The organism is Limnohabitans sp., from assembly GCF_044361645.1.
Taxonomy (GTDB): domain Bacteria; phylum Pseudomonadota; class Gammaproteobacteria; order Burkholderiales; family Burkholderiaceae_C; genus Limnohabitans_A.
This window is the reverse complement of the sequence record NZ_JBIKIL010000009.1, coordinates 1-53,400: the sequence shown is the minus strand read 5'-3', so window position 1 is coordinate 53,400 and position 53,400 is coordinate 1. Positions and strand designations below refer to the sequence as shown.

The window sequence follows — 53,400 nt, the reverse complement described above, 5'->3', positions numbered from 1 at the left end:
GCGTCTTTTGGCTTCACCCATTTGGTGACCTCTGTAAATCCGTTGAAACTGGCTACCAGTCTAGCTTGCGGCCGGTTTATGCAACGTCAACTGCCGGAAATAGGTTTACTCAATGCATTGAGTAAAACTACTCAATCAACTGAGTTATTTAAAAAATGACCATCGAACGCACAGCGTTGGCCCCGCTGGTGGCCCGGCTCCAGGAGTCTTGGCGATTTTCAGGTCGTGGTAAGCCCATTCACCTTCCTGAGCAGCGCGAGGATCAAGCCAGACAGATGTTTGATGTGATAGCATCAAACATCAAACCTTGGGGAAATGAGATGCGAACCACCTTGGACATTGCAGACGACGTGCTTTTTGCAGCCAAAGAGATTGCCCAAAGAGAGAAAAAATCACTTGGCCAAGTCATGAGTGATTTGGCGCGCAAGGCATTTGCAGTGGGCATTTACCCGCCGCAAGCAGATCAAACCGTGCCCCACGTCTCAGAGCGCTTGGCCCAATATGGCATTGAGCCCTTGCCTTCCCGGGGCGTGGTCATCAGCAACGAGCTGATCGAACGCTTGCGCGATGCCGAGGGCGTTTGATGCGCGCCCTGTTCGACGTGAATGTGCTGATTGCTCTGCACGACCGCGATCACGTCCATCACGTGCGTGCCGCGCAATGGTTTCAGGACCATGTTGAAAATGGTTGGGCCACCTGTGCCTTGACCCAAAATGGGTGCCTTCGCATCATGGGTCAGCCCGGTTACAGCAGCCCCTTACCCATGTCCATGTTGGTTGGCATGTTGCAAAACTCGACGCGGTCAGCGCACCATGCATTTTGGTCAGATGAGATCAGCCTCTTGGATCCTCTGCAGTTTCAACATGGGCACATTCACAGCGCGAGGCAATTGACGGATTTGTATCTGCTGGCTTTGGCGGTCAAGAACCAAGGAAGACTGGTCACGCTGGACCAGCGGATTCCGATCAGCGCAGTGCGCGGCGCCACCACGGCACACCTTGTTGTGCTTTGAATCGCGCAATTTCCCACAACCCCATCGTTCAAAAAATTCACACAGTCCCTCAAGGTCGGGGGTTACCATCTTGGCCCATGGACGCTCAACTCAATTTCCTCATCGACGCCGTGCGCCAGGCCGCTGCGGATGGCCGCACTTTGCGCTTGCGCGGGGGCGGCAGCAAAGACTTTTGGGGCCAGAGCCTCACGGGTGAGGTTCTTGACACCCGGGCTTACCGGGGCATCGTGAGTTATGAGCCCAGCGAGCTGGTGGTCACGGCGCGTTGCGGTACGCCGCTGGCCGAGCTGGAGGCGGTTTTGGCTGAGAAGGGTCAGTGCCTGGCGTTTGAGCCGCCGCATTTTGGCCCCGGCGCTACGGTGGGTGGCATGGTGGCCGCAGGCCTGAGCGGACCGGCCCGCGCCACCGCTGGCGCTGTGCGCGACTTTGTGCTGGGTGCGCGTTTCATCAATGGCTTGGGCGAGCACCTGACCTTTGGCGGCCAGGTCATGAAAAACGTGGCCGGTTACGACGTCAGCCGCTTGATGGCCGGCAGCTGGGGCACGCTGGGCCTGATCACCGAGGTCAGCCTCAAGGTCTTGCCGGTGGCCCCGGCCGAGGCCACGCTCATGTGCGCGGGACTGCCGCAAAAAACGGCGCTGGATTTGCTCCACCGCTGGGGCGGCCAGCCCCTGCCCTTGAATGCCAGTGCTTGGGTGCGCGACACCACCGCTGAGCCTGCGGCGGACTATTTGTTTGTGCGCCTGCGCGGCGCGGTGGCGGCGGTGCAGTCGGCCACCGGCAAGATGGCGGCCGATGCCGTGGCCTTGGGCGCTCAAGTGCAAGCCATGGACAAGGCCGAAGCCGCGCAAGACTGGCGCGCCAGTGGCGAGCAAACGCTTCAGTTCTTTGACGCGCCAAGTGCCGATGTTTGCCTCTGGCGCTTGTCGGTGCCGCAAACTGCGCCCTTGCTCGATTTACCTTATGCCCAATACATTGAATGGCAGGGCGCACAGCGCTGGTTGTGGGCTCCCGCCTCGGCGGCGGTGGCTTTGCGAGAGTTGGCGCAGTCGGTCGGTGGCCATGCCACTTTGTTCCGCGCCAGCGCGGCGCATGCCGAAGTGGACAAAGCCGCCGGGGTGAACACCCCGCTGGATGCTGTGCAAGACCGCATCCAGCAACAATTGCAAAAGCAATTCGACCCGAAAGGCGTGTTCGCCACCGGCCGCATGCACCCCCTCACGCCATCCGTCTGACCGCGAGACGACAGCCATGCAAACCAATCTCGCCCCCGAATACCAAAACACCCCTGACGGCTTGGCGGCCGAAGCCATTTTGCGCAAGTGCGTGCACTGCGGCTTTTGCACCGCCACCTGCCCCACCTACCAATTGCTGGGCGACGAGCTCGACGGCCCGCGTGGCCGCATCTACCTGATGAAAGCGGTGCTCGAAGGCCAAACGCCCACCCGCAAAACCCAGCTGCACCTGGACCGCTGCCTGACCTGCCGCAACTGCGAAAGCACTTGCCCGAGCGGCGTGGAATACGGCCACTTGGTGGACATTGGCCGCAAGCTGGTGGACGCCAAAGTCGAACGCCCCGTGGGCGAAAAAATGCTGCGCTGGGCGCTCAAAGAGGGCCTGCCCTCACCCCTGTTTGCCCCCGCCATGAAGATGGGCCAAATGGTGCGCGGCCTGCTCCCCGAAAGCCTCAAAGCCAAAGTGCCCGCCCCGCAAAATGCCGGTGCCTGGCCGACCGCGCAGCATGCGCGCAAGGTGCTGATGCTGGCCGGTTGTGTGCAGCCCAGCATGAGCCCCAACATCAACACCGCCACCGCCCGCGTGCTCGATGCGGCGGGCATCCAGACCGTGACCGCCCCCAAGGCCGGTTGCTGCGGTGCGCTCAAGTTTCACCTGAACGACCACGACGGCGGCAAAGAGCACATGCGCGCCAACATCGACGCTTGGTGGCCCTTGGTCGAGTCGGGCGAAGTCGAAGCCATCGTGATGAATGCCTCAGGATGCGGCGTCATGGTCAAGGACTATGGCCATGCGCTCAAAGACGACCCGCAGTACGCCGACAAAGCCGCCCGCATCGGCGCGTTGACGCGTGACCTGAGCGAGCTGTTGCCCGAGCTGGTGCCCTTGCTCAAAGACAAGTTAAACCCCCAAGCCCTGCAAACCGCAGGCCTGCAGGCCTACCACCCGCCTTGCACCCTGCAACACGGCCAGCAACTTAAAGGCGGCGTGGAAAAGCATTTGGGCGATCTGGGTTTTCAGATCAAGGTCACAACCAATGAGTCGCACCTGTGCTGCGGCTCGGCCGGCACCTACAGCGTGCTCAACCCAGACCTGTCCAAGCAACTGCGCGACCGCAAACTGGGCCAACTGAACGCGCTGCAGCCCCAAGGCGTCATCAGCGCCAACATCGGCTGCATCACCCACCTGCAAAGCGGCAGCGGCCTGCCGGTGCGGCATTGGGTGGAGTTGCTGGATGGGGCGTTGGGCGGCTGATGTTGATCCAGATTGGTCAACCATAGACATTTGTCGCGAACGCGCTTTTCTTGACGCAGGGCGAGTTGCTGATTTCAACCATTGAGTTCGAACGACAGACCTGCCAAATTAATCCAATGGATTAAAATCAAATCTGTGTTCACCATCGCAGAACTGCCCGAATACATACGTCGTGCTGAGAAGCTGATGAGTGCTTCTGAGCGCTTGGACATCATCAACTACTTGGCGGCGCATCCAAAAGCGGGTGACTTGATGGAAGGCACTGGTGGCATTCGCAAACTGCGCTGGGGCTAAGGCGCACAAGGCAAATCCGGCGGTGTTCGTGTGATTTATTACGTGCACAGCGAGCTTATGCCGCTTTACCTGCTGACCCTCTTTGCAAAAAACGAACGCGCCAACATCAGCAAGGCACAACGCCATGCGTTGTCCGAGGTGGTCGATTTACTGGTGCAAATTTGGTTTGAATCGTGAAAGGAAACACACATGACCAACGCATTCAAGAGTATCCAACAAGGTTTGACGGAAGCCATTGCACACGCCAAGACCAAAGACACAGAAACCACGGGCGTGAAGCTGTACCAGCCTCATGCCGTGAATGTGTCGGACCTGCGAAAGCGACTGAGCCTGACCCAGGAACAGTTTGCTGCTCGCTTTGGTTTTTCAGTCGCCACGCTGCGTCATTGGGAGCGTGGCGACCGTTCTCCCAGCGGGGCATCGCTGGTATTGCTCAACGTGATTGATCGCAATCCCACAGCGGTGTTGCAAGCATTGCAGTAAAACAATCCGACCCATTCTTCAGCAAATTGACGGTTTACATCCAAGCACCTGTCACGCGACCATGTGGTTGGCTGCATGCATGAAGCCAGGTGGATCAATCGCTGTGATGACACCCCCGAGAAACGGCAAAGCCTGTTCAGCCTCACCGCCGCAGGTTGGCGCAAACTGCAGCCCCTGCTCAAGCATGCCAAAGCGCTCGAAGCGCAGGTGTTGTCAGCTTTGGGTACGGACCCGGCCCATCAACTCAAGCGCATGTTGAAGGGTCTGATCGCAACGAAATCGAGCTGCTGCGCCACAATCGCGCCTTTTTTACGGGACAAACATGCAACTGGAAATCGCCCAATCGACGCCCACGGCAAACAGCATCGCCGCCTTTGTACAGGCCCGCGTTGGACTTGGCGAGATCGTTGAGAGTGAATTTATAAGGCGAAGCTTCAACCAGGCCTACCGACTTAAATTTGCCAGCGTGCGCCGCGTTGTAGCCGTCTCTGTGCCGCCGACCGCGTGGTGGACCCAATGCGTTGTTTAGGCAGCGGCGCTGGCGCACGGAGCCCAAGTTGGCTGCCAAGTCTTTCGCTGCGTCACAACGCTGACCGGCGAGATCGCCATGCAGGTGCTGCTGCCATGCGGCATCCCGCATGCGGCTCGGGCATCAACAGCACTGCAAACAGGGCCATCAACCCGATACGGTCCGCCGAACCCTGCAAAAATCCATCGTCTAGCCTGTCGCCTTGAACGGGTTTGTAGGCGCCCTTGGTTCATCAACGCATCTCCTTTTCACCCAGCTTATTTCTGACCCTGTCTGGTTGGTGCACCGCGAGGACTCGGGTTGCGCTTGTTTTGCTGGCTCACCTGATTGCTGAACATCGATACGCGCACGAACAGTGCCACCACAGACACTAAAAGCGCTTGCGCAGTCCCATTTGCCACTGCTTGTTTTCTGGTTCAAACCAGCCTTGGCGCCTTTGCTTGTCAGATTCGGCCAGGTGTTTGAATTCCAGCCAGGGTTGAATGCCCTTGCAGGCGGCACAGGGGGCAAGTTCGAGTTTGAGCCACCAGCCCTTGTTTTGGGTGTTCACAATGTTGGGCAGCAGGGCATTGGCTTGTGAGAGATAGGAGTTTTGCTGGCCACGCAGCAAAACGGCAGCTGTGACTCGCGCTTCGGGGACGGGCGCGATCGACAGTGCCCACCAAGCACGCAGACTGAAGCGTTCGTAACCCCGGTAGCCGGCGCTGCTTTGGCCTTGTAGATCGGTCCATAGCCCTTCAATAACCGGTCCGGTGTACCAGGGCATGGCCACCCATTGCGGCCCGCGCCACCAGGCGCTCAGCTGCCATTGCACGGAGGGCACGTCTTTGAGCTCGCCCGTGTATCGACTGCCGTAGTCCAGACTTGCCAATTCCACGGCGGCGTGCACATTTTCTGGCAGCAAAAATGCGGGTTTGATGGGCAGATTGACCCCCGCCTGAATCCCATGGCCTGCTAGATGCATCTGGGGCTCGCTGTAACGCTGATACACCCAACCCAGGTAAAAGGAGGGCACTTCGTCTGCTTCGTTTTGCGCTCAGCTGGCTGGAGCAACCCCCAGAAAAAAGGCCGCGCAAGCGGCCTTCAAAAGTGACCAAGAGACTTTCACAAGGCTTCGAAATCCGACCAGGTGATTGTCCTGGCGGGCTGCTGGGTGCCGTTGATGGTGGACTGGATCGTCACACAATTCACGCCCGCCAAGGGAGCACAGGTCTGGCCGAAGCGCACAGTCATGGAGGAGTTGTCGCTGCCGCTGGTGATGAGCATTTCGCCAGCGGTCAAGCGGTCGAATGATTCGATCAATTTGTTTTTGATCTCCCACCGGTAGCGAAGCGGCTGAACCAAAGCGGGGGTTGTGCTGCTCACTGTGGCGGCGCCGGTGACCGAGGCACCCTGGCTGGTGGATTCGTATTGGAAGTTGAAATCACTGATGGTGTGACGGGTCAGGCCCTCTTGGTTCTTGATGGTGGTGGTGAGCGTGGTTCGCTTAGGAGCGGTCAGAGAGGTGCTGGTGAATTTGTCCATACCATCATCGTAAAGAATAGATATGGCACCATCCAGGCCAACTGCACCTGAACCCTCCGCCCCCGTAAGGGACATCTGGAACTGTTTGAAATCCATGTTCATTCGCGTGTTGCTTTGGCGCGGGCCGTAGGCCCCAAAGCTGCCACTGACGATTTCGGCCTGAACGGTGCCATTGATGACAAGGGTAACGCCATCTTCTTTGAAGGTGCAGCTGTTGGCTGTCACGCTGACGATGTCACCCGGCATCAGGTTGGAGCGACTGGTGGCATCGGTGTTCTGGGTGATTGAGCCCCCCAGGTTGCAAAGCTCATTGCTTGCGACACCCGCCAAAACAGCCGTGTCCTGAGCGGTCAAGACTTGGGGCAAACGTTTGAGCAGCTTGTAAACGCTTGGGTATTGGCTTGCTTGTGAGCTTTGAGCACCGGCCAATAGATTGGGAGAAACGCTCAGCCCAGTTGTATCTGTGGCTTGTTGGGAGGCGGCGGCAGCTGTTTTGTCAGCCGTCAGGGGGTCGCTGAAGTCCGCATTGGATCCAACGACAGCTTCAAAGTCAGTTGACCTCAGTTGAAGCGTTGCACCGCTGGCGGTGTCTGAGCTTGGGCCGCCCCCGCCACCACAAGCCGAAACGAGTAAGCTCGCAAACGTTATGAACGTGAGTTTGTTGAGAAGATTTTGCATTTTGATAAATTTTTAATACTGTTTAAGAAAAAGTCTTTGATTAAAAAATTATACGAAAGTATTTTAATTCAGCAACTCTTTTGACGGACATTACAAATCTGGGGCCACAAAATACCCTGTCCGTCATCAAGAATTGGGGGCTAGACGCCATTTCTGCTGACAGGGCAGCGCCTCTGCTGCGCCAACACCAAGCCCGAGGACGACGCAAAGCAAGTCCAACCGCATCCACCAAGCAATCGCCAGGCCGAATATCCCGCGTGTGCGGGCTGACAAAACGCCACACACTGCCTTACCCCATGCATGGCCGACAAAAAGTAAACTAAATTATTTATTTTTCAATTTACAATTTGGTTGTCCAATAAGCCCGCAAACGTGGCCTGCTCAAGCCTGTTTCCGCCCCAACTCAATAGGCCAAAAAGGGGATGCAGCCAACCCAAAGCAGGCAAACCCGCGAGCTTTGGCCCAGCATTTTTCACACCAGGAGTCAGCCATGGCACAACAGCACGAAAGCCTCTCGGACAAGCACATCGCCTTCATCCGGGCCCAAAAAATGTTCTTTGTGGGAACGGCCACGGCAGACAGCCGCGTCAACGTTTCGCCCAAGGGCATGGATGCATTCAAGGTGCTGACCAGCCAGCGTGTGGCTTGGCTCAATGTGACGGGCAGTGGCAACGAAACCGCCGCCCACGTGCAAGTGCTGCCCAGAATGACCATCTTGTTTTGCGCCTTTGAAGGTGCGCCACTCATTTTGCGTTTGTATGGCCAAGCCAAAGCGGTGCACCATGGCGATGAAGGTTGGCAGGCGCTTTACAGCCAATTTGAGCCCCTGCCAGGCGCACGCCAAATCTTCGATATGCAAGTAGAAGTGGTGCAAACCTCATGTGGCATGGCCGTTCCCTTGTACACCTACGAGCGTGACCGTGATCAGTTGCGCCAGTGGGCCTTGAACAAAGGGGAAGAGGGCATTGCCAACTACTGGCGCGATAAAAACCAGTTCAGCATAGACGGCATCCCCACAGGCATTGTTGAGAAGAACCGCTGAGCCACACACCATGATCTCAACGCAACAATTCACAATCTTTGCTGTCGCTGCATTGCTGATGGCCGTCACGCCCGGCCCCAATATGATTTACCTGATTTCCAGGTCCATCTGCCAAGGGCGCACCGCAGGGGTGGTGTCATGGCTTGGTGTGGTTGTGGGCTTCACCGTGCACATGTTCAGCGCTTCAATTGGCTTGACTGCACTCTTCATGGCCGTTCCTCTTGGGTATGAATTGCTCAAGTTCGCTGGGGCTCTGTATTGACGCAAAGTCTGGTGCTGGGTGTCACGCAAATATTGATTGGCGCCAGCGTGAACCTGGCGGTGACAATCTTTGCGGCGAGCTTGGCCGTTTGGTTCGCCCGAAACCGTCTTTGGCTTTCCCTTCAACGCTACCTGATGGGATTGGTGTTGGGGGGTCTGGCGATCAAGCTGCTCACGCAGCAGCGCCATGCCACTTGATGTCTGGCAAAAACCAGCCCACACGGTCACCTGTATTTCGCGCCCTCTCACCAGCGCATTTAAAAAGATGAACATTCTCACTCGACAAGCCACCACAAGCGACATTCCAGTCGTTGCCGAACTGTTCGACCTTTACCGTCAGTTCTATGCCCAAGCGGCCGACCCTGCATTGGCTTTGTCGTTCATCTCGGCGCGATTGGCCCATCAAGAATCGGTGATTTTGGTGGCAGAAAATGGCACGCAAGAGGTGATGGGTTTTTGCCAGCTTTACCCCACTTTTTGCTCTGTGGAGGCCAAGCCCATTTACACGCTGTATGACCTTTTTGTTGCGCCCTCAGCGCGCCATGGGGGTGTCGGAAGAGCCCTTCTGCAAGCCGCACAGGCCAAGGCTGCGCAAACAGGCCGTTTCCGCATGGACTTGAGCACCGCGAAGACAAACACCACAGCACAGTCGCTCTACGAGTCACTCGGTTGGGTTCGAGACGAGGTCTTTTTGACCTACAGCCTGCATGTAAAGCCAGCTTGAATCAGCGCCAACATCGGCTGCACCACCCACCTGCAAAGCGGCAGCGGCCTGCCGGTGCGGCATTGGGTGGCGTTGGTGGACGAGGCATTGAGCGGCGGAGTCTGAGTCCATTGCCGTATTCGGGCCTGAGGTGCTGCGGGCACTCAGATTTTCGATGCTTTTTTATACGAACTAAGTTATCTTTTTGACCATAGAATGGCTTGCGGCATCGGCTCTTCGAACCGCTCAGGAGGCGTCTCATGTTCCCCATTGAAATTTGGCTCGCTTACAGCGCCGCTTGTTTGTTGCTGGTGTTGTCGCCAGGCCCGGACAACTTGTTGGCCATTGGGCGTGGCCTCAGCCAAGGCAAGCTTGCGGCCACTGTTTCGGGCATCTCATCAGGGGCGGGCATTTTGTTTCACGTTGCCGCCGCAACATTTGGGTTAACCCTGCTCATGCAAACCTCTGCGCTGGCGTTTTGGGTGGTCAAGCTGACAGGTGCCGCCTATTTGCTCTGGTTAGGCATCAAGGTATTGCGTTCACGCAACTTGATCAGTTTTGCACCCGCCGCACAGCAACCCCTCTCCACCATTTTTGCGACCGGATTTTTGTCGGCAGCACTCAATCCCAAACCGGGCTTGTTTGTGCTGGCATTTATCCCTCAGTTCGTCAGCCCGGAGCGTGGCTCGGTGACCACCCAGATGCTGGTTTATGGCGCATGGTTTGCACTTTTGACGGCGGTGGGTTTTGCTTTGATGGGTGTTTTTTCCTCGCGCTTGTCTTCATGGCTACGCCAAAAACCCCGCGTTGTGGCGGGGCTCAATATCGGTGCCGGTGTGGCTTTTGTGGCGTCTGGATTGTCGGTGGCGGTGCTCAAGCAGAAATAACAACCACCGTCAACCCGCAGCCAGCACGCCCATCAGCTCTACCAGGCCAATCGCTTGTGTGCCGTAGCGCATCGGAAAGCGTTCTGTGCCGGGGTAGACCACATAGCGCTGGGTGATTTCTAAGTCGGCGCAGGCGATGTCAAAGCCTTTGCTCAGGGCGGGCGCTGACGAGCGCTTGATTTCGATGGCCATCCAGGCTTGGCCTGCACGTTCAATCAGCAGATCGATTTCGGCCCCTGCATGGGTTCTGTAGCAGTAAGCCGTGCATTGCGGGTTGGCGGCGGCCATCAGGTTGTCGATGCAAAAGCCTTCATAGCTGGGACCACACACCGGGTGCCCGGCCAGGTCATGCAAACTGCCCACGCCCAGCAAGGCATGCACCAAACCGCTGTCGCGCACATAGACCTTGGGGGCTTTGACCAAGCGCTTGCCCACCTTGCCGCTCCAGGGGCGCAAGCGGCGCACCAGTTGCAGGTCCACCAGCAAGTCGATGTAGCGCTCCACCGCCGGGCTGCTCACGCCCAAGCCGCTGGCCAGGCGGCTTTGCTGGAGCAAGGCGCCCTGTTGATGGGCCAGCATGGTCCATAGGCGGCCCACGGTTTCGGCAGGCAGTCGCGGCGCAAACATGGGCACATCGCGTTGCAAGTAGCTGCGCACAAAATCTTCGCGCCAACGCAGACTGGCCGCATCGCTGGCGGCCAGCAGGCTGTCCGGAAAACCGCCACGCAGCCACAGTGTGTCCAGATCGGTGGCAGGCCATTCCAGCGCATGGATGGGGCCGATGTCCAGATACGCCACACGCCCCGCCAGGGTTTCGCTGCTTTGTTGCATCAAGTCCAGCGAGGCTGAACCCAAGAGCAAAAAATGCCCAAAGCGCTGACCCGCACGGCGGCGTTCGTCGATGATGCCGCGCAACACTTCAAACAGGCCCGGCATGCGGTGGATTTCATCCAGGATGATCAGCTTGCCGCCTTGTGCGCGCAAAAAAGCATCGGCGTCTTGCAGGCGTAAACGGTCTGCCGGGCGTTCCAGGTCGAGGTAGGTGGCGCCTGCGGGCCAGCCCTCGGCCAGCGTGAGGGCCAAGGTGGTTTTGCCCACTTGGCGCGGCCCGAGCAGCACCACAGCCGGGGCTTCGTGCAGGCGTTCAGACAAGACGGCAAGGGTTTGACGGTCAATCATCATTGAAATTTTAACGTGTGTCGTTGATATTTCAATGTTAAATTCATTGGGAAGGTGCTAGGTTGATTGTAGAAAAAATGACAGACTCGAATTGAGTGAACATTTAAAAGCACAAAAAATCAGTCGTGATAAAGTTTGTGATATGCCAAAGCCATCCTCAGCGGTCGATCAACTGCCCGCATCCGCCGCCAAAGCCTTGCGGGACTTGGGTGACAACCTGATGCTGGCGCGTCAGCGCCGCAAGGAAAGTCTGCGCGCCTGGGCCAGTCGCATGGCGGTGTCGGTGCCCACACTCATCCGCATGGAAAAGGGCGACCCGTCGGTGGGCATGGGGGTTTATGCGACGGCTTTGTGGTTGATGGGTCGACACGCCGCCCTGCCTGAAGTGGCCGCGCCCGCGCAAGACCTGAACGCGCTGGAGCAAGACATCGAGGCGGTGCGCCAGCGGGCGCGGCGCATGTCACGCAAAGCGGTGCAGGTGACGCCATGATTTCATTCCAAGTGGGTTCCCATCGGTTTCAATACCGTGTCGCTGCGATTGTGTTGGATGCTGACTTCCTTTTGTTGCATCGGATGCAAGGCGATGCTTTTTGGACACTGCCAGGTGGTCGGGTGAATGTGGGTGAGTCAGCGCAAGCAGCGCTTTGTAGGGAGTTTGAAGAGGAGCTGGGTACAAACATGGATTGTGGCCATCTCGCTTGTGTGGGAGAAAATTTCTTCTGTCATGACCAAGCGAGTCACCATGAAATTGGATTGTATTTTTATGCCTGTTTTCCTGCCGTCTCGAATTACAACGACAAGCACATGACGCACAAAGGCAAAGAAATCAACAGACAGCTTGAGTTCAAGTGGTTTGAAATTCAGCAGTTGCAGCATGTGGACATGCGGCCCCAAGTGATACGAGATGGCTTGGCCGCAATGACATTACCGCACCACTTTGTGCAGCATCTTTGAAGGCCCAGTGCCTATCTTCATATCGCATGATGTGACGAGAAAAATGCGAGCCCCTTTTTGCTCTAAGCCCTGGCGATGACCCGATCAGCTGCCTTGGTTCCACCGCCCCCAAACCCGCCTGAAATCCCGCGCCGAAGCAAAGCCACAAGCTTCGGCCAGTTGTTCTTGCGTCAGAGCGGGGTGATGCGCCAGCAGCGCCTGCGCCCGCGCCATGCGCAGTTGCTGCTGGCAGTCCACCACGCTGATGCCGGTGTGTTGCATGAACAGGCGCGACAAATGCCGGGGGCTCACGCAGGCCACTTGGGCCAGCTCGGGCAGTGACCAGCGGCGGGCCGGGTCATGGCTCAGGCCGTGTGCGATGGCGTCTTGCGCCCGGTGCACCGCCGGGTGCATGTGGTTGCGGTGCGCCAGCCAAGGCGACATTTGTGGGTCGTGTGGGCCGCGTCGGGTGTACATCACCAAGCGCCGCGCCACTTGGGCTGCCAGTGCGGCGCCGGCCACTTGTTCGACGATGTAAAGCGCCAAATCAATGCCGGTGGTGATGCCTGCGCTGGTCAGCACCTGCCCGGCATCCACAAAAATCCGGTCGGCCTGAACCTGTGCGGTGGGGGCCAGGGCTTGCAGGTCGTCAATGAGTGTGTGGTGCGTGGTGCAACGCAGGTCGTCGAGTCGGCCTGCCATGGCCAAGAGCAAAGCGCCCGAGCAAATGCTGGCCAAACGCGTGTCTGCTTGTGGTGCGGATTGCAGCCAGCGCACCACTTGCTGGGCTGCGGGGGTGGCGTAGTCTTCGCGCTCGTGGCTGTTGCCGGTGATCAGCACCAGGCTGTTGGGTGGCAAGCTGGGGGGCAGGGGTGCCAAGCCGCAAAGCCGTGTGCCCAGCGATGTGGGCACATCCGCCAGCGGCCCGCAGGTGTGCAGGGTCAGCGGCGCGCCCATGTCGCGTGCCATGCGCAATGCCTCTGCCGGGCCTGCGTAGTCGAGCAACAACACGCCCGGCGTGACGACCAGGTAAACCGACAGATTCAGCGCTGGCATGTTGGGTGGTTTACAAGGCCGGTGGCAGGTCTTTGGGGTGCATCGGTCAGGGTGCAGTCATGGCTTCATCTGTGCCGCAAGCGATGCGGGCGCACAGCCCTGCGGTTTGAACACCCGCTCGGTGGAAGCGGGCTTGTTCACGAGTTTGTCCGCAGGCCGCACCGGGCGACGTACCAATTCGCCGCCGCAGTTGGGGCAGTGGCCCTGCAAACGGGTGTCCGTGCAGTCGGCGCAAAAGGTGCATTCAAACGAGCAGATGCGCGCGTCCAGCGCCGCAGGCGGCAGGTCGCGGTTGCAGCATTCGCAGTTGGGGCGCAGTTGGAGCATGGTGATTTCCTGGTGGTCGTTTCAAAGGCTGGACAGGCCAGTATCCACGTTCACGGTGCGCGCAAACCGATAGGCCAGAACCAGCTCGGTGCGGGTGGTGATGTACTGGGCTCTGAAGGCGCAGGCACATGGGTCTGCATGGACGGCAGAGCGCCTGCAACTTAAGGCAGTTCGTCGCCCAAACGCGGGGGCTCACCACCCAGGCGATTGAGGATTTTGTCCAGCGCATCGGGCTGTGCCCTGTGGGCGCGTTGGACAAAAAAATCGGCCGTGCTCAGCGCCGAGAGTTTTTCTGCCACCGCCGTTGCGATGAACTGGTTCATGCTGATGCCTTCGGCACGCGCCAAGTTTTCGGCCGCCGCCTTGATGGAGCGGGGAAGGCGCAGGGGGTAGGTGCTGGTGTCGGCCATGGTGAACTCCTTGGGCTTAAAGCTGGGATGCGCGGACCCGGGCCAGCGCATCGCGGGGTAACAAGACTTCGATGCCAAAACGGCGGGGCGCATCGCCAAAGTCTTTGAGCTTGAAAGTGACGATGGCTATCGCCATGGCGTTGACCGCTGCCTCCAACATCATGTCGTCCCCTGGGTCGCGCACTTGCGGGCGCCACAGGTAGTGAATCTCCGTGGGTTCTGTCAAAGCTGCCAGGGCGTCGAGAAATTCGATGACATCGCCGGGCAGTAAGCCGGCCGCCAGCACGTGATCGGCACGGGTGCAAGTGGCCTCGTACTCCACAAACAGGGCCACACTGGCTGCGGCTTGGACTTGACCGGCCTGCAAGGCCCGTATCAGTGCGGCCGATGCGCCAGTTGGGCTGCGCAGGGCTGCGACGATGACATCGGTGTCAAAAACAAACTTCATAACAAAATGTTATCACATCGCCGGTGATGTCAAGTATGCGCGTGACCTCAGGCGTGGTGCAGACAGCAGGTCTCGGTTGCAGCATTCGCAGTGGGCGCAAAGTTGGCGCAAGCTTGTGTTGTGTTGGGTTTCAAAGGCCAGACAGGCAAGTGTCCACGTTCACGATGCGCGCAAACCGATCGGCCAAGACCAGCTCGGTGCGGGTGATGATGTCTTGGGCGCTGAAGGTTTGGCCGGTGCCCTTGTGTGTCATGGGGAAGGTCAGGGTGGCCTCGGACACAAAGTCCACTGCATAGCCCAGGTCAGAGGCCACACGGGCGGTGGTTTCGCAGCATTGTTCGGTGCGAATGCCGCTGATGATGAGCCGCTGCACACCCTGGCGGCGCAGCCACACATCGAGCCCCGTGTCGGTGAAGGCGTTGTGAACGTGTTTGTCAAAAAGCACGGTGGGCTGGCCCGGCAGCCAGTCCATGGGCCGGATCAGGCCAGAGTCAGCTCGAAAAGGGGGATCGTTGTCGATGTGAAAAATGTGCACCACCGGCACACCCGCTTGGCGACAGCCCGCCTGCAACTTCAAGAGTGCTTGCTGAAACGGTTGGCGTTGCCCTGAGGGCCAATAAGGCATGTGCTCAAAGGATGGCTGAACATCGATGATGAGCAGGGCTATTGGTGCGCGCGTCTTTAGGTTTGTCATGCCGCCATTGTGCAAACCAGACACCCTGCTGGACAGGGCTGAATGGGACCAAGACAGGACAAAAAAGGCCTTGTGCCTGTTGGGCATGGGCATTGGCAAGCCACGCTGAAATGACCACCCGGGTAGTATCCAGCGCTGGATGGCAGACCGCGCAGGCAATGCGCACACAAAGGACAAGACGATGGCGATACCTTGGTTGCTGGCACTCAAAGTGATTCCCTGGGGCGATGTGATTGAGCACGCGCCTTCGGTGCTCAAAGCCGCACGCAAGCTGATGGACCGCCAACCGCCTCAGCCCCCGGGCTCAGCAGGCACCCCCGCCACGACCACCCCAGTGAGCGATGTGCCCAGCCTGGGCGAACTCAAAAACGCCTTGATTGCAGCACAAGGCCAGATCGACCGGCAAGCCCAGACCCAGCGCGAACTGACCGAAACCCTGGCCGAGTTGGCCGAACAAAACGCGCGCTTGGTCAGCGCGGTGGAGGTGTTGCGCCTGCGCACGCGGGTGCTGGTGTGGTCGTTGATTGGTGTGTGTGTGTGGCTGATGGGGTTGACTTGGTGGGGCTAAATCATTGGAAAAGCGCGGCATCGATTTTCCTAAAAAGGGGCTTGGCCCATCAGTTTGCAGTGTCTTGATGGTTGTGTTTTCGTCCTCCTGACACCCCGTTGTCAGTACCCCTCAGGCAAAGTCCTCTCCTGTGTACAGACGGGCTGTGCGCACTCAGGAGGAAAGACAAAATGAAACAGGTGATCGATTGGTTTGAGATTCCGGTCAGCGATGTGCCGCGTGCGCAGGCGTTTTATGAGGCGGTGCTGCAAACGACATTGCAGCGCGAAAGCTATGCCGGGCCGGGCATGCAAATGGCGGTGTTTGCGGGAGAAGGCGATGCGGTCAAAGGCGCTTTGATGTCGGGCCATCCGGCATTGCAGGTGGGGGCCTGCGGCACGCTGGTGTATTTGCATGCGGGCGCATCGCTCGATGCGGCCTTGCAACGTGTGGTGGCGGCCGGCGGACAGGTGGCCATGGGCAAAGTGGCTTTGCCTGACGGCTTGGGTTTCATGGCACACATGCTGGATGTGGATGGCAATCGGGTGGGCTTGCACGCTTACGCCTGAGTGCGGCCTAAACTGACGCCTTTTGTAGCAACAACCCGTTTGCCCATCCCATGCGCCGCGCCGACCGCCTTTTCCAGATCGTTCAACTCATCCGGGGTCGTCGCCTGACGACAGCCCGGTGGTTGGCGCAACGCCTGGAGGTGTCCGAGCGCACGGTTTACCGCGATGTGGCCGACCTGCAATACCAAGGTGTACCCATTGAGGGTGAGGCGGGCGTGGGCTACCGGTTGGGCGAGGGCTTTGATCTGCCGCCGCTGATTTTCACTCCACAAGAGGCGCAGGCTTTGGTGGTGATGACGCGGGTGGCGCAGCAGTGGCTGGACCCGGCGCTGGCGCGTGCCAGCGAATCGGCCCTGTCGCGTGTGCTGAGTGTGTTGCCCGCAGAGCAGCGCCATGCCGCGCAGCACACGCCGGTGTATTCACCGCCGTGGGGGCTGACACCCGAGCAGCAGCCCCACTTGCAGTTGTGGCGCGAGGCGACACAAAGCATGCACAAGTTGGCGTTGGTTTACAGCGATGCACAAGGCCGCAGCAGTGATCGAACGGTGTGGCCGCTGGGCAGTTTTTTCTGGGGATCGGTCTGGACCTTGGTGGCTTGGTGCGAAAAGCGCCAGGACTTTCGCAGCTTCAGGCTGGACCGCATCCAGGCCATGACGGCGTTGTCCGAAACTTTCAAACTGTCCGATGGTCAGCGCCTGATCGACTATCTGAGAAGCCAGGGCGTGGACCCGCAGGCATTGGCCGAAGGCCGGTGAGGGAAATTTCAAAAAAGGGAATGTATGAAAATCGAAGAAGTTCAAGGCTTGCGCATCCAAGGCGTGTCTGTGAGAACATGCAATGCCGATGAGGCGCATCCAGGCCGTGCACGCATAGGCGCTTTGTGGACCAAGTTTGCGGCACAAGTGGCACCGCATTTGGCGGTTGAGGCTGTGACTTACGGCGTTTATCACCAGTACGAGTCGGATTCAAACGGGGCTTACGACCTGTTGGTGGGCGGTGATGTGCTGACACCCCATGCAAGCCTGGATGCCCAGCCATGGTCCGTGATCGACATTCGGAAGGGACCGTATGCGGTTTTTCGGGCACAAGGCCCCATCCCCAATGCGGTGATTGAGGCTTGGGGGCGCGTATGGGCCCATTTTGCGGAACCGCATTGTGCCGATCAAAGGGCATACACCACCGACTTTGAGCGCTACGGTCCTGACGGCGAGGTGGACATTTGTATTGCTCTGGCTGCAACATGAACTGCTGGATCGGCGTGGTCAGTCGCTCGCATGTGCTGCGCGGTGTCGCGGGTGGATTTGCGCAGATGAATCACGGCAAGCAAGCCCCACTCCGGCGCATGAGGGCGGGCGATGGCCTGGTTTATTACTCGCCGCGTGAGTCATACCCTGACGGCACACCCTTACAGGCCTTCTCGGCCCTGGGGTTCATTCGCTCGGGCGAGGTGTATCCCCATGACATGACGCCAGACGGGGTGCCGGGCTTTGTGCCGTGGCGCATCGATGTGGATTACCAGGCGGTGCAATGCGCGCCCATCAAGCCGCTGCTGGCACAGCTGGAGTTCATCACCGACAAAACCCACTGGGGGGCAGTGTTTCGCTTTGGTCAGCTAAAGATCAGCGAGGCCGATTTCAGAAGGATCGCAGCGGCCATGGGGTGTGGCGAGCTGCCTGAACAGGTTTCACCGGGTCAGGCCGCGCTGTTTTGATCAAGCCGCCAGCGCCGCTTCAATGTCCTTGCCCATCTTTTCCGGTGAGTCTTGCGGCGCGTAGCGCTTGATCACACGCCCATCGCGACCCACCAGAAACTTGGTGAAATTCCACTTGATGCCCTTGCTGCCCAAAATGCCGGGGGCCTCGGCCGTGAGCCATTGGTACAGCGGGTGGGCCTCGTCGCCATTGACTTTGATCTTGCCCATCATCTGAAAGCTCACGCCGTAGTTCTTTTGGCAGAAGTTGGCAATTTGCGCGTCGTCGCCCGGGTCTTGGCTGGCGAACTGGTTGCACGGGAAACCCAGCACGGCCAGGCCTTGGTCGGCGTAGCTTTTGTGCAGCTTTTCCAGCCCGGTGAACTGGGGTGTGAAGCCGCAGGCGCTGGCGGTGTTGACGATCAGCATCACCTGGCCTTGAAAGCGCGACAGGGGCACGCTTTGGTGGTCGATGCTTTGGGCTTCGAGGTCGTACAGGCTCATGGGGTTCGTTCCGTTGGGTGTGGACAGATGGTCATCATGCCAGTGACAGCTCTTGGCTGGGCAGCGCGCTTCAGTGGGCCTTGTGCCCCGGCCCGACGATGGACAGCATGGCCGCTAGCAAAATCAAGGCCCCGCCGATCAGGGTGCGGCTGTCCCAGCTGGAGGCACCCAGCAAAACCGAGGACACGCTGGCAAACAGCACCTCGGACAGCATGACCAGCGCCGTGGTCTGGGCCGCCAGGCGCGCTGCGCCGTATTGCAGCGCCAGGTTGCCCAACAAAAACGAGACGCTCAGCAGGGCCACCAGCGGCAGCCAGCTCCAGGCAGGGGCCGCGCCGATGGCCACCACCCCGGTGGCCAAACCGGCGAATGCCGCCAGCGTGGCCATGACCGCGCCGCCACCAAACATGGCCAGGGTGCGCGAAGAACTGGGCGTGTCTTTGAGCTTGAGCAGCAAGGCGTTGGTGATGGCAAAAGTCAGGCCGCCCATCAAGGCCAGCCCATCGGCCAGGCTTTCGGGCACGGGCCAGGGCGTGTCGGGGGTTTTGAGCACGATGAACAAACCAGCCAAGGCCAGCAGCAAACGCAGCAAGGCCATGGGGCTGGGCTTTTCACCCAGCAGCCACCAAGCCACCAGCACCGACCAGGCCGGCATCAGGTAAAACAGCAGCACCACGCGCACCACGTCGCCCACCGTGACGGCCCAGTTGAAGCCCACATTGGTCAGGCCCGAGGCCAGCAGCAAGAGCCACAGGCCGGGATGACCCCGCCAGCTGAGCAACTGCCCGCTGCGCCACAGCCACAGGGCGATGGACAGAAAAACAAAGCCATATACCAAAGCCGTGGCCCACAGCGGGTGCAGGCCAAGGGCCTCGAGTTGTTTGAAGGGCCACCAGCACACGCCCCACACAAAGGCGTTGAGCAAGAGCCCGGCAACCGCCAGGCTTTTGGGAGAGATGGAGCCCATGCGTGGGCGGCTTAAGACGCGTCACCTGGAGCTTTGGCCCCTGCATTGGCGGCAGCCAATGCAAGTCTGGCTTGGCGTTTGCGCCACCAGCGCCAGGTCAACCAAACCATGCCCATGCCGAGCAAAGCAAAGATGCCATGCTGGAACTGGTGCAGCACGCCAAACATCCAGTCCCAGTTTTGCGCGCCAAAGTAACCCAGATAGACCCAGATGGGCACGCTGATCAAGGCGGCAAAGCCGTCCATGAAAAACCAGGTGCCAAAGCTGACGCGTTGGCTCATGCCAGCCGAGAAAAACACAGGGGTGCGCAAGCCCGGCAGAAACCGCGCCACAAACATGACCCACTTGCCGTATTTTTGGAACGCGTCTTGGGCGCTGGCAAAGCGTTGGGGCGTGAGGATCTTGCGAAACCCTTGCAATTGGGCGATGCGTTCACCATACAAACGCCCCAAAGTGAACATCAGGCCATCACCAAGCATGACGCCTGCCATGCCGACAGCAAACATGGTGTGGACATCGGCATGTCCCAAGCCTGCGATCACGCCACCCGTCACCAAGGTCACGTCTTCGGGGATAGGCACGCCAAAACCACAAATCAGCAACATCATGAACACAGCGAAATAGCCGTATTCGGTAAAGATAGGTATCAAAAACTCAAAAACTTCCATGGATTTCAAAGTTCTGCAATACACGACCTCGGTGGCGAAATGCAAGGGGTCGGCAAGTTGTAAACCAGTGTAAAGCATTTGTCAGCCCCTCTTGGAGGGTGGCGCAGGCGTGGTATCACCGGGGCGCAATCGGTCTTGGGAGAAGCTGTTTGGAAGGCCTGTTTGCTGGCACACTAGCAGCCCATTGCAAGCCCATTGCAAGCCCATTTCAAGTCCCTTGCGCGATACCTCAACTCATGCCCCGCCCGATACTAGCCACCTTGCGTAGCCAGGCCTTGCGCCACAACCTCAGCCGTGTGCGCCAAGCCGCGCCCGATGCGCAGGTCTGGGCCGTGGTCAAAGCCAATGCCTATGGGCATGGCATTGAGCGGGTGTTTGAAGGCCTGCGCGGAGCCGACGGATTTGCCCTGTTGGACTTGGCCGAGGCTGAACGCGTGCGCGCCCTGGGCTGGCGCGGCCCGATTTTGCTGCTGGAAGGCGTTTTTGAGGCGCGCGACTTGGAGCTGTGCTCGCGTCTGCACCTGTGGCACACGGTGCATTGCGACGCGCAGATCGACATGCTGGCGCTGCACAAAACGCACGAGCCGCACCGGGTTTTCCTGAAAATGAACTCGGGCATGAACCGGCTGGGCTTTACGCCGCAGCGCTTTCGCTCGGCCTGGGCGCGCTTGAACGCCTTGCCACAGGTGGACGAGATCTCGCTCATGACGCATTTCAGCGACGCCGATGGCCCCCAAGGCATTGCCGCGCAAATGGCCCGTTTTGATGAAGCCTGCCGCGACCTGCCTGGCGAGCGCACGCTGAGCAACAGCGCCGCCAGTCTGCGCCATGCGCAAGACGCTGCCGTGAAGGCCGACTGGATTCGCCCTGGCATTGCCTTGTATGGCAGTGCCCCTGACTTCCCCGAGCACAGCGCCGCGCACCATGGCTTGCAGCCGGCCATGAGTTTGAACGCCCAAATCATCGCGGTGCAGTCGCTGCAAGCCGGTGACAGCGTGGGCTATGGCTCCAGTTTTGTGGCCGATCGGGCCATGCGCATCGGGGTGGTGGCCTGTGGTTATGCCGACGGCTACCCGCGCATTTGCCCCACCGGCACCCCCGTGCTGGTCAACGGTTTGCGCGGCCGCACCCTGGGCCGGGTCAGCATGGACATGCTGACCGTGGACCTGAGCCCTTTTCCCGATGCGGGTGTGGGCAGCCAAGTCACCTTGTGGGGCCAATCGGCCCAAGGTGCCGTGCTGGACATCGACGAGGTGGCGCAAGCCGCGGGCACGGTGGGTTATGAGCTGATGTGCGCCTTGGCTTTGCGTGTGCCCGTGGTGCTGCAGGACTGAGGGCAGCGTGCTGCAAGCGTGACATCTCTCGCCTGCACGCCGCCCCACAATCCAAACATGCTCCAAAGTGCCCCGTTGCACCCCCATGACCAACGCGCCTTGCTTGTGGCGCTGGTCTTGATCGTCATTTGGGGGGGCAACTTCACCCTGCAAAAGTACTTGTTTGACCTGATCACGCCGGGCGGCTTTTTGTGGGCGCGTTACATGATCATGCCCATCTGCGCGCTCTTGCTCATGCGCTGGCGTTTGGGGCGTTGGTTGCCACCGCTGCCCCGTGAAGACTGGCTGCACATGGCTTGGCTGGGCGTCATTGGGCATACCTTGCATGTGGGCTTGGTGACCTATGGCATCCACTGGTCTACCGCCTTTTCCAGCTCGGTCATTTTGGCTTGCGGGCCCATTTTCACCCTGTTGATCTTGCGCATACAAGGCCTAGAGCGTTTGTCTGCAGCCCAGTTGTCGGGGGTGACGCTGGCCTTTGGCGGGGTCTTGATGTTCTTGTCCGACAAACTCTTGGGTGGCAATTGGCGGGCCGGCGGGGGTGACCTGGTTTTGCTGCTGGCGGCGTCCTTGTTTTCTTATTACACGGTGGCTGTCAAGCCGGTGATGCAGCAGCACGGCCCGGTGCTGACCATGGGCTATGCCACTTTGTTGGGTGGCGTGCCGGTGATGTTGTTGTCGGTGCCAGCGGGGATGCAGGCCGATTGGTCGGTGCTCAACTTTTGGGCCTGGGTGGGCTTGTTTTGGTCGGTGCTGGTCTCGGCCTTCATTGGCTGGCTGGCTTGGGGCTGGATCAACACGGTGCGTGGCGTGGCCCGCTCAGCGCCTTTGATGTATTTGATGCCCCCCATGGCGGGCTTGTTTGCTTGGGCGCTGTCTGGCGAGCATTACACCTGGATCAAGATCGCGGGGGCGGGCGTCACCTTGCTGGGGGTGGCGCTGGCTCAATATGCCGGGCAGACAAAAAAGCTTTTGCGCTGAGGCCGCCCTGGCGCTGACCTCGGATGCGTTCAATGGCAGGGCGGCGCTGCCCATTCAGGCATTGATCCATGTGTCATAAGCCGTTTTACAGATCAGTGCCAGCACCACCAAGATGAACACTTGGCGCACAAAGCCCGAGCCGTGTTTGAGCGCCAAGCGTGTGCCGATCAAGCTGCCCACGATGTTGCTGATGGCCATCAGCAAGGCCAAATGCCACCACACATGGCCTTGGTAGGCGAACAACATGAGGGCCGAAAAATTGGTGGCCACGTTGATGAACTTGGCCGAGGCTGAGGCGTTCAAAAAGTCATAACCCATCCAGCGCACGTAGGCGAAGACCAAAAAGCTGCCTGTGCCAGGACCAAAAAAACCGTCGTAAAAACCGATCGTTAAACCAATGCTTGACGCAACCCATGCCTCTTGCGAACCGGCAAAACGGGGCGCGTGGTGACGGCCCATGTCCTTTTTGACCACGGTGTAGACCAGCAAAATGGCCAGCATGATCGGCAGCGCCTTGCGAAACAAGTCCGGATCGACTTGCGTGACCCCCCAAGCGCCGATGACCGAGCCCACCAAGCCTGCGCCTGCTGCAGGCAACAAAGAGCGCCAAGGCATGACCACTTTGCGGCTGTACTGCACGGCGGCAAAGGCAGTGCCCCAGATCGAGGCGCTTTTGTTGGTGCCAAACAAGGTGGCGGGCGCGGCGTTGGGGAAGGTGGCAAACAGGGCGGGCAGCAAGATCAAGCCGCCGCCGCCCACAATGGCGTCCACCAGCCCGGCCAACAAAGAGGCCAGAGAAACAATCAGTAATTCCATGCGGGGGATTGTGGCATTGGGCCAGGCCCAAACAGGCGGACAAAAAAGCGGGCAAAAAAGCGGGCAAAAAAAAGCGCCGCTTGCGCGACGCTTTGAAAAAATCACACCTCGTTTGGATGCTGTATCTGGTTCGAGTTCTTGGGCTGCTTTGTCTCCTCGGCCCTCAAGATGCAGATACTGCTTGCACCGAGTGCCTGAAATGTAAGTGAGCCAGAGCCCCAAGGGGCTCAGGGATTTCCCGATTTTGGGGAAATCCCTGAAAAACTTTGAGGCAGTAAGACTTCAGATTGCGGATTTTTGCGTGGGCTTCATGCGCGCTTTGATGTGTTCAGCGGGTCAAGGCTGGCACAACTTAGGCTGCGTCTTCGACAAGCCAGCGCGCCGCTTTTTCAGCCAGCATGAGCACGGGGCTGTTGGTGTTGCCGCTGGTGATGGTGGGCATGACGCCGGCGTCGACCACGCGCAGACCGGCCACGCCGCGCACCTGCAGCCGCGCATTGACCACCGCCATCGGGTCGTCATCGCGCCCCATGCGGGTGGTGCCCACCGGGTGAAAGATGGTGCTGGCAATGTCCCCTGCCAGCTTGGCCAGCTCTTCGTCGGTTTGGTACTGAACGCCGGGCTTGAACTCTTCGGGCGAGAAGGGCGCCATGGCCGTTTGCGCCATGATCCGGCGCGTCACGCGCAGGCTGTCGGCAGCCACTTGTCGGTCTTCTGGGGTGGCCAAATAGTTGGGTGCTATCGCAGGGGCGTCTTCAAAGTGCGGGGTCTTGATTTGCACCGTGCCCCGGCTGGTGGGGTTGAGGTTGCACACACTGGCCGTGATGGCCGGAAAGCTGTGCAGCGGCTCGCCAAAGGCGTCCAGGCTCAGCGGCTGAACGTGGTACTGGATGTTGGGCCAGGCCCGGCCCGGATCGCTGCGGGTGAAGGCCCCCAGCTGGCTGGGTGCCATGCTCATGGGGCCGCTGCGCTTGAGTGCGTATTCCAGCCCGATCTTGGCCTTGCCCCACAGGCTGTTGGCCAAGGTGTTGAGGGTGGTGGTGTTGCGCACTTTGTACACCGTGCGGATTTGCAAATGGTCTTGCAAGTTGGCACCCACGCCGGGCAGATCGACCAACACCGGCACACCTTTGTCCCGCAGCAGCGCGGCAGGGCCAATGCCCGAGAGCTGCAAAATCTGCACCGAGCCGATGCTGCCCGCGCTCAGAATCACCTCGGCTTGGGCACTCACGTTCAGGGTCTGCGCTTGGCGCAGCAGCTTGGCGCCCACGCAGCGCATTTGGCCATCGGCTTGGGGGGCCAGCTGCAGGGCTTGCACCCGGGTTTCGGTCCATATGGTCAGGTTGGGGCGCTGCTGGGCGGGGCGCAAAAACGCCTTGGACGCATTCCAGCGCCAGCCGTCTTTTTGGTTCACCTCAAAGTAACCCACGCCCTCGTTGTTGCCGCTGTTGAAGTCGGGCGTGGCCGCAATCCCGGCCTGCACCGCCGCTTGGGCAAAAGCGTCCAACACGTCCCAGCGCAAGCGCTGCTTTTCGATGCGCCACTCGCCACCATGGCCGTGCAATTGGGCATAGGCAGCGCGATCTCCGCCGTGTTGACGGGCAAACTCATGCGGCATCGTGGCGTCAAGCTTGTGGTGGTTTTCGTGCGCTTTGAAGTCCGGCAAGCACGCTTGCCAGCGCCAAGCCTCGTCGCCCGTGACCTCGGCCCAATGTTCGTAGTCGCGCGACTGGCCGCGCATGTAAATCATGCCGTTGATGCTGCTGCAACCGCCCAAGGCTTTGCCGCGCGGGTAGCGCAGGCTGCGGCCATTCAGGCCTTCGGCAGGCTCGGTCTGGTACAGCCAGTCGGTGCGCGGGTTGCCAATGCAATACAGGTAACCCACCGGGATGTGGATCCAGTGGTAGTTGTCCTTTTTACCCGCCTCCACCAGCAAAACGCGCTTGCTGGGGTCGGCACTCAGGCGGTTGGCCAACAAACAGCCGGCCGTGCCCGCGCCGATGATGATGTAGTCAAAGCTGTTGTTGTTCATGGGTGCTCAGCATTTTCAATCTGGCGATTGTGCCTGCTGGTGCGCCAGAAGGGAGTCATCTGCGCGCATTTCGGGCAGATCGCTGGCACGCCAGTAGCGTGGCACCCAAGGCCAGGGCAGGGTCAGCTCGGTGCTGTCCACATAACGCACCGTGTCCACCACATCGCCTTGGCCCGACCACAGCCCTCGCGGGTCTTGACGAAAATCCAAGGCCACCCATGCCCCGCCAGATTGCGCCAGCATGTGGGACTGCATGCTGGGCGTGTTGGCTCCAGCGCGCAGGCGCAGCAACTCCTGCCCATCGGTTTGCCACAGGCGCAGCGTGCCGTCACGGCCAGCGCTGACGATGTGCTGGCCCTTGGGGCTGAAGGCCACGCTTTGAACCCCACCTTGGTGGCCCTCCAAAACCCGCAGGCTTTGGCCGGTGGCCGTGTCCCACAGGCGCAGCGTATGGTCATCGCCAGCGCTGACGATGTGCTGGCCCTTGGGGCTGAAGGCCACGCTCAGAACCGCGCCTTGGTGACCCTCCAAAACCCGCAGGCATTGGCCGGTGGCCGCGTCCCAGAGGCGCAGCGTGCCGTCATCGCCAGCGCTGACGATGTGCTGGCCCTTGGGGCTGAAGGCCACGCTTTGGACCCAGTCTTGATGGCCCTCAAAAACCCGCAGGCTTTGCCCGGTGGCCGCGTCCCAAAGGCGCAGGGTACGGTCATCGCCAGCGCTGACGATGTGCTGGCCCTTGGGGCTGAAGGCCACGCTCAGAACCGCGCCTTGGTGGCCCTCAAAAACCCGCAGGCTTTGCCCGGTGGCCGCGTCCCACAGGCGCAGGGTACGGTCATCGCCAGCGCTGACGATGTGCTGGCCCTTGGGGCTGAAGGCCACGCTCAGAACCGCGCCTTGATGGCCTTCCAAAACCCGCAGGCTCTGGCCGGTGGCCGCGTCCCAAAGGCGCAGCGTGCGGTCACGGCCAGCGCTGACGATGTGCCGGCCCTTGGGGCTGAAGGCCACGCTCAGAACCGCGCCTCGGTGGCCCTCCAAGACCCGCAGGCTTTGGCCGGTGGCCGCGTCCCACAGGCGCAGCCTGCCATCACTGCCAGCGCTGACGATGTGCTGGCCATTGGGGCTGAAGGCCACGCTCAGAACCGCGCCTTGGTGGCCCTCAAAAACCCGCAGGCTTTGGCCGGTGGCCGCGTCCCACAGGCGCAGCCTGCCATCACTGCCAGCGCTGACGATGTGCTGGCCCTTGGGGCTGAAGGCCACGCTCAGAACTACGCCTAAAAACCCACCTTCATGGCCCTCAAAAACCCGCAGGCTTTGGCCGGTGGCCGTGTCCCACAAGCGCAGCTTGCCGTCATTGCCAGCGCTGACGATGTGCTGGCCCTTGGGGCTGAAGGCCACGCTTTGAACCCCGCCTTGATGGCCTTCCAAAACCCGCAGGCTCTGGCCGGTGGCCGCGTTCCAAAGGCGCAGCGTGCCGTCACGGCCAGCGCTGACGATGTGCTGGCCCTTGGGGCTGAAGGCCACGCTCAGAACCGCGCCTTGATGGCCCTCCAAGACCCGCAGGCTTTGGCCGGTGGCCGCGTCCCACAGGCGCAGCATGCCATCACTGCCAGCGCTGACGATGTGCTGGCCGTTGGGGCTGAAGGCCACGCTGCGAACGTAGCCCACGTGCCCTGTGGTGGGTGCCAGAGCCAAGTGCGCAAAGGGGGGGGTGGTCAGTGTGTGTGCACTGGCAGGCCAGTTGTGGGCGTGTCGGGCGTGGTGGGCGTGGCGGGCGGTCAGGCCCTGGGTGCGGGCTTGACCGAGAACGGGGTGACCTTGACAGTGGGCCAAATGCGCGGCCCGCAGGTCGGCGTGGGTGAAATCGGTGGCCTCTAAAACCGCGTGTTGCAAATCGGCATTGAGCCACAGAGAGTCTGTGGCCTTGGCCCCAGTCAGGTTGGCATGGGGGGCCTTGCAGTCGCTGGCATTGACGCCCTGCATCTGGCTGTCGCTCAAATTGGCGTTCATCAGAAGGGCGTGACGCAGGTCGGCATTCTCCAATAATGCGCCCCTCAAATCGGCCCCCCCGAGTGCACAGCGTGTCAGTTGGCTGCGGCGCAAATCGGCACGCGGTGCGACCAGCAAGGTCAAGCGCATGTCGCTCAAATCCAAGCCCGCCAGATGGGCCGACTCTGGGATCCAGTCGGCCATGTTGGCGCGGATGGCGGTAGCGTCGTCTCCAGCCGCCAGATGGGCCAACTGGTAGCCCAGCCACAAGGCATTGACCCGGGTGTTGGCGCTCATGCTTTCTGTGGCGGGTTCAAGCAAGCCCCGGATGGAGGCCTTCATGGCCTCGCGCTTGTCACCGTCGTTGAGGGGCACCAAGTCGTGCAGGAATTGGGTGGTTTCGACAGACAGGCGTGGGATGTCCAGCACTTGCGCCACAGCAGCCAATGCCGCATGGCAGACCGCATGCTCAAGACGCCGGGCCAGAAAAAATTCTAAAAAGCTGCGGTGCGAAAACCCGTACAAACCATCGGGCGTGCGCGACAAAAAGGCGGCGGTGCGCAGCTCCACGTCGAGTTGGGTGGGGTCGAGTTGGCCGCGCAAGTCCACCCGCTGTTTGACCAGGGCAAACAGGTCGCCGTAGTGAATGCGGTTACCCACGCGCTGCCACAGCAGCAAGGCCAACTCTTCGAGCACGCTGCGCAGCATCTCGCTGCTGCTTTGCCGCTCGACGGGTTTGAGCTGGGGGTCTTCCAACCATTTGTTGGTGTAAGTTTGGTAGAGCGCCCCTGTGCTCAGGGTTTCACCGCTGCGGGCTTGGCGCTCTTGCAGCGCAGGCAGGCTGGCGATGATGATGTCCAGCAACTGGGGCCGGTCGCCCAGCGCCATCAGGTGCTGCTTTGCTAAAAACTGCAGCGCCTCCTCGCCCTTGGCTGGACCAAGTCGCAGCACCAAAAATTGACGCACTTGATCTGGCGTGAAAGTGGCCACGGTGTGAATGACGCCATCAAAGCGTTGTGCCACATCCAGCAAGGCCGAGGTGCTGATCCGGTCTTGTTCACCGATGGCCGCTTGCAGTGCATCGCCGTGGTCTTTGAAAAATTGTTCGCGGCAAGTGATGAGCACGCGGTTGCCCATGGCCGTTTCGCCCGGTGTGGCGGTGATGCCGACCAGCATGCGAAATTGGTCCACCACACTGCGCCCCGCCGTGGCGATGCCCATTTCGTCAAAGGCATCAAAAATCAGCACGATGCGCCCGCGTTGGATCAGATGCAGCAGCACGCGCGGGTCTTTGCGTTGCCCAGTGGCTTGCAGCCAGCGCTCGGCCAGCAGTTCGTCCAGTTTGACTTTGTTGGGGAAGTCGCGCAGGCTCACGCGCAGAGGTACAGGCGCAGCGCTGTCTTGCCGCGCGCGCTTGGACAGCTCATAGGCCAGTTTGTCCGTGAAGGCGGTTTTGCCGGTGCCGTAGTCGCCCAGCAAAATCCACAGGCGGCTGTCGCGGCCATTGGCCCACTCTATGCCGTGCTCGACCAAGTCTTCAATGTGGGTTGTTGCGTCGCTTTCTTTTGAGTCCTCGTCCTTTTGGGCGCGACGCTGCTCGGGCTGCGTGCGTTGCGTTACATAGCTGCTGGCCAGTGGCGTTTGTTCGAAGTCGGCCACCAGTTGGAACAGGTATTTGTCAAAGTCCAGAAGGAGCCGCTCTAGGTCTTGTGGTGTGGCGGTTTTGATGCCCTGGTCTTTGGCGCTGGCCATGGCCGCAGGTGAAAACGCATTCGCCACCACCATGCCCCGTGCATGCATGGTTTGGGCTGATGGCTTGTTCAACCAAAGGCCCAACAGGTCAATGACCTCTTTGGAGACCGCATTTTTATGGTCTTTGCATTCCACAAAATAGGTCAATGTGTCTATGCCTGAATCGATGCGGGCGATCAAGTCCACCCTGTCGGGGCCAATGAGTTGTTCACGCTCGACGCTGTAACCCAGCAAGCGCAGCAGGTCGGCCACGCGGTCTTCAAAACGCTTGCCCTGTGCGGCTCTGGAAGCCCGTGGGTCGGAAGGGTCGCGTTCAAAAATGTCCGGGCGGACATTTTGTGCGGCCTGTTCGGCAGCTTCTGTGGCCAGCACGGTGTCTGCAAATTGCGAAAGGTCGCGGTAAATGCGGTCGTAGTCTTTGGCGATGCCGCGTTCGCTTTGGGTGATCAGCAGCGCTTCGCTGAATGGCAAGGTGATGTCGTAGCGGATTTCGCGCACTGAAGTCAGATCGGGGATGCCAAAGGCTTCGCTCCAGTCTTGGCGGCCCTTAGCCACGGTGTCGGGGTTGTCTTGGGGAATGGGTGAGGCCACCGGAAATAGACGCAGGACGGTGTTGCTGGGGCGCAGTCTGTGGTTCAATTGTTTCAAGGCTTGGTGCACTTTGCCCAGCCCCTTGAGGTTTTGATGACCGTAGCCGCCGACCATCACGGTGGCGTCGGGCAAAACCCCGGCCAGCAAAGCGCCCAAGTCGGTCAAGCCGGTGCGGGTGTCGATCAAGACATGCCGAAAGCCCTCTTGCCCTAGGTATTCAAGCAAGGCGTTGAAGAGATCGCGGGCAGGCGGAGGATCGCCACCCAGCAGTTGCCCCCAATCGATGTCGAAATACATTTGTGCGGGGTCTGCCTCATCACCGTGTGCGGGCAGGATGAACAATTGGCTAAAGGGCGTGGCTTTCAGCAGTTGGCTCAGTTGCGCCAAGTCTTTGGGGCCGGGCTGGCGCAGTTTGTTTTTTTGCCAGTCCAGTAACCAGTCAAAAAAACCTGCTTGGATGCCCCCAGTGGTGCGCAAGGCTTGGATGTTGTGCAGGCCAGGGGCTTCTACATCCATGTCCCACAGCAGGGTTTTGCCCTCGCGGGCCAGACCGACCGCCATGTTGGCGGCGAGCAGGGTGCGACCTACGCCGCCTTTGTAACTGTAGAAGCTGATGACGGCGGGGCGCATGGGGGGTCTTTCTCAGGCGGCTTTTAGGCCTGCAAACACGGCGCGGCCAATGTGTGGAGCGATCTGAAAAGAGCCTGCGTTGTTTTGCACAGGCGTGGCGGGTGTGATGTTGGCTTGGGTGAGCCTCACCCAGCTTTCTTTGCCCTCGCGTTGCCGCGTGATGAGCGAGCGCGATTCGAGCAAGCCCAGAATTTGGCTGACACGGCCTTTGCTCAATTGCAAGTGATCCTTGAGGTCGGACTGCTTGATGCGGCCCTCCAGTGACTGGCCAATGCGCTGCAAGATGGCGTCTTGCTGCTTGAGTTGAACAGGGGGCTTGTCTTGTCTGGCTTGCAGTTGTTTGCGCTTGCCTTCGAGCAAGTCTGCAAAGGCCCCCCAACGCTGCTGTACGGTTTGACCTTCGACCCCCTTGGGTGCCAAGTCTTGTGCAATTTCAGTCAAAGTCAGCACTTCTTGCACGCCCACAGGGTCATCGCTGCGTTGAAGTACCAACAGTGCCCAATGATGCAGGTAGATGTCGAGCTTGCTGGTTTCCTCTGGGCTAAGTCGCGATTGCTGTCGCAACTGTGCCAAGGCTTCTGCGGGTTCAACACGTTCAATCAAGTCATCAGCGTGAATGTGGAGCCAGTTCATTTGTAAACCAATATAAATCGACGGGGTCTGGAATTCTAATTCAGTTTCTAACGGTTTATATCACTTAACGCGCGTCAGGCTGGGGCCTTGGGGTTTGGATTGCTGCTTCAGTCGAAATACCACCAACGAGCCTGTGCATGACACATCAGTGGGCGTTGTCTCGCCCGCTTGGTGGCCGAAGCCTGGCAAATGGCTCCGGATTGGGTCGGACTCCTTCGTGGCGGTGTTTTGCGTCTGGGCCACAGCGCTGGATGTGCCCGTGGTCAATGTGGCCAATTTGTAGGCGCGTTCTTTGTGGCGTTTGAGCGTGCTTTCATTGCCATAGCTGGGAACCCAAACCCAATCGACAGGGACTTCGGCCAGGAGGTTGTCAACGCGTGGGTCTTCGTCCAGAAAGTCTTTGCAAATCAGTACGGTCATGCAGCCGATGGGCGTGACGAGCACTGTCAATGTATTGCCAACGTCCACATATTCAGCGCCATCTTGGTCATTGCCATAAATGCGCAGTTTGCGGTGGCTGAACAAGCACTTACCGTTGCCATTCAGAACAGGGGCCGTGTTGTAGGCAGGCAGGTCAGCGCCTGCTTTGACGGGTTCGTGGAATGCACCTGCAACCACCAATTGAATTGAGCTTTCAGTCGTTTGGCGCAGATGCGTAGCCAGCTGCTCTCGATGCGCGAGGTCAAGGGTGAATTCTGGAAACACCACGACGTGGGCACCCTCGCTTTGGGCCGTTTGCAATGTGCGCAACAGGGAAGCTTGCCGAGTCTCGTGTGGCACGACGGCCATGCAGCGCCAATTTTGAACAGGACTGCGACGCCTGTCCCATTGCACATCGGCATCGTCGTCAAAATGGGCAATCCAGACACGCAGAGCGCACTCGGCTTGGCTCAGTAGTTGGCTCAGCGTCGAGTCAAGTTGTGAACGGCTACTTTGGACAGACACGTCGATGCCGAATGCGGTGCGAGTGGGAAGTACGGTGTGATGGAGAAACCAGCGGGCAGGGCGAACGGGCTGGTGATCCATGCGGGCGGTCCGGCGTGTCGCCAAGGTCACAGGGATGAGCCAGTAAGCTTTTTCACTTTCTTCAAAGGGGTGTGTGAATTGATTCGCGCGTGTGGATTGCGACGAGGGCTGCCGGGTGCTGGCAAGGTAGTCGTCGAGCGCACGAATCAGGGCCAAGGGTGAAGCTTCAATGGACGCTTTGCTGATGCTTTTTTCACCCTGGATTTGGTCGAGAAAAACCCCGTAGGCCTGGCCGAAGTTGTCTTGCTTGTTGAGCTGTTCCCAACGGTTAAGAGTGAAATCGTCGCTGGCCAGGACCCACAGACGAACCAATGCGTGTCGGTATGAAAATTCTGTGCTTGCGGGATCCAACAAGGTCGAGAGGCGCTCCATAAAACTCCCTTTTTGAGGGAGTTTATAAGAGAAAATTATTCTATTGAACGAAGCGCATTTCGCTGTCGGCATCACAAACTCAGCGCCTTTGCCGATGCTCTCTGGCCAGCGCTGCATGATGCCGTCGCGGGTGAAGCAGCTCACGCCCTTGCCGAACTCGTGGTCGTTGATGATCTGCACGGCGGTGGCGAAGTCACTCACGCGCACGCAACTCAAGAGGGGCCAAAAATTTCTTCTTTGTAGATCTTCATGTCGGTGCTCACATGGTCAAACAGCGTGCCGCCCAGCCAGAAGCCGCCTTGTGAGGGTGTTTCGACCAAAGAGCAGGCGCATAAGGGCGTAAAAACAAGGCTTTACGACAATTCATGTGTCGCATAAAATGGTTTGCGACACTTAATTGTCGCAAACCGCCCGCCACTTCAAAGCCCGCCTCATGCCACGCCTGACCCCCGCCCAAGAGCTGGACAGCTTGCTCGAACTCATAGTCATTGCCCCTGATGGTGTGGGCATTGACAGCATCGCGCAGCAATGGGGTGCCCCGATCCACCGCCGCACCCTGCAGCGGCGTTTGGCCTTGCTGGTGGCGCAGCAACGCATCGAGATGCTGGGCGATCGCCGCACGGCGCGTTACCGCCGCGCGGCATCAGCCGTCATACGCGCACAAGAGCCAGAGGCCATTTGGCGCACAGCCCCGCCGCCAGATGACCTGCTCGTGTCGGTGGCTGGGGCCGAGGTCCGCGCCTACGTCACCCAGCCGCGCCACCTGCGCAGCCCGGTGGCTTACCGGCAGTCGTTCTTGGAGCAATACCAGCCCAACCAGACCGCCTACTTGCCGCAGGGCTTGCGCGAGCAGCTGCACGCCATGGGCCGCTCGCCCGCCGAGCAAACCCCTGCGGGCACTTTCGCCCGGGACATGCTCAACCGCTTGCTGATCGACCTGTCTTGGGCCTCGTCGCAACTGGAAGGCAACACCTACAGCCGCCTAGACACCGAGCGGTTGATCGCGTTTGGCCAGGCCGCCGAAGGCAAGGACGCGCTGGAAACGCAGATGATCCTGAACCACAAACAGGCCATCGAATACCTGGTGCTCAGCCTCGACAACGCCCATGTGCAGACCAACACCGTGATCGCGCTGCACGCTTTTTTGTCGGACGGCCTGATGGCCGACCCCACCGCCGTGGGCCGCGTGCGCCGCCGCCCGGTGGAGATCGGCGGCAGTGTTTACCTGCCGCTGGCGCTGCCCCAGCGGCTGGAGGAGTTGCTGGGCATCGTGGTGCAGATGGCCGCCGAGATTGCCGACCCGTTTGAGCAAGCCTTCTTTTTGATGGTGCACCTGCCCTACTTGCAGCCGTTTGAAGACGTGAACAAACGCGTGTCGCGGCTGGCGGCCAACATCCCCTTCATCCGCCACAACCTGTGCCCGCTGTCCTTCATAGACGTGCCGCAACTGGCCTATGTGAACGCCATGCTGGGTGTGTACGAACTCAACCGCGTGGAGCTGCTGCGCGACGTGTTTGTGTGGGCCTATGAACGCTCGTGCCAACAGTACGTGGCCATTCAGCAGACCCTGGTGCCGCCCGACACCTTTCGGCTGCGCCACCGGCAGGCCCTGGCCGAAGTGGTCGCCGCCATCGTGCGCCAGGGCGAAGCCGCCAACGAGCAAGCGGTGAAAAGCAAGATCCCCGACTCGGTGCCACCAGACGAACACCCACAATTCACTGCGCTGGTGCTGGCCGAATTTGCGGCGCTGCATGCGGGCAATGCGGTGCGGTTTGGGATTCGGCCGTTGGAGTATTCGGCTTGGCTTGAGAGGTGAATCGGCGCTCGCCGCGCGGGGAGTACTTAGCTCGCTGGACCGGGGCGCCGGTCCGGGGGATGGTGCGGCTGCAACCACCAGGCCTGAGCTGGGGCGGAGGGCGAAGCGAAGTCAAGGAGTAGGACTGGGCAATGCCCGGTCCGGGGGACATGAGCGCTGCCCTCCGCCCCAGCCCAGACCCGCCACAGAGGTGCGACTAGCCGAGTGGACTGCTTCGCTGCGCTCGCAGTGACGGGGGGCTTACTTGGCCGTGGGCATCACGAACTCAGCCCCCTTGCCAATGCTCTCAGGCCAGCGCTGCATGATCGACTTTTGCTTGGTGTAAAAGCGCACGCCCTCTTCGCCGTAAGCGTGCATGTCGCCAAACAGCGAGCGCTTCCAGCCGCCAAAGCCGTGCCAGGCCATGGGCACGGGAATCGGTACGTTGATGCCGACCATGCCCACCTGAATGCGGCGCGCAAACTCACGCGCCACGTTGCCGTCGCGGGTGAAGCAGCTCACACCGTTGCCGAACTCGTGATCATTGATGATCTGCACGGCGGTGGCAAAGTCGGGCACTCGCACGCAGCTCAAGACCGGGCCAAAGATTTCTTCTTTGTAGATTTTCATGTCGGTGCTCACGTGGTCAAACAGCGTGCCGCCGAGCCAGAAACCGTTGTCGCAACCGGCACCAGCCTTCGCGCAGTCAAACTCGCGGCCATCGACCAGCATCTTCGCGCCTTCAGCAACGCCCGCGTCGATGTAGCCCTTGATGCGCTGACGCGCCGCGTCGGTCACGATGGGGCCCATTTCAGCGGCCAGGTTTTCACCGTTGAGCACTTGCAGCGCCTTGGTGCGCTCAATCAGCTTGGGCAAAATTTTGTCGGCCACATCGCCCACCAACACCGCCACGCTGATGGCCATGCAGCGCTCACCGGCCGAGCCGTAACCCGCGCCAATCAAGGCGTCCACGGTTTGGTCGATGTCGGCATCGGGCATGACGACCAAGTGGTTTTTCGCGCCGCCCAGGGCTTGCACGCGCTTGCCGTGGTGCGCGCCGGTTTCGTAGATGTAATTGGCAATCGGTGTGGAGCCCACAAAGCTGATGGCCTTCACATCGGGGTGCTCCAGCAGCGCGTCCACGGCTTCTTTGTCGCCCTGCACCACGTTGAACACACCGTCGGGCAAACCGGCTTTTTTGAGTAACTCGGCCATGAACAGCGATGCGCTGGGGTCGGTTGGGCTGGGTTTGAGGATGAAGGTGTTGCCCGCGGCAATGGCCACCGGGAACATCCACATGGGCACCATGACGGGGAAGTTGAAGGGCGTGATGCCGGCCACCACGCCCAGCGGCTGGCGCAAGGTCCAGTTGTCGATGCCAGTGGACACCTGGTCGGTGAAGTCGCCCTTGAGCAGCTGCGGAATGCCGGTGGCAAATTCCACGATGTCGATGCCGCGCGAGACTTCGCCTTGCGCGTCGGTGAACACTTTGCCGTGCTCGGCGGTGATCATGTGCGCCAACTCGTCTTTGTGTTGGTTCAGCAGTTCGAGGAACTTGAACATCACGCGGGCGCGGCGCAGCGGCGGTGTGTCGGCCCAAGCGGGAAACGCCGCTTGCGCAGCGGCCACGGCTTGGGCCACTTCGGCGCTGTTGGCCAGGGCCACGCTGCCGGTGACAGCACCGGTGGCGGGGTTGGTGACGGGTTGGCTGCGGCCCGAAGCGCCTGCGGCGACTTGGCCGTTGATGTAATGGCCGATGGGGGTGATGCGCATGTTGATCTCCTGGATGGTTGGTGGTTTGGGCTGCATGGCGGTTCGCACAGGGGATGCCTGAGTCAGCGCCCTTTGCTGGATTGCCGCGCTTCGCTCGCAATGACGAGACAGGGGGGCGCTAGCATCACCCTCACCAACGTCACCAACGTCACCAACGTCACCAACGTCACCAACGTCACCAACGTCACCAACGTCACCAGCGTCACCAGCGTCACCAGCGTCACCAGCGTCACCAGCGTCACCAGCGTCACAGCCTTATCAATCGCATCAAGGTCATTGCGAGCGAAGCGTGGCAATCCATGTCCTGAGCTGATAAGTGTAGGCACCCCCTTCACCCGCTACAAGAGCTCGAAAATGAATTGATTGTTAAAAATAATGAACAATGCTTGCATGGAAGACAAAAAAATCAACACCCTTTGGACGCACCTGCACTGGCTGAGCGTGCTGGCCCAGCAAGGCAGTTACACCGCTGCCGCCTCTCGCCTGGGCGTGAGCAAAGCCGCCATGAGTCAGCGCATCGCCGAGCTGGAGCGCGCCGCCAAAGTCACCCTGGTGCAGCGCACCACCCGCAGCCTGCGCCTGACCGAAGCCGGGCAAAAGCTGGTGGACGACACCCGCGCCTCGTTTGAGCTGATCGAGCAAAGCTTTGCGCAAGTGCGCGATTTGGCCGAGCAGCCCAGCGGTTTGCTGCGCGTGACCGCCCCGGTGGCGCTGGCCCGCCAGCAACTGGTGCCCTTGTTCGCCGCTTTTTTGAAAGACTACCCCGAAGTGCGCATCGAGCTGGACTTGTCCGACCGGCTGAGCGCCTTGGCCACCGAAGGCTACGACCTGGCCATTCGCCACACCGCCCGCCCGCCCGACACGCATGTGGCCTGGGCGCTGTGCGCGACCGAGTCGGTGCTGGTGGCCACCCCGGCTTATCTGAAACAGCATGGCCGACCGACCACACCTGCCGAGCTGCAAACCCACAACTGCCTGCATTACCCCCGTTCGCAAGACACCCCGGCTTGGACTTTCGAGCCGAGTCCAGTTTCAGAACCCGCTTCAGACGCGGCTTCTGAACCCAGGTCGAACACTTTCGAGCGCATCACCGTGCCCGTGAGTGGCAACTTTGCCGCCAACAACAGCGAGGCTCTGAGAGAAGCGGCCTTGACCGGCGCAGGCATCGCCCTCATGCCCGACTTCAGCGCCCAGGCCGAACTGCGCAAGGGGCAGCTGGTGCGGGTTCTGCCCGATTGGAAACCCGTGGGCGCCTTCGCCGAAACCATCTACGCCATCCGGCCGTATGCGCCGCACGTGCCCCGGGCGGTGACGGCCTTGGTGGCTTGTTTGCGTGAAGGACTGGCTGGGGGTTTTGGGGTTTGACACGATGGTGCGTTTGAGGTCTGTTCGTCAGTCTGACGCCTCTTGGAAAAAGAAATGGCTTCTTGCGCATCCCTCGTGGCCTGTTCAAGGGGAACGACCGGTTTGGATTTCACGGGTGTGTTGTTGAGCGTGAGGGCTGACGAACCTGTTCACGCAGGCGGTCAAATTAGGCCAGATCGACCGGCACAGTCGGGGCAGAACTGACCCCGGTTAGGAGTTTTTCAGGCAATTGCAGCCGATCCTGATCCTTACGGATCAGCTCCCGGACATATTTGCTGCTGGTGCCGTAACCGCGCTGGCTGATCTGGGTATCCACAAAAGTTTTCAAGGTTTCGGGCAAGGAAATGTTCATGGTGCTCATCCGCTCAGGACAGTGAAATTGGCAAAATTTGGCAAGAAGAGCTTTTTTTCAAAGAGGCCAGCGTGTATTGGCATGCAGTATTTAGCAAACTAAAACTTTTGCCAACGCCAAGCGTGCGTCTTTTTGCCCCAGTGCAAACGCATCTTCCACGGTGGTGCCCGGGCGGCAGTCCCAGGTGGAGACCGGAACTTTGCGGCTGGGTTGCCAGTAAGTTCGGCCATCTGCTTTGAACAAAGCGGGTTTGTCGGGGTAGTGCCGGGTCAACAAGACCAGTGTGGTTGATTTTTCTTGGGGGGTTTGCGCAGGAATCGGGGCGTTGTCGGTGTAGCCCCCATCAAAAGCCCATTGGCCTTGAAGGCGAACACCGGACATGAAGGGCGGTGCCGCTGCAGCGGCCCTCAGGATGGCTTGTGCTTCTTGCACAGTGGCGCAGTCGCGCAATGCAAAGAACGCTTGTCGCAGACCCAAAAAGCGAGGCAAAGCCGGGTGGATGTTGTGAAACAGCTTTTTGTCAATGAGATAAGCCAGAGAACCAGCGGCAACACTGCCCATGAGACCCAGAGCCTTGGCGGGACGGGTCACCGCGACCAGCAATTGACTGGGCGCTGTCTGGAGCGTTTTGAAGTTGCCCTCGTGCACAAAAGCGGCGAGCCATGCGGGATAAACCGTTTGATGGGCGAAGTTCAATTGGAGCCGTTTGAGCCCACGCCAGTCCAACAATTGGGCATTGGCGGCATAAAACTTTTGACACGCCTTGAGCGCGGTCATCGTGCTGCCCGTCAGAAGCGATGCCGCGATGGCGGCTCCTGCGCTGGTGCCGACCAGTTGGGCGGGCAGTTGCAAGCCTTGAGCTTGCAAATGCGTCAGCAGACCCGCCTGCCAACAGCAGCGGTTGCAGCCACCTGCAAAAGCCAGGGTTTGCAACTGTTAAAATTTCAAGGTGAACATGGGCATTTATTGAATAAATAAGTTCTATGTCCCTGTCATTCACGAGGCCCGAGCATGCAAACCTGGATCAAAACAAATCGCAGCTTCATCCTGTTCCTGTGCTGCTTTGGCTTTTTCCGCTTGGCCGTGGCCGACTGGAACCCCATCCCATCTGGCTCCATGCGCCCGACTTTGCTTGAAGGCGATGTGGTGCTGGTCAATCGCCTGGCTTATGACTTCAAGCTGCCTTTGACCGATGTGGTGGTCGCCCCGTTGGGTGAGCCGCAGCGCGGGGATGTGGTCACATTCACCTCGCCCAAAGATGGCGTGCGCATGATCAAGCGGCTGGTGGCGGTGCCTGGCGATGTGGTCGAGATGCGCAACGCAGTGCTCTACCTCAATGGCGCAGCGTCTGAATACCTGGCTCCGGTGGCCGTGACCGAGCCGCTGGGCGGCGGGCAGACCACAGCCGCCATCCAGGCCCGCGAACGCGTGGCCGGTCATGAGCGTGCGGTGCAGGTTTTGCCTGAGCTGAATGCGTTGCGCAGTTTTGGCCCGGTGCGGGTGCCGCCAGGTCAATACTTCTTTCTGGGCGATAACCGGGACAACAGCGCCGATTCGCGTTTTTTCGGCATGGTGCCGCGCCATTTGCTGATCGGCCTAGCGCACCACGTGCTGGTGTCGGCCGACATCTTGGGCAACTGGATGCCGCGTTGGGATCGTCTGGTGCAGGTGATTCAATGAGTGCGGTTTTTGCAAGTCGTGTGCTCGAAGGCAGCTTGATCGCCCGCCGTTTGCCGGGCGCGCATTTTCGTGATGCTTGGTCGGTCGAGCCTGCTGATCCAGGTTTGTGCGCGTTGGAATATTTTTTAAAAGCAGCGCAGGCCACGCCGGCATGGGTCAATGGGCTCATGTCGCTGCGCAATCGGGTGGTGGCCCGGCTTGGGCTCAAGGACCTTGGGCATTTGGGTGGATTCAATTCAGACAAACCGCTGGACGAATACCAACCGGGGGACCGCATCGGCATTTTCACCCTGATCGAAAACCAGCCTGATGCACAAGCTGATCGTGCCCTCGGTGATGCGTGTGTTGGGCTAAGGGCGCTCAGCGTCCGAAGAGCCGTCTCATCCTTCAATTTGCACTAAAAAATGACCTCTACTAAGAAGCTGTTTGCGATTGTTTCCATTTTGTACTGGCTGATGGGTATGCATTTATCCATGAGCAACCCAGGCGGCCAAGGACTGTACATGCCATTCAATGCGTGGGGCTGGATCTTTGCCAGCTTGACCATAGGCTTGGGACTTTGGACGGTCACGCAAAAAGGAAACCTGACCTTCAGCACCTTGCAAAAGGGCTTGTGGATGGGCGCTTTTTTATTGCTCTTGCCCATGCTTTATCCGGGCTTCGAATTGAAAGCACATGCCCTGCCCCGGCTCTTGGGTTTGATGGCTGGCTTGCTGTTTTTGTTTTGCCTTTACCAGTGGCCACTGAGCCGCTCTGGCCGCGATAAATGGCTGCACTTGTTGTTGGGGGCGGTGGCCTTGGAGGCGCTGCTGGGATTGGTCCAGTTTTACCTGCTTGAGCCGGGCAACTGGATGGGCTATGACACGAAGTCCAACCGACCCCATGGGATTTTTCAACAGCCCAATGTGATGGCGACCTTCATGGCCACGGGTTTGGCCTTGGCCAGTTGGCTTCAATTACGAAACGATGGCCAAGTCTGGCTCAAGGCCTTGCGTTATGGCGTGGTTCTGGCGGCAAGCCTGTTGCTCACCGCCCTGCAGTCCCGGGTCGGCATGTTGGGCGGCTTGCTGGCCTTGCTCTTGCTGGCACCCCAACTGCTGCGCCAAAGACAGTGGATGATTTTTGTCCTGGTGGCGCTGGGCGTGGCCATTGCTTTGGGTTTTTCGCCTGAGGACACCACCCAACGCGGTCTGGAAATTTACCAATCCGGCGGCATCAGGGTGCTTTACTGGGCACATGCCGCGAATTTGATAGCCCAAGCCCCATGGGCAGGCTGGGGCTACGGGGCATTTGAAATTACATTTTTGAATGAATACGCAACCAAAATGATGCTGCAGCCGCAATTGTCGCCGATTGCCGAAAATGTAGATCATCCGCACAATGAGTTTTTATATTGGGCGGTCGAAGGCGGAATGGCGGCCATGCTGGGCTTTTTACTGATGGCTGCGGTGCTGCTGTGGCGCGTTTTCCAGGCAGGCTTGCTCAAAGGCATGGGCTTGCTGGCGCTGTTGACACCCATCTTGCTCCACACCCAGACCGAGTACCCCCTCTACCATGCGGTGGCACTGTGGTGGGCGCTGCTGCTGCTGGTTCACGTGATGGATGCGGAGGTTGAAGAAGACCGGCAAGCGTCGGGTCTTGGCTCCTGGAAAGAGTCCGTTTACCAACCCAAAAGCTTGATGCGACTGGCTGCCGTCTTGCTTCCTCTGGTGGTGGTGCCTTTCATGCTCTCCGCCATACACACCGCTTGGTTGGTGACCGAGTTCGAACGCAACGGCCGCAGCGAAATTCATTTGCTGCAAAAAATCGTCAACCCCCTGCCGTGGCAGAGTCGGGTTGAACACAACGTTTTTACACTGCAATTGCAAGAGGGCCTGCTCAAGCGCGACCCCGAACAGCTTGAGTCCTATCTCAACTGGGCACAAGGCCATGTGCGCCACACCCCAAGAGCCAGGATTTATGCCAACATGGCCATGGCGTTGCAGGCCATGGACAGAACAAGAGAAGCCCAAGACGTGCAAGCGCTGGGCCTGCGGCTTTATCCGGGAAATCCTGGGCTGAGCAAGGCCTTGGCTGTGGGCGCGGAGTCGGGCAAGTCGGCCAAAACACCGAGCCTGTGAATCGTGGGACGCAAAACTGCAGAGACGGGTCGGCTGTGCTGTTCTGACAGTGAGCACGGTGGTGCACATGCACAACGTGTTAGGGCGTTTGAACATGCTGCCTGTGGCGCCTGTTCACAAGCTGATCGTGCCCTCGGTGATGCGTGTGTTGGGCCCCATGCGCCCGACTTGGCCGGAAGCAATAGAGTGTTGTAGATTCGCCATGCCAGTGGTCGGCATCGTTTTGCCCTTGTAGGGTTGAGCCTTTTCAAACCCCTCTCGCCAACACCGGAAACAACTTGGTCAGCCCGTCCGCCATCACTTCCACAGCCAGTGCCGCCAAGATCAAACCCATCAGCCGCGTCATGACGTTGATGCCGGTTTTGCCCAGGATGCGGGCAATCGGCGTGGCCAGTGAAAAGCACAGGGCGGTGGCCAGCGCAATCACCACGCCGTAGCCCACCAAGGTGCCCAGCTGGGCGAAGTCTTTGGCTTTTTCGGCGTAAATCACCACCGTGGACATGGTGGCCGGGCCAGTCAACAAAGGGATGGTCAGCGGCACCACGGCGATGCTGGCGCCCACAGCGGCTTTGGCTTCGGCGTCGTGCACCTCGTCGGCGTTGGCTCGGGCTTCGGCCGGTTGGGCGTTGAGCATGGACAAAGCCGCAGTCAGCAGCAGCAAGCCGCCGCCGACCTGGAAGCTGGCCAGCGAGATGCCGAAAAATGCCAGAATTTGCAGGCCCAGCAAGGCGCTGATCGCAATCACAATGAATGCGGTCATTGCAGACACCAAGATGGTGCGCTGGCGCTGCGCGCGGCTGAAGTCTTGGGTGTAGTGAATGAAGAAGGGAACGATGGCCAAGGGGTTGACGATGGCCAGCAAGGTGATGAGCGGTTTGAAGTCCATGCCGTGCATTGTGCCGGGTGTTGGCTGGATGGCGGTCTCGCAGACCGGCTGTAAGATGGCTTGTGACTTTCAACCCAAGGCTTTTCACGTGTTTTCCTTTCTCGGCAGCTTTTTTCAAACCTTGCATCGAATGACTTTGAAGGTCTCCGATTGGCTCGTCCAGGTTTTCCGAATGGGTTTGGTTTTGCTTGCCTTGGCTTACGGCGCAGGCATGGTGTGGTTCATTTACTTTGCGGACCGGGTCACCATCGCAGACCACACGGTGTTGGTGCTGGACCTCAAAGGGGCCTTGGTGGAAGAGTCGCCTGGCGGCTTGCGTGACAAGGTTTTGGGCGAGTTGCAAGGCGCGTCGACCGATTCGGTGCGTTTGCGTGATCTGCAGATGGCACTGGCTTTGGCGCAGAAAGACCCACGCATTGAGCGTGTGCTGCTCAAACTCGATGACTTCAAGGGCGCGGGCTTGGCGTCCTTGCGCGAAGCGGCCTGGGCCATTGAACAGTTCAAGACCTCCGGCAAGCCTGTTGTGGCGTGGTCTGCGGCTTATGACCAACGTCAGTTTTACTTGGCAGCACATGCCACTCAGGTGGCCGTGCATCCCATGGGCATGGTTTTGATTGAAGGTTTTGGCCGCCAACGCAATTACTACAAAGAGGCGCTGGACAAGCTGGGCATAGAGGCCAACCTGATCCGTGTGGGGCAATACAAGTCTGCGGGCGAACCGTTCATCCTCAGCCAAGCTTCTGAGCAAGCGTTGAAGGCGCAGGCGCATGTGTATGACGCTTTGTGGCAGCTTTACACCGAGGGCATTGAGCAAGCCCGCAAGCTGCCACCCGGCAGTGTGGTGCAACACATCGACAGCTTGCCCGGTGCGTTGCAGGCTGTGCAGGGGAATGCGGGCCAGTTGGTCAAGGACTGGAAATGGGTGGACCAATTGCAGACTTTCGAATCTTTGCGTCAAACGCTGATGGACACGGTGGGCAAAGACGAGGACGGCCAGACGTTCCGCCAAGTCGGCTTCAAGGACTATCTGCGAGCGCATGAGCAACCGGTCAAAGGCGAGCATCTGGCGGTCATCGTGGCCCAGGGAGAGATTGGCGATGGCCGGGCTCCGGCGGGCAAGATCGGCGGGCTTTCCACCTCCGATTTGATTCGCGCAGCGACCGAGGATGAAGAGGTCAAGGCCATCGTTTTGCGCGTCAACTCACCTGGCGGCAGCGCCTTTGGGTCTGAGTTGGTTCGCGACCAGCTGCGCATTGCACGTGACAAGGGCAAGCCGGTGGTGGTCTCCATGGGGGACGTGGCCGCCTCAGGCGGTTACTGGATGGCCATGTCGGCTGACCAGGTGTGGGCCGATGCGTCCACCATCACAGGCTCTATTGGGGTGTTTGCCATGCTGCCCACCGGGGAGGGCTTGATGCGCAAACTGGGTGTGAACACGGATGGCTACCGCACCACTTGGCTGGCCGGTGCCTACGATCCGCGCAAAGCACTGGAGCCGCGCGTTCAGGCTTTGGTGCAGTCAGGTATTGAGCATGTTTATACCGATTTCATCGGCAAAGCAGCGCAAGCACGCAAGCTGGACGTGGCCCAAATGCAAGCGCTGGCGCAGGGCCGCATTTGGACAGGTGCGCAGGCGCAGGCGCATCGTTTGGTGGACCGGGTCGGTAACTTCAATGATGCGGTGCAGGCCGCCCGTGAACTCGCTAACAAGTCGGCTGGCACGGACCCGCCTTTGCCCATTCGGTATTGGGGCCCCCAAGTTTCTAAACTGCAAAGCTGGTTTCAGCGGTATGGGATGCAAGCGGCGGCACAGCTTGGCTGGGGCGTGGGCCAGTCCGAGCTCGCACCGTTAACGGGCTTGCCTGCTCAGGTGAACGGCGAGCTGGCTGCGGATTTCATTTGGCTCCAAGCGCTCTTGGATCAGGCACAGCCCTATACGGCTGCTGCCCATTGCCTGTGCCAAATCACGCCTTGATCGCCTTGATCGCGACCTGAGCGATCAAGGCGTTTGGGCAGGATGCCTGCGGCGGAACATGCCCCAGCCTTCCATGTGCAGCACTTTGTCACCGTGCTGGTTGAACATTTCCCACAGGTTGCGCGTCATGCCCACATCGGGGCGCTTGCCCATGGGTTTGGACTCGAGCAGGGTGGATTGCAGGCGCAGCGTGTCGCCGGGGTACACCGGCTTGAGCCATTTGATGCCTTCAAGGCCCGGTGAGCCCAGACTCGAGGTTTCGCACAAGAAGTTGGTCACCATCAGCCGCATGGCCATGGCGCAGGTGTGCCAGCCGCTGGCCGAGAGGGCACCAAAAACCGAAGCCTTGGCCGCTTCGTCGTCCAAGTGAAAGGGCTGCGGGTCAAACTGGGTGGCAAAGGCGATGATTTCTTCGCGTGTGGGCGAAATGCTGCCCAGGTCACGCACCTGGCCTGCGGCCATGTCTTCCCAGTAGTATTGGATGGGTTTTGGCGTGTGTGCCATCAGCGGCCTCCCGAGATGTCCAGAAAGCTCATGGTGGTGTAGCTGGCCTTGTCCGACAACAGCCACACGATGCCCTCTGCCACTTCCTCGGCGCTGCCGCCACGTTGGGCGGGGACCAGGTGCTGCAGCTCTTTGACCCGGTTGGGCAAGCCGCCCGAGGCGTGGATCTCGGTCTCAATCAAACCTGGGCGCACGGCGTTCACGCGGATGCCTTCGGCGGCCACTTCTTTGGCCAAGCCGATGGTGAAGGCGTCGATGGCGCCTTTGGCGGCGGCGTAGTCCACGTACTGGCCGGGCGCGCCCAGTCGGGCGGCGGCGCTGGACACGTTGACGATGCTGCCCCCTTCGCCGCCATGCAGCGTGCTCATGCGACGCACGGCTTCGCGGGCGCAGATCAGGCTGCCGATCACGTTGATGTCAAACATGCGTTTGAGGCGGGCCACGCTCATCTCGTCCACACGGGCCTTGACATCGACCACCCCCGCGTTGTTCACCAGGCCCGACAGGCGGCCGAGTTTGGCGTCGATGTGCTCGAACATGCGCAGCACTTGGTCTTCTTCGGCCACATCGGCTTGCACCGCCATGGCTTGAGCGCCAAAGGCGCGGATTTGCCGCACCACTTCGTCGGCGGCCAGTGAGTTGGCGGTGTAGTTCACCGCCACCGACCAGCCGTTTTGAGCCGCCAAGAGGGCCGTCGCGGCCCCAATGCCTCGGCTGCCCCCCGTCACCAACAAGACCTTGCTCATGGGGTATCTCCTGCAAAAATGGGTTGTTGCGGTTACAACCGCAGAGCACCAATTACACAACGCACAAGGAGACAGCATGGGTCGCACAGTGGACTATTACCTCGCCCCGCAAAGCCCCTGGGCTTATTTGGGCCACCAGCGCTTGGCCGACATCGTGCAGCGCAGCGGGGCCACGCTGCGCATCCTGCCCATTGACTTAGGGGGCAAGGTGTTCCCCATTTCGGGCGGTTTGCCACTGGGTCAGCGTGCGCCGCAGCGCCAGGCCTACCGTTTGGTGGAGTTGCAGCGTTTCAGTGCGCACTTGAATGCGCCGCTGAACCTGAAACCCCGGTTTTTCCCGGTCAGCGGGGACGATGCGGCACGCCTGATCATCGCGACCGACATGGCGCAAGGCAGCGCGTCGGCGATGGCGATGGCGGGGGCCATTTTGGGCGCTTGCTGGGCGCAAGAGCGCAACATCGCCGACGAGAAAGTTTTGGCCGAGTTGTTGGCCGAGCAAGGCTTGCCCGCGGCTTTGCTGGAGCGTTCGCACAGCCAAGCGGTGCAAGAGCGTTACGAAAGCCATACCCAAGCGGCCATCGATGCGGGCGTGTTCGGTGCCCCCAGTTATGTGGTGGATGGCGAGATTTTTTGGGGCCAAGACCGGCTCGATTTTGTCGAGCGCGGGTTGGCGCTTTAACTTCAACGCTGACCCACGCGGTGCATGGCGCAATGCCTGTGGGGTCTGTGGCCCGGCAGGTCAAGGTCAAAGCATCGACGCGTTTCAACCCACAACAGCAAAGAAGGACAGGTCATGGGCACGATGATTGAACTCCAAGCCGCCGACGGCACCCGGGTCCCCGCCTACGAGGCGCGGCCACGGGGTGAGCCCAAGGGGGCGGTGGTGGTGATTCAGGAGATTTTCGGCGTGAACAGCCATATTCGCCAGGTGGCCGATGGTTATGCCGCTGTGGGCTACTTGGCCGTGGCCCCGGCGGCTTTTCACCGCGTCAAGCCCGGGGTGGAGCTGGCTTACACCGAGGCCGACATGGGCGAGGGCTTTGGCTACAAAACGGCCGCAGAGGCCTTGCCCGCGCCGGGTGTGATGCAAGACATTCAGGCGGCGATTGACCATGCGGCCAAGGCTTCGGGGGGCAAGGTGGGCATCGTGGGGTATTGCTGGGGCGGTTTGCTGACTTGGCGTGCGGCCTGCACTTTGTCGGGCTTGAGTGCCGCCGTGCCTTATTACGGTGGGGGCGTGACCACCGAGGCTGAAACAGCGCGTCAACCAAGCGTGCCGGTGTTGGCGCATTTTGCCGAAGAGGACAAATGGATACCATTGGACACGGTGGCGTCATTTCAAAAGGCCCACCCCTCAGTTCAGGTGTTCACCTATGCCGCGCACCATGGTTTCAACTGCGACCAGCGCGCTTCATGGCATGCGCCCTCGGCCCAGTTGGCGCGGGAGCGCACACTGGCGTTTTTCAAGCAACACTTGGGCTGATCTGGCGAGCCCATCGCCCGAGCGCGTCCGCGCGTCCACGCGTCCTTCAACGGGCCGCAATCCAGCGTGCAGCGTCGCGGGCAAAGTAGGTCAGCACGCCGTCGGCACCGGCGCGCTTGAAGGCCAGCAGGCTTTCCATCATGACCAGGTCGTGGTCCAGCCAGCCGTTTTGTGCAGCGGCTTTGAGCATGGCGTATTCGCCCGACACCTGGTAGGCGAAGGTGGGCACTTTGAACTCGTCTTTCACGCGGCGCACGATGTCCAGGTAGGGCATGCCGGGCTTGACCATGACCATGTCGGCCCCTTCGGCCAGGTCCATGGCGACTTCGCGCAGCGCTTCGTCGCTGTTGCCGGGGTCCATCTGGTAGACCTTTTTGTTGCTCTTGCCCAAGTTGCCGGCCGAGCCGACCGCGTCGCGGAAAGGGCCGTAAAACGCACTGGCGTACTTGGCGCTGTAGGCCATGATGCGGGTGTGGATCAGGCCGCGGGCCTCGAGCGCTTGGCGGATCGCGCCGATGCGCCCGTCCATCATGTCGCTGGGCGCGACCATGTCCACGCCGGCTTCGGCTTGCGTGAGGGCCTGCTGCACCAGCACGGCGGTGGTTTCGTCGTTCAGGATGTAGCCGGTTTCGTCGAGCAGGCCGTCTTGGCCATGGCTGGTGAAGGGGTCGAGCGCCACGTCGGTCATCACGCCCAGCTCGGGAAAGCGGTTTTTCAGCTCACGCACCACGCGGGGCACCAGGCCATTGGGGTTCATGGCTTCGCTGCCTGTGGGGTCCTTGAGGCTGGCGTCGATCACCGGGAACAGTGCCATGACCGGGATGCCCAGCTTGACGCAGTCTTCGGCCACCGGCAGCAGCAAGTCGAGTGACAAGCGCTCGACACCGGGCATGGAGCCCACTTGCTGGCGCTGGTTGTGCCCGTCCAGCACGAACACCGGATAGATCAGGTCGTGCGGCGTGACGCGGTGCTCACGCACCAGGTTGCGGGTGAATTCATCACGGCGCAAGCGGCGTGGGCGGTTGGCGGGGAAGGGGGCGACGGGGTTCATACTGAAAATTGTGCCTGAACAGTTTCAAGTTGCCAAAAGTGGTGGCCGTGTTTGCAGTCTCCAAGGCGGCAGTTCAGCTTGTGCAGGCCAGACACAGGCATCAGCAAATTAAGCAACAAAAGCCACAAAAAACTCAATGTCAGACTTGTTATTGGTTTTGATGTTTGATAAATTAGCCACGGGCAGCTTGCTGCCTCCCGCTTTTCCTCCCTGAGCGGGTGCCTTGATGTGTGACAGCAAAAAGGCTTGCTGCCCCCGGCCCCTGGCCGGGGGCCTTTTTTGCTGTGCCAATTCTCTTTTGGCAGCACCCAAAGCCTGCCTCACTGCAAGCTTTGCTGGCTACACTCTGATCATGCTCTGGATCAAAGCCCTTCACATCGTCTTCATCGCCAGCTGGTTTGCAGGTTTGTTTTACCTGCCCCGCATTTACGTCAACTTGGCCATGGTGGACCCCGGCTCCGTGGCTGAGCGCGATCGTTTGCTGTTGATGGCGCGCAAACTGTACCGATTCATGAGCATTTTGGCCGTTCCTGCATTGGTTTTCGGTTTGTGGCTCTGGCTTTTTTATGGCATTGGCTTGGGCGCGGGTCATGGCTGGATGCATGCCAAGTTGTTGATTGTGCTGGCTTTGTTGGCCTACCACTACAGCTGCTGGGTGGTTTTGCGCAAGTTTGAAAAAGGCCAGATGCAGCGCAGCCACGTGTGGTTCCGATGGTTCAATGAAGCACCGGTCATCATGATGCTGGGGGCGGTGGTTTTGGTGGTGGTCAAGCCCTTTTAAAGGCCCTCAACCCGCATGATTTACTCGGCAAGTCGCAAAACTGCCACATGGCCTTTGTTTTGGGCTTATGTGTTGGTGATCCTCTACGCCAGCCTCTACCCCTTTGACAATTGGCGTTTTCAAAGTGCATTGTCATGGGCATTTTTGACCGACCCTTGGCCGCGTTATTGGACAGGTTTTGACTTGTTCTCCAACCTCGTGGGCTATGCGCCATTGGGTTTTTTGTTAACGCTCGCGGTGCACCGCAGTCGGCGTCGCTGGCGTGGCATCACCCTGTCGGTTTCGGCGGCGGCAGTTTTGTCTTTGTCCATGGAGTCCTTGCAGATGTTTCTGCCTGTGCGCGTGCCCTCCAACTTGGACATTGCCTTGAATGTGCTGGGTGCTTGGATGGGTGCAGTGCTGGTGCAAGTCATGGTGTGGCTGGGCTGGATCGAGCGCTGGGGTCGATTCAAAGACCGTTGGTTCGAGGACGAGACCGAGGCCAGTGGTGCCTTGGCCTTGTTGGCCGTTTGGCCCTTGGCCCTTTTGTTTCCAAGCCCTTTGCCCTTTGGACTGGGCCATGTTTTTGAACGGTTGGAGTCGAGTTGGATTGAATTTTTATGGGGCTCTCCATGGTTGGAATGGTGGCCTATGCGGGTGCTTGAATTGCAGCCAATGACCAGCACAACGGCGGTGTTGTGCATGGCTTTGGGTCTGCTTTTGCCCTGCCTATTGGCTTTTGGGGTGGTGAGCCGACAACCCCAAAGATGGGCTGTGGCAGGGGTTTGCCTGGCCTTGGGCATGTTGGCCAGCGCCTTGTCCGCGACTTTGACTTATGGCCCCGCGCACGCTTGGGTCTGGGTCAGTGCCGAGGTGGGCAAGGCCGCAGTGTGGGCGGTGGCGGGGGTCTTGGCCTTGTCTTGGCTGGCGCCCAGCATGTGTTGGGCCTTGGCCGTGTTGGCCTTGGTCTTGCAGTTGAGCTTGCTCAACAGCGCGCCCGCCGATGCCTACTTTGCCTTGACGCTGCAAACCTGGGAGCAAGGCCGTTTCATCCGGTTTCATGGTTTGATTCAGTGGCTGGGTTGGCTGTGGCCTTATGCGCTGCTGGCTTATCTGTTGAGCCGCTTGTCCAGTCGAGACGCTGGTTCCCCGAGCCCTTTCAGGTGAGCCGGTGCACTGGCCTAAAATCAAACCATGAGCAATCAAACCCCTCCCTCTTATTTCAAAAGACACATCTTCTTTTGTTTGAACGAACGCCAAAACAAGGAGGCGTGCTGTGCCCAACACGGTGCCCAGGCCGCCTTTGACCACTGTAAAGCCCAAGTCAAAGCACTCGGTTTGGCAGGCGCCGGAGAGGTTCGGGTGAACAAGGCCGGCTGTTTAGACCGTTGTGCGGCCGGACCGGTGGCGGTGGTTTACCCCGAAGGGGTTTGGTACAGCTACGTGGATCAGGCGGATATCGATGAAATTGTGCGCTCACACCTGAAAAATGGTCAGGTGGTCGAGCGCTTGTTGACGCCCTCGCATTTGGGTCGCTGATGAGTCCCGCAACACAGGCCATCAGCTTGGATGGCGCAACTGGCCGCATCGAGGCTTTGCTGGACGCTCCGGCGCAGGGTGAGACTTTAGGAACAGCTGTGCTGGCCCATCCGCACCCTTTATTTGGCGGGACCATGCACAACAAGGTGGTGCAAACGCTCGCCCGTGCTTTTGTTTCCAAAGGATGGCGCGTGGTTCGGTTTAATTTCAGGGGTGTGGGTGCCAGTGAGGGCACACACGACGAGGGACGGGGCGAGGCGCAGGACATGCTCAAGGTCATTGCGCAAGTGGCTCCGCAGGGGGCTTTGGCGTTGGCCGGGTTTTCTTTTGGTGCTTTTGTGGTGACGCATGTGGTGCAAGCGCTGGGGGAACACCGACTGCCCCTCCAATTGGTGTTGGTGGGCACGGCTGCATCGCGTTTTGAGGTGGCGCAAGTGCCCCATGCCTTGCACGCGCATTGCTTGGTTGTGCACGGGGAGCAGGACGATACGGTGCCACTGAGCAGCGTCATGGATTGGGCCAGGCCGCAATCCTTACCGATCACGGTGATTCCCGGGGCGTCGCATTTCTTTCACGGACAATTGCCCCTTCTCAAAAGCTTGGTGACGCGCCATTTGACGGTCTGATGCGCGTCGCGCCCCCAAGACCTGAACAGAGTTTTTCCACATCCGCGCCGCTTGGCGTTGCCATTTTGGCGCTCTCAGCGCCAACAGACTTGAAAATGAACCCGCTCGCATGAACTTCTTTTTGAAAATACTGGCCAGTTTCTTGTTCTTGGTGACGTCCTGGCAAGTCCAGGCGCAAATGCCAAAACCGCCTGAAGTGGCGGTCAAGGCTTATTTGTTGTTGGATGTGACGGCCAATCAGGTGCTGGCTGCCAAAAATCCGGATGTTGCCGTTGAGCCAGCATCCTTGACCAAGCTGATGACAGCTTATTTGGTGTTCGATGCGCTCAAAAATCGCAAGCTGGACTTGCAACAAGCTTTGCCGGTGTCGGAGCGCGCATGGAAAATGCCCGGTTCGCGCATGTTCATTGATCCCCAAATGCGGGTGCCCGTGGAGGACTTGGTCAAGGGCATGATTGTGCAGTCGGGCAACGATGCCGTGGTGGCTTTGGCCGAAGGTGTGGCCGGCAGCGTAGAAAGATTTGTTCAGCTGATGAACGACCAAGCGGTTTTTTTGGGCATGAACAGCACCCAGTATAAAAATCCTGAGGGTCTCACGGCACCAGGACACACGACCACAGCCCGCGATTTGGCCTTGCTGGCCACGCGGTTGATGCGCGATTTCCCGGAGTACGTCCCTTACTACGCGATCAAAAAATACCGTTACACCGGCACGCCAGCCGCCAATGAAACCAACCGCAATTTGCTGCTGTTTCGGGATGTCACAGTGGATGGGCTCAAAACAGGCCATACCCAAGCGGCGGGTTATTGCCTGGTGGCCTCGGCCAAGCGTGTTTTCCCGAATGTGGGTGAGCGACGTTTGTTGAGTGTGGTTTTGGGTGCAGAAAGCGAAAATGCCCGCGCCAATGAAAGTCAAAAGCTCCTCAACTGGGGTTACTCTGCATTTGATGCGGTCAAATTGTTCGATGCCAACCAAACGGTGGTGGAACCACCCGTGTGGAAGGGCAAGTCACCCAAACTCAAGCTGGGGTCACTGGGCCCCTTGGTGGTGGCCGTGCCCGCAGGCAGCGCGGCCCAAATCAAGACACAAGTGGTGCGCCCTGATCCGCTGGTGGCGCCTTTTGCCAAAGGTCAAAATGTGGGCAGCCTCAAAGTCTCGCAAGGCGACCGGGTCTTGCTTGAGGTGCCACTGGTGGTCCTAGAGCCGGTCGAACAAGCTGGCGCTTTTGGCCGAGCTTGGGATGCTTTGCGTTTGTGGATCAAGTGAGCGGCCGCACATTCAACCCTGCCAAGTAAAAAGACGGCATAAAAGAGCGCATGAAAGCAGGCAAGCTTGCCACGCTCAGATTCGAGCGGTTATACTGGCAGGCTTTTCCGCTTTTGGGGCGGAGAAGTTTCTTTTGTCTTTTTAAACGTTTAGGGACGTTACAAACAATGCCAACCATCAATCAATTGGTGCGTCAGGGGCGCGAGGTCGAAACGATCAAGTCCAAAAGCCCTGCGATGCAAAATTCACCACAACGCCGTGGTGTCTGTACCCGTGTGTACACCACCACACCTAAAAAGCCCAACTCTGCTTTGCGTAAAGTCGCCAAAGTGCGCTTGACCAACGGTTTTGAGGTCATCTCTTACATCGGCGGTGAAGGCCACAACCTGCAAGAACACTCGGTGGTTCTGGTGCGCGGTGGTCGTGTCAAAGACTTGCCCGGTGTGCGTTACCACATCGTGCGTGGTTCGCTCGACTTGCAAGGCGTGAAAGACCGCAAGCAGTCTCGCTCCAAGTACGGTGCTAAGAAGCCCAAGGCCAAGTAAGCCCTCACGGGTTGAAATTTTTCGGTGCTGTTTCCCGCGTGGCGCGGTGATCCAGCGAAGTGACCCGAAACCCGGAATTGTCCAGGTGGGTCGAGTAAGTGAGCGGTTTTGAATGACCCTCGCGGTGTCTGAAAAGATGCCAACTGAAGCAAATATGAGGTGAAATATGCCACGTCGTCGCGAAGTCCCTAAACGTGAAATCCTGCCGGATCCCAAGTTCGGCAATATCGAGCTGTCCAAATTCATGAACGTGATCATGGAGGGTGGCAAAAAAGCGGTTGCCGAGCGCATCATTTACGGTGCCCTCGAAACCATGGAAAAGAAATCAGGCAAAGACCCTGTCGAGCTGTTCTCGATTGCCATCAACAACGTCAAGCCCATGGTGGAAGTCAAGTCCCGCCGCGTGGGTGGTGCGAACTACCAGGTGCCTGTGGAAGTGCGCCCTGTTCGCCGTTTGGCTTTGTCGATGCGCTGGATCAAAGAAGCCGCTCGCAAGCGCGGTGAAAAGTCGATGGCCCTGCGTTTGGCCAACGAATTGCTCGAGGCCAATGAAGGCCGTGGCGGTGCCATGAAAAAGCGTGACGAAGTTCACCGCATGGCCGAAGCCAACAAGGCGTTCTCGCACTTCCGCTTCTGATTCACAAGGGCTTCACAAACAAGCCCGACATTGTCAGAAGCCAGCCCGCTGGCCCCAAAAGGGGTGGCGGGCTTTGGTACTTAATCATTGGAGAAACATATGGCTCGCATCACCCCCATCGAGCGTTATCGCAACATTGGTATTTCGGCGCACATTGACGCTGGCAAGACCACCACAACCGAACGCATTTTGTTCTACACCGGCGTGAACCACAAAATTGGTGAAGTGCACGACGGTGCTGCCACCAT

At 59.6% G+C, this 53,400-nt stretch carries 60 protein-coding genes and 2 pseudogenes; 37 read left to right on the top strand and 25 right to left on the bottom strand.

All coding sequences use genetic code 11. From position 1 onward, the window contains the following. The first annotated feature begins 320 nt into the window (after nt 1–320). The 7 genes from ACIQ39_RS02900 (at nt 321) to ACIQ39_RS02870 (ending at nt 4,808) form a co-directional block, all read left to right on the top strand. Nucleotides 321–584 (top strand): hypothetical protein, encoded by a 264-nt coding sequence (locus tag ACIQ39_RS02900; RefSeq protein ID WP_396433107.1) that lies wholly within the window; start codon nt 321–323, stop codon nt 582–584. Further along, a complete protein-coding gene (locus ACIQ39_RS02895) occupies nt 584–1,012 on the top strand; it encodes a TA system VapC family ribonuclease toxin (RefSeq protein WP_396433106.1) in 429 nt (142 codons plus the stop codon). The genes ACIQ39_RS02900 and ACIQ39_RS02895 overlap by 1 nt, the downstream gene beginning before the upstream one ends. 77 nt (nt 1,013–1,089) lie before the next feature. Continuing rightward, the gene (glcE, locus tag ACIQ39_RS02890; protein WP_396433105.1) at nt 1,090–2,247 is read left to right on the top strand and encodes a glycolate oxidase subunit GlcE; all 1,158 of its coding nucleotides are present in this window, start codon (nt 1,090–1,092) and stop codon (nt 2,245–2,247) included. A 16-nt stretch (nt 2,248–2,263) separates the two neighbouring features. Continuing rightward, entirely contained in the window at nt 2,264–3,502 is a 1,239-nt protein-coding gene (gene glcF / locus ACIQ39_RS02885; protein ID WP_396433104.1) for a glycolate oxidase subunit GlcF, read from the top strand. Nucleotides 3,503–3,637: 135 nt separating this feature from the next. Beyond that, nucleotides 3,638–3,796 carry a hypothetical protein gene (locus ACIQ39_RS02880; RefSeq protein WP_396433103.1) on the top strand — a complete coding sequence of 53 codons (159 nt, stop codon included), beginning with the start codon at nt 3,638–3,640 and terminating at the stop codon, nt 3,794–3,796. Nucleotides 3,797–3,985: 189 nt separating this feature from the next. Beyond that, on the top strand, nt 3,986–4,279 hold the full coding sequence (locus ACIQ39_RS02875) for a helix-turn-helix domain-containing protein (protein ID WP_396433102.1): 294 nt from the start codon (nt 3,986–3,988) through the stop codon (nt 4,277–4,279). Nucleotides 4,280–4,601: 322 nt separating this feature from the next. Beyond that, nucleotides 4,602–4,808: a hypothetical protein gene (locus ACIQ39_RS02870; protein ID WP_396433101.1), complete on the top strand. Its 207-nt coding sequence runs from the start codon at nt 4,602–4,604 to the stop codon at nt 4,806–4,808. 370 nt (nt 4,809–5,178) lie between these two features. Here the strand turns inward: ACIQ39_RS02870 and ACIQ39_RS02865 are convergent, their stop codons facing one another. Further along, nucleotides 5,179–5,823: a hypothetical protein gene (locus ACIQ39_RS02865; RefSeq protein WP_396433100.1), complete on the bottom strand. Its 645-nt coding sequence runs from the start codon at nt 5,821–5,823 to the stop codon at nt 5,179–5,181. An 89-nt stretch (nt 5,824–5,912) separates the two neighbouring features. Continuing rightward, complete coding sequence (locus ACIQ39_RS02860; RefSeq protein WP_396433099.1) at nt 5,913–7,010, bottom strand: hypothetical protein; 1,098 nt, start codon at nt 7,008–7,010, stop codon at nt 5,913–5,915. A 490-nt stretch (nt 7,011–7,500) separates the two neighbouring features. Between ACIQ39_RS02860 and ACIQ39_RS02855 the strand changes: the two genes are divergently transcribed. From ACIQ39_RS02855 to ACIQ39_RS02840, 4 genes and pseudogenes are all read left to right on the top strand, one after another. Continuing rightward, on the top strand, nt 7,501–8,052 hold the full coding sequence (locus ACIQ39_RS02855) for a pyridoxamine 5'-phosphate oxidase family protein (protein ID WP_396433098.1): 552 nt from the start codon (nt 7,501–7,503) through the stop codon (nt 8,050–8,052). 10 nt (nt 8,053–8,062) lie between these two features. Next, nucleotides 8,063–8,511 (top strand): annotated as a pseudogene (locus ACIQ39_RS02850) (LysE family translocator). 67 nt (nt 8,512–8,578) lie between these two features. Beyond that, nucleotides 8,579–9,037 carry a GNAT family N-acetyltransferase gene (locus ACIQ39_RS02845; RefSeq protein ID WP_396433097.1) on the top strand — a complete coding sequence of 153 codons (459 nt, stop codon included), beginning with the start codon at nt 8,579–8,581 and terminating at the stop codon, nt 9,035–9,037. 239 nt (nt 9,038–9,276) lie between these two features. Further along, nucleotides 9,277–9,903, top strand: coding sequence for a LysE family translocator (locus ACIQ39_RS02840; protein WP_396433096.1), 627 nt, complete (start codon nt 9,277–9,279; stop codon nt 9,901–9,903). 9 nt (nt 9,904–9,912) lie between these two features. Here ACIQ39_RS02840 and ACIQ39_RS02835 read toward each other — a convergent pair whose 3' ends face one another. Continuing rightward, nucleotides 9,913–11,085: an ATP-binding protein gene (locus ACIQ39_RS02835; RefSeq protein ID WP_396433095.1), complete on the bottom strand. Its 1,173-nt coding sequence runs from the start codon at nt 11,083–11,085 to the stop codon at nt 9,913–9,915. Nucleotides 11,086–11,224: 139 nt separating this feature from the next. Here ACIQ39_RS02835 and ACIQ39_RS02830 point away from each other — a divergent pair, with 139 nt between their 5' ends. Further along, a complete protein-coding gene (locus tag ACIQ39_RS02830) occupies nt 11,225–11,572 on the top strand; it encodes an XRE family transcriptional regulator (protein WP_396433094.1) in 348 nt (115 codons plus the stop codon). Further along, on the top strand, nt 11,569–12,036 hold the full coding sequence (locus tag ACIQ39_RS02825; protein WP_396433093.1) for an NUDIX hydrolase: 468 nt from the start codon (nt 11,569–11,571) through the stop codon (nt 12,034–12,036). Before ACIQ39_RS02830 ends, ACIQ39_RS02825 begins: the two co-directional genes overlap by 4 nt. An 84-nt stretch (nt 12,037–12,120) precedes the next feature. Here ACIQ39_RS02825 and ACIQ39_RS02820 read toward each other — a convergent pair whose 3' ends face one another. The 5 genes from ACIQ39_RS02820 to ACIQ39_RS02800 form a co-directional block, all read right to left on the bottom strand. Next, complete coding sequence (locus ACIQ39_RS02820) at nt 12,121–13,071, bottom strand: GlxA family transcriptional regulator (RefSeq protein WP_396433092.1); 951 nt, start codon at nt 13,069–13,071, stop codon at nt 12,121–12,123. A 57-nt stretch (nt 13,072–13,128) separates the two neighbouring features. Further along, a complete protein-coding gene (locus ACIQ39_RS02815; RefSeq protein ID WP_396433091.1) occupies nt 13,129–13,398 on the bottom strand; it encodes a DUF1272 domain-containing protein in 270 nt (89 codons plus the stop codon). Between the two features lie 161 nt (nt 13,399–13,559). After that, on the bottom strand, nt 13,560–13,808 hold the full coding sequence (locus tag ACIQ39_RS02810) for a pilus assembly protein HicB (RefSeq protein WP_396433090.1): 249 nt from the start codon (nt 13,806–13,808) through the stop codon (nt 13,560–13,562). Nucleotides 13,809–13,824: 16 nt separating this feature from the next. Further along, complete coding sequence (locus tag ACIQ39_RS02805; protein WP_396433089.1) at nt 13,825–14,256, bottom strand: putative toxin-antitoxin system toxin component, PIN family; 432 nt, start codon at nt 14,254–14,256, stop codon at nt 13,825–13,827. Between the two features lie 130 nt (nt 14,257–14,386). Beyond that, on the bottom strand, nt 14,387–14,950 hold the full coding sequence (locus ACIQ39_RS02800) for an isochorismatase family protein (protein WP_396433088.1): 564 nt from the start codon (nt 14,948–14,950) through the stop codon (nt 14,387–14,389). A gap of 181 nt (nt 14,951–15,131) precedes the next feature. On the opposite strand from ACIQ39_RS02800, the gene ACIQ39_RS02795 reads away from it, so the two are divergent. The 5 genes from ACIQ39_RS02795 (at nt 15,132) to ACIQ39_RS02775 (ending at nt 17,777) form a co-directional block, all read left to right on the top strand. After that, nucleotides 15,132–15,518 (top strand): hypothetical protein, encoded by a 387-nt coding sequence (locus ACIQ39_RS02795; RefSeq protein ID WP_396433087.1) that lies wholly within the window; start codon nt 15,132–15,134, stop codon nt 15,516–15,518. A 170-nt stretch (nt 15,519–15,688) separates the two neighbouring features. After that, a complete protein-coding gene (locus ACIQ39_RS02790) occupies nt 15,689–16,066 on the top strand; it encodes a VOC family protein (protein WP_396433086.1) in 378 nt (125 codons plus the stop codon). A gap of 50 nt (nt 16,067–16,116) precedes the next feature. Further along, a complete protein-coding gene (locus ACIQ39_RS02785; protein WP_396433085.1) occupies nt 16,117–16,821 on the top strand; it encodes a helix-turn-helix transcriptional regulator in 705 nt (234 codons plus the stop codon). Nucleotides 16,822–16,845: 24 nt separating this feature from the next. Further along, nucleotides 16,846–17,310: a GyrI-like domain-containing protein gene (locus tag ACIQ39_RS02780; RefSeq protein WP_396433084.1), complete on the top strand. Its 465-nt coding sequence runs from the start codon at nt 16,846–16,848 to the stop codon at nt 17,308–17,310. Beyond that, on the top strand, nt 17,307–17,777 hold the full coding sequence (locus ACIQ39_RS02775) for an EVE domain-containing protein (protein ID WP_396433083.1): 471 nt from the start codon (nt 17,307–17,309) through the stop codon (nt 17,775–17,777). Before ACIQ39_RS02780 ends, ACIQ39_RS02775 begins: the two co-directional genes overlap by 4 nt. Here ACIQ39_RS02775 and ACIQ39_RS02770 read toward each other — a convergent pair whose 3' ends face one another. The 3 genes from ACIQ39_RS02770 to ACIQ39_RS02760 form a co-directional block, all read right to left on the bottom strand. Beyond that, nucleotides 17,778–18,260: a glutathione peroxidase gene (locus ACIQ39_RS02770; RefSeq protein ID WP_396433082.1), complete on the bottom strand. Its 483-nt coding sequence runs from the start codon at nt 18,258–18,260 to the stop codon at nt 17,778–17,780. It lies immediately after the preceding gene. Nucleotides 18,261–18,330: 70 nt separating this feature from the next. Next, entirely contained in the window at nt 18,331–19,227 is an 897-nt protein-coding gene (locus ACIQ39_RS02765) for a DMT family transporter (protein WP_396433081.1), read from the bottom strand. A gap of 11 nt (nt 19,228–19,238) precedes the next feature. Continuing rightward, complete coding sequence (locus ACIQ39_RS02760) at nt 19,239–19,973, bottom strand: DedA family protein (protein WP_396433080.1); 735 nt, start codon at nt 19,971–19,973, stop codon at nt 19,239–19,241. Between the two features lie 158 nt (nt 19,974–20,131). Here ACIQ39_RS02760 and alr point away from each other — a divergent pair, with 158 nt between their 5' ends. Further along, a complete protein-coding gene (alr, locus tag ACIQ39_RS02755; protein ID WP_396433079.1) occupies nt 20,132–21,229 on the top strand; it encodes an alanine racemase in 1,098 nt (365 codons plus the stop codon). A gap of 57 nt (nt 21,230–21,286) precedes the next feature. Beyond that, entirely contained in the window at nt 21,287–22,210 is a 924-nt protein-coding gene (locus ACIQ39_RS02750; RefSeq protein WP_396433078.1) for a DMT family transporter, read from the top strand. Nucleotides 22,211–22,264: 54 nt separating this feature from the next. Here ACIQ39_RS02750 and ACIQ39_RS02745 read toward each other — a convergent pair whose 3' ends face one another. The 6 genes and pseudogenes from ACIQ39_RS02745 to ACIQ39_RS02720 form a co-directional block, all read right to left on the bottom strand. After that, nucleotides 22,265–23,026 (bottom strand): sulfite exporter TauE/SafE family protein, encoded by a 762-nt coding sequence (locus tag ACIQ39_RS02745; protein ID WP_396433077.1) that lies wholly within the window; start codon nt 23,024–23,026, stop codon nt 22,265–22,267. Between the two features lie 352 nt (nt 23,027–23,378). Next, entirely contained in the window at nt 23,379–25,058 is a 1,680-nt protein-coding gene (locus ACIQ39_RS02740; protein ID WP_396433076.1) for a GMC family oxidoreductase, read from the bottom strand. Nucleotides 25,059–25,073: 15 nt separating this feature from the next. After that, nucleotides 25,074–30,017, bottom strand: coding sequence for a KGGVGR-motif variant AAA ATPase (locus tag ACIQ39_RS02735; RefSeq protein WP_396433075.1), 4,944 nt, complete (start codon nt 30,015–30,017; stop codon nt 25,074–25,076). Nucleotides 30,018–30,029: 12 nt separating this feature from the next. Further along, the gene (locus tag ACIQ39_RS02730) at nt 30,030–30,650 is read right to left on the bottom strand and encodes a helix-turn-helix transcriptional regulator (protein WP_396433074.1); all 621 of its coding nucleotides are present in this window, start codon (nt 30,648–30,650) and stop codon (nt 30,030–30,032) included. 60 nt (nt 30,651–30,710) lie between these two features. Continuing rightward, nucleotides 30,711–31,439: a nitrilase-related carbon-nitrogen hydrolase gene (locus tag ACIQ39_RS02725; protein ID WP_396433110.1), complete on the bottom strand. Its 729-nt coding sequence runs from the start codon at nt 31,437–31,439 to the stop codon at nt 30,711–30,713. 666 nt (nt 31,440–32,105) lie between these two features. Next, nucleotides 32,106–32,344 (bottom strand): annotated as a pseudogene (locus tag ACIQ39_RS02720) (aldehyde dehydrogenase family protein); the annotation flags it as partial. A 137-nt stretch (nt 32,345–32,481) separates the two neighbouring features. On the opposite strand from ACIQ39_RS02720, the gene ACIQ39_RS02715 reads away from it, so the two are divergent. Next, nucleotides 32,482–33,864: a Fic family protein gene (locus tag ACIQ39_RS02715; protein ID WP_396433073.1), complete on the top strand. Its 1,383-nt coding sequence runs from the start codon at nt 32,482–32,484 to the stop codon at nt 33,862–33,864. 240 nt (nt 33,865–34,104) lie between these two features. Here the strand turns inward: ACIQ39_RS02715 and ACIQ39_RS02710 are convergent, their stop codons facing one another. Both ACIQ39_RS02710 and ACIQ39_RS02705 read right to left on the bottom strand, forming a co-directional pair. Further along, entirely contained in the window at nt 34,105–35,616 is a 1,512-nt protein-coding gene (locus tag ACIQ39_RS02710; protein ID WP_396433072.1) for a CoA-acylating methylmalonate-semialdehyde dehydrogenase, read from the bottom strand. 62 nt (nt 35,617–35,678) lie between these two features. Then, nucleotides 35,679–35,912 (bottom strand): hypothetical protein, encoded by a 234-nt coding sequence (locus tag ACIQ39_RS02705; protein ID WP_396433071.1) that lies wholly within the window; start codon nt 35,910–35,912, stop codon nt 35,679–35,681. A gap of 94 nt (nt 35,913–36,006) precedes the next feature. Here ACIQ39_RS02705 and ACIQ39_RS02700 point away from each other — a divergent pair, with 94 nt between their 5' ends. Then, entirely contained in the window at nt 36,007–36,981 is a 975-nt protein-coding gene (locus ACIQ39_RS02700) for a LysR family transcriptional regulator (RefSeq protein WP_396433070.1), read from the top strand. A gap of 166 nt (nt 36,982–37,147) precedes the next feature. On the opposite strand, the gene ACIQ39_RS02695 is transcribed toward ACIQ39_RS02700, so the two are convergent. Together ACIQ39_RS02695 and ACIQ39_RS02690 are read right to left on the bottom strand one after the other, a co-directional pair. Then, nucleotides 37,148–37,342: a type II toxin-antitoxin system ParD family antitoxin gene (locus tag ACIQ39_RS02695; RefSeq protein ID WP_396433069.1), complete on the bottom strand. Its 195-nt coding sequence runs from the start codon at nt 37,340–37,342 to the stop codon at nt 37,148–37,150. Between the two features lie 81 nt (nt 37,343–37,423). After that, entirely contained in the window at nt 37,424–38,266 is an 843-nt protein-coding gene (locus tag ACIQ39_RS02690; RefSeq protein WP_396433068.1) for a patatin-like phospholipase family protein, read from the bottom strand. Between the two features lie 78 nt (nt 38,267–38,344). Here ACIQ39_RS02690 and lepB point away from each other — a divergent pair, with 78 nt between their 5' ends. From lepB to ACIQ39_RS02670, 4 genes are all read left to right on the top strand, one after another. Further along, nucleotides 38,345–39,013: a signal peptidase I gene (gene lepB / locus ACIQ39_RS02685; RefSeq protein WP_396433067.1), complete on the top strand. Its 669-nt coding sequence runs from the start codon at nt 38,345–38,347 to the stop codon at nt 39,011–39,013. Then, the gene (locus ACIQ39_RS02680; RefSeq protein WP_396433066.1) at nt 39,010–39,414 is read left to right on the top strand and encodes a DUF2867 domain-containing protein; all 405 of its coding nucleotides are present in this window, start codon (nt 39,010–39,012) and stop codon (nt 39,412–39,414) included. Before lepB ends, ACIQ39_RS02680 begins: the two co-directional genes overlap by 4 nt. A gap of 72 nt (nt 39,415–39,486) precedes the next feature. Further along, nucleotides 39,487–41,133 carry a Wzy polymerase domain-containing protein gene (locus ACIQ39_RS02675; protein ID WP_396433065.1) on the top strand — a complete coding sequence of 549 codons (1,647 nt, stop codon included), beginning with the start codon at nt 39,487–39,489 and terminating at the stop codon, nt 41,131–41,133. Further along, nucleotides 41,087–41,368, top strand: a complete 282-nt coding sequence (locus tag ACIQ39_RS02670) for a DUF2867 domain-containing protein (RefSeq protein ID WP_396433109.1) — start codon at nt 41,087–41,089, stop codon at nt 41,366–41,368. The genes ACIQ39_RS02675 and ACIQ39_RS02670 overlap by 47 nt, the downstream gene beginning before the upstream one ends. A gap of 12 nt (nt 41,369–41,380) precedes the next feature. On the opposite strand, the gene ACIQ39_RS02665 is transcribed toward ACIQ39_RS02670, so the two are convergent. Next, nucleotides 41,381–42,019 (bottom strand): MarC family protein, encoded by a 639-nt coding sequence (locus ACIQ39_RS02665; RefSeq protein WP_396433064.1) that lies wholly within the window; start codon nt 42,017–42,019, stop codon nt 41,381–41,383. 172 nt (nt 42,020–42,191) lie between these two features. On the opposite strand from ACIQ39_RS02665, the gene sppA reads away from it, so the two are divergent. Next, nucleotides 42,192–43,994, top strand: coding sequence for a signal peptide peptidase SppA (gene sppA / locus ACIQ39_RS02660; protein ID WP_396433063.1), 1,803 nt, complete (start codon nt 42,192–42,194; stop codon nt 43,992–43,994). 24 nt (nt 43,995–44,018) lie between these two features. Here sppA and ACIQ39_RS02655 read toward each other — a convergent pair whose 3' ends face one another. Together ACIQ39_RS02655 and ACIQ39_RS02650 are read right to left on the bottom strand one after the other, a co-directional pair. Beyond that, the gene (locus tag ACIQ39_RS02655; RefSeq protein ID WP_396433062.1) at nt 44,019–44,498 is read right to left on the bottom strand and encodes a MaoC family dehydratase; all 480 of its coding nucleotides are present in this window, start codon (nt 44,496–44,498) and stop codon (nt 44,019–44,021) included. Further along, nucleotides 44,498–45,244, bottom strand: coding sequence for an SDR family oxidoreductase (locus ACIQ39_RS02650; RefSeq protein ID WP_396433061.1), 747 nt, complete (start codon nt 45,242–45,244; stop codon nt 44,498–44,500). Before ACIQ39_RS02650 ends, ACIQ39_RS02655 begins: the two co-directional genes overlap by 1 nt. Before the next feature lie 76 nt (nt 45,245–45,320). On the opposite strand from ACIQ39_RS02650, the gene ACIQ39_RS02645 reads away from it, so the two are divergent. Then, entirely contained in the window at nt 45,321–45,923 is a 603-nt protein-coding gene (locus tag ACIQ39_RS02645) for a 2-hydroxychromene-2-carboxylate isomerase (protein WP_396433060.1), read from the top strand. 114 nt (nt 45,924–46,037) lie between these two features. After that, nucleotides 46,038–46,727 carry a dienelactone hydrolase family protein gene (locus ACIQ39_RS02640; RefSeq protein ID WP_396433059.1) on the top strand — a complete coding sequence of 230 codons (690 nt, stop codon included), beginning with the start codon at nt 46,038–46,040 and terminating at the stop codon, nt 46,725–46,727. 46 nt (nt 46,728–46,773) lie between these two features. On the opposite strand, the gene hemB is transcribed toward ACIQ39_RS02640, so the two are convergent. Continuing rightward, complete coding sequence (gene hemB / locus ACIQ39_RS02635) at nt 46,774–47,778, bottom strand: porphobilinogen synthase (protein ID WP_396433058.1); 1,005 nt, start codon at nt 47,776–47,778, stop codon at nt 46,774–46,776. Between the two features lie 352 nt (nt 47,779–48,130). Between hemB and ACIQ39_RS02630 the strand changes: the two genes are divergently transcribed. From ACIQ39_RS02630 to ACIQ39_RS02595, 8 genes are all read left to right on the top strand, one after another. Beyond that, nucleotides 48,131–48,559, top strand: a complete 429-nt coding sequence (locus tag ACIQ39_RS02630) for a CopD family protein (protein WP_396433057.1) — start codon at nt 48,131–48,133, stop codon at nt 48,557–48,559. A gap of 15 nt (nt 48,560–48,574) precedes the next feature. Then, nucleotides 48,575–49,705 (top strand): VanZ family protein, encoded by a 1,131-nt coding sequence (locus tag ACIQ39_RS02625; RefSeq protein WP_396433056.1) that lies wholly within the window; start codon nt 48,575–48,577, stop codon nt 49,703–49,705. A gap of 27 nt (nt 49,706–49,732) precedes the next feature. Beyond that, complete coding sequence (locus tag ACIQ39_RS02620) at nt 49,733–50,077, top strand: (2Fe-2S) ferredoxin domain-containing protein (protein ID WP_396433055.1); 345 nt, start codon at nt 49,733–49,735, stop codon at nt 50,075–50,077. Beyond that, on the top strand, nt 50,077–50,703 hold the full coding sequence (locus tag ACIQ39_RS02615) for an alpha/beta hydrolase (protein ID WP_396433054.1): 627 nt from the start codon (nt 50,077–50,079) through the stop codon (nt 50,701–50,703). The genes ACIQ39_RS02620 and ACIQ39_RS02615 overlap by 1 nt, the downstream gene beginning before the upstream one ends. Before the next feature lie 109 nt (nt 50,704–50,812). Further along, nucleotides 50,813–51,970: a D-alanyl-D-alanine carboxypeptidase family protein gene (locus ACIQ39_RS02610; protein ID WP_396433053.1), complete on the top strand. Its 1,158-nt coding sequence runs from the start codon at nt 50,813–50,815 to the stop codon at nt 51,968–51,970. Nucleotides 51,971–52,137: 167 nt separating this feature from the next. Then, nucleotides 52,138–52,515 carry a 30S ribosomal protein S12 gene (rpsL, locus tag ACIQ39_RS02605; RefSeq protein ID WP_011466063.1) on the top strand — a complete coding sequence of 126 codons (378 nt, stop codon included), beginning with the start codon at nt 52,138–52,140 and terminating at the stop codon, nt 52,513–52,515. 166 nt (nt 52,516–52,681) lie between these two features. Further along, nucleotides 52,682–53,152 (top strand): 30S ribosomal protein S7, encoded by a 471-nt coding sequence (rpsG, locus tag ACIQ39_RS02600; protein ID WP_396433052.1) that lies wholly within the window; start codon nt 52,682–52,684, stop codon nt 53,150–53,152. Between the two features lie 99 nt (nt 53,153–53,251). After that, on the top strand, nt 53,252–53,400 hold a 149-nt coding region (locus tag ACIQ39_RS02595), incomplete at its 3' end, for a GTP-binding protein (protein WP_396433108.1).

What these genes read in the sequence shown, in the direction of transcription:
- ACIQ39_RS02900 (WP_396433107.1), top strand. Translation starts at nt 321, where the DNA reads ATGCGAACCACCTTGGACATTGCAGACGACGTGCTTTTTGCAGCCAAA.
- rpsL (WP_011466063.1), top strand. Translation starts at nt 52,138, where the DNA reads ATGCCAACCATCAATCAATTGGTGCGTCAGGGGCGCGAGGTCGAAACG.
- ACIQ39_RS02700 (WP_396433070.1), top strand. Translation starts at nt 36,007, where the DNA reads ATGGAAGACAAAAAAATCAACACCCTTTGGACGCACCTGCACTGGCTG.
- ACIQ39_RS02770 (WP_396433082.1), bottom strand. Translation starts at nt 18,260, where the DNA reads ATGAGCCTGTACGACCTCGAAGCCCAAAGCATCGACCACCAAAGCGTG.
- ACIQ39_RS02785 (WP_396433085.1), top strand. Translation starts at nt 16,117, where the DNA reads ATGCGCCGCGCCGACCGCCTTTTCCAGATCGTTCAACTCATCCGGGGT.
- ACIQ39_RS02820 (WP_396433092.1), bottom strand. Translation starts at nt 13,071, where the DNA reads ATGCCAGCGCTGAATCTGTCGGTTTACCTGGTCGTCACGCCGGGCGTG.
- ACIQ39_RS02855 (WP_396433098.1), top strand. Translation starts at nt 7,501, where the DNA reads ATGGCACAACAGCACGAAAGCCTCTCGGACAAGCACATCGCCTTCATC.
- alr (WP_396433079.1), top strand. Translation starts at nt 20,132, where the DNA reads ATGCCCCGCCCGATACTAGCCACCTTGCGTAGCCAGGCCTTGCGCCAC.
- ACIQ39_RS02630 (WP_396433057.1), top strand. Translation starts at nt 48,131, where the DNA reads ATGCTCTGGATCAAAGCCCTTCACATCGTCTTCATCGCCAGCTGGTTT.
- ACIQ39_RS02740 (WP_396433076.1), bottom strand. Translation starts at nt 25,058, where the DNA reads ATGAACAACAACAGCTTTGACTACATCATCATCGGCGCGGGCACGGCC.
- ACIQ39_RS02745 (WP_396433077.1), bottom strand. Translation starts at nt 23,026, where the DNA reads ATGGAATTACTGATTGTTTCTCTGGCCTCTTTGTTGGCCGGGCTGGTG.
- ACIQ39_RS02640 (WP_396433059.1), top strand. Translation starts at nt 46,038, where the DNA reads ATGGGCACGATGATTGAACTCCAAGCCGCCGACGGCACCCGGGTCCCC.
- ACIQ39_RS02860 (WP_396433099.1), bottom strand. Translation starts at nt 7,010, where the DNA reads ATGCAAAATCTTCTCAACAAACTCACGTTCATAACGTTTGCGAGCTTA.
- ACIQ39_RS02775 (WP_396433083.1), top strand. Translation starts at nt 17,307, where the DNA reads ATGAACTGCTGGATCGGCGTGGTCAGTCGCTCGCATGTGCTGCGCGGT.
- ACIQ39_RS02810 (WP_396433090.1), bottom strand. Translation starts at nt 13,808, where the DNA reads ATGGCCGACACCAGCACCTACCCCCTGCGCCTTCCCCGCTCCATCAAG.
- ACIQ39_RS02730 (WP_396433074.1), bottom strand. Translation starts at nt 30,650, where the DNA reads ATGAACTGGCTCCACATTCACGCTGATGACTTGATTGAACGTGTTGAA.
- ACIQ39_RS02800 (WP_396433088.1), bottom strand. Translation starts at nt 14,950, where the DNA reads ATGACAAACCTAAAGACGCGCGCACCAATAGCCCTGCTCATCATCGAT.
- hemB (WP_396433058.1), bottom strand. Translation starts at nt 47,778, where the DNA reads ATGAACCCCGTCGCCCCCTTCCCCGCCAACCGCCCACGCCGCTTGCGC.
- glcE (WP_396433105.1), top strand. Translation starts at nt 1,090, where the DNA reads ATGGACGCTCAACTCAATTTCCTCATCGACGCCGTGCGCCAGGCCGCT.
- ACIQ39_RS02840 (WP_396433096.1), top strand. Translation starts at nt 9,277, where the DNA reads ATGTTCCCCATTGAAATTTGGCTCGCTTACAGCGCCGCTTGTTTGTTG.
- ACIQ39_RS02725 (WP_396433110.1), bottom strand. Translation starts at nt 31,439, where the DNA reads ATGGCCGTCGTGCCACACGAGACTCGGCAAGCTTCCCTGTTGCGCACA.
- ACIQ39_RS02680 (WP_396433066.1), top strand. Translation starts at nt 39,010, where the DNA reads ATGAGTGCGGTTTTTGCAAGTCGTGTGCTCGAAGGCAGCTTGATCGCC.
- ACIQ39_RS02650 (WP_396433061.1), bottom strand. Translation starts at nt 45,244, where the DNA reads ATGAGCAAGGTCTTGTTGGTGACGGGGGGCAGCCGAGGCATTGGGGCC.
- ACIQ39_RS02780 (WP_396433084.1), top strand. Translation starts at nt 16,846, where the DNA reads ATGAAAATCGAAGAAGTTCAAGGCTTGCGCATCCAAGGCGTGTCTGTG.
- ACIQ39_RS02875 (WP_396433102.1), top strand. Translation starts at nt 3,986, where the DNA reads ATGACCAACGCATTCAAGAGTATCCAACAAGGTTTGACGGAAGCCATT.
- ACIQ39_RS02805 (WP_396433089.1), bottom strand. Translation starts at nt 14,256, where the DNA reads ATGAAGTTTGTTTTTGACACCGATGTCATCGTCGCAGCCCTGCGCAGC.
- ACIQ39_RS02895 (WP_396433106.1), top strand. Translation starts at nt 584, where the DNA reads ATGCGCGCCCTGTTCGACGTGAATGTGCTGATTGCTCTGCACGACCGC.
- ACIQ39_RS02715 (WP_396433073.1), top strand. Translation starts at nt 32,482, where the DNA reads ATGCCACGCCTGACCCCCGCCCAAGAGCTGGACAGCTTGCTCGAACTC.
- ACIQ39_RS02765 (WP_396433081.1), bottom strand. Translation starts at nt 19,227, where the DNA reads ATGGGCTCCATCTCTCCCAAAAGCCTGGCGGTTGCCGGGCTCTTGCTC.
- ACIQ39_RS02710 (WP_396433072.1), bottom strand. Translation starts at nt 35,616, where the DNA reads ATGCGCATCACCCCCATCGGCCATTACATCAACGGCCAAGTCGCCGCA.
- ACIQ39_RS02620 (WP_396433055.1), top strand. Translation starts at nt 49,733, where the DNA reads ATGAGCAATCAAACCCCTCCCTCTTATTTCAAAAGACACATCTTCTTT.
- ACIQ39_RS02675 (WP_396433065.1), top strand. Translation starts at nt 39,487, where the DNA reads ATGAGCAACCCAGGCGGCCAAGGACTGTACATGCCATTCAATGCGTGG.
- glcF (WP_396433104.1), top strand. Translation starts at nt 2,264, where the DNA reads ATGCAAACCAATCTCGCCCCCGAATACCAAAACACCCCTGACGGCTTG.
- ACIQ39_RS02870 (WP_396433101.1), top strand. Translation starts at nt 4,602, where the DNA reads ATGCAACTGGAAATCGCCCAATCGACGCCCACGGCAAACAGCATCGCC.
- ACIQ39_RS02830 (WP_396433094.1), top strand. Translation starts at nt 11,225, where the DNA reads ATGCCAAAGCCATCCTCAGCGGTCGATCAACTGCCCGCATCCGCCGCC.
- lepB (WP_396433067.1), top strand. Translation starts at nt 38,345, where the DNA reads ATGCAAACCTGGATCAAAACAAATCGCAGCTTCATCCTGTTCCTGTGC.
- ACIQ39_RS02815 (WP_396433091.1), bottom strand. Translation starts at nt 13,398, where the DNA reads ATGCTCCAACTGCGCCCCAACTGCGAATGCTGCAACCGCGACCTGCCG.
- ACIQ39_RS02835 (WP_396433095.1), bottom strand. Translation starts at nt 11,085, where the DNA reads ATGATGATTGACCGTCAAACCCTTGCCGTCTTGTCTGAACGCCTGCAC.
- ACIQ39_RS02845 (WP_396433097.1), top strand. Translation starts at nt 8,579, where the DNA reads ATGAACATTCTCACTCGACAAGCCACCACAAGCGACATTCCAGTCGTT.
- ACIQ39_RS02695 (WP_396433069.1), bottom strand. Translation starts at nt 37,342, where the DNA reads ATGAGCACCATGAACATTTCCTTGCCCGAAACCTTGAAAACTTTTGTG.
- ACIQ39_RS02750 (WP_396433078.1), top strand. Translation starts at nt 21,287, where the DNA reads ATGCTCCAAAGTGCCCCGTTGCACCCCCATGACCAACGCGCCTTGCTT.
- ACIQ39_RS02760 (WP_396433080.1), bottom strand. Translation starts at nt 19,973, where the DNA reads ATGCTTTACACTGGTTTACAACTTGCCGACCCCTTGCATTTCGCCACC.
- ACIQ39_RS02615 (WP_396433054.1), top strand. Translation starts at nt 50,077, where the DNA reads ATGAGTCCCGCAACACAGGCCATCAGCTTGGATGGCGCAACTGGCCGC.
- ACIQ39_RS02645 (WP_396433060.1), top strand. Translation starts at nt 45,321, where the DNA reads ATGGGTCGCACAGTGGACTATTACCTCGCCCCGCAAAGCCCCTGGGCT.
- ACIQ39_RS02655 (WP_396433062.1), bottom strand. Translation starts at nt 44,498, where the DNA reads ATGGCACACACGCCAAAACCCATCCAATACTACTGGGAAGACATGGCC.
- ACIQ39_RS02665 (WP_396433064.1), bottom strand. Translation starts at nt 42,019, where the DNA reads ATGGACTTCAAACCGCTCATCACCTTGCTGGCCATCGTCAACCCCTTG.
- ACIQ39_RS02625 (WP_396433056.1), top strand. Translation starts at nt 48,575, where the DNA reads ATGATTTACTCGGCAAGTCGCAAAACTGCCACATGGCCTTTGTTTTGG.
- ACIQ39_RS02790 (WP_396433086.1), top strand. Translation starts at nt 15,689, where the DNA reads ATGAAACAGGTGATCGATTGGTTTGAGATTCCGGTCAGCGATGTGCCG.
- ACIQ39_RS02795 (WP_396433087.1), top strand. Translation starts at nt 15,132, where the DNA reads ATGGCGATACCTTGGTTGCTGGCACTCAAAGTGATTCCCTGGGGCGAT.
- sppA (WP_396433063.1), top strand. Translation starts at nt 42,192, where the DNA reads ATGGGTTTGGTTTTGCTTGCCTTGGCTTACGGCGCAGGCATGGTGTGG.
- ACIQ39_RS02825 (WP_396433093.1), top strand. Translation starts at nt 11,569, where the DNA reads ATGATTTCATTCCAAGTGGGTTCCCATCGGTTTCAATACCGTGTCGCT.
- ACIQ39_RS02735 (WP_396433075.1), bottom strand. Translation starts at nt 30,017, where the DNA reads ATGCGCCCCGCCGTCATCAGCTTCTACAGTTACAAAGGCGGCGTAGGT.
- rpsG (WP_396433052.1), top strand. Translation starts at nt 52,682, where the DNA reads ATGCCACGTCGTCGCGAAGTCCCTAAACGTGAAATCCTGCCGGATCCC.
- ACIQ39_RS02610 (WP_396433053.1), top strand. Translation starts at nt 50,813, where the DNA reads ATGAACTTCTTTTTGAAAATACTGGCCAGTTTCTTGTTCTTGGTGACG.